Consider the following 57216-nt stretch of genomic DNA (forward strand, 5'->3'; position numbering starts at 1 on the left):
GCGCTTGCGGGCGCGGCCACGGCCAGCGCGGCGGACATCGTCGCCCCGCCCGCCGACCTCGCGCTCGATCCCTTCTACACCCAGGCCATCGAGACCGATGGCCTGTGGATCACGAGCTCCTCCAAGGTGAAGCCGAGCACCCTCGTCAAGGCGCGCAACATGGTCCACGCCATGCTTGCCCACCGGCCCGAGATCGCGCGCGAACTGGTGCGCCAGGGCTTTCGCATCGCGATCATGGCCGAGGACGAGACGACCATGGACCTGCCCGAGCAGCGCGACTGGGACAAGCCGGCCCGCGACGACATCGTCCTCACGCCTTTCGAGCGGGAGAACTACGACACCGAGATCGCCCCGCTCACGCCCTATGAATACTGGGCCAAGCGCGCGCGCGGCATGGGCGGCCTGCTCACCAGTGGGGCGGAAGAGAACATCCAGGCCGTACCCGGCACGCGCTATTTCGGCGAGACGATCCTCGTCCACGAGTTCTCGCACGCGATGTACCAGGCCCTCCTCGAAATCGACCCGGCCTTCGACGCGCTGATCCACGCCGCCTACGCCAACGCCCGCAAGCGCGGCACCTGGAAGGACCAGTACATGGAGAACACCATCGACGAGTACTGGGCCGAGGGCACGCAGTTCTGGTTCAACAGCAACTTCCCCGCGCAGATGGGTGACACGCTGGTGCGCACCGACGCCGAGATGGCCGCGCGCGATCCCGCCCTCGCGGTGTTGCTGGAGCAGGTCTACGGACCGATTCACCGCCTGCCCGACGATCCCTTCTGGATGCACAACGCCAAGGCCAAGCCGAGGAGCCCCGCCAAGGCCGATTGAGCCACAGCCGCCCGGCCCGGGTGGCATCCTGCCCGCTCCCAACAGAGGCCTCGCGCACACGCGCGGGGCCTTTTTCCTATGCGCGCGCCGTATCGACTCGCAGCCGGGTTGAACAGCGCCCCAATCTATCCGGCAACCGAACAGTCTTTTGCAACTGAACAAACATTCAAAAAAATGTCACACTCGCGGGAACCTTTCCGAATGGCGGGGTGAGTGTGCCATTTAGGCCGCAAAATGCCTCATCAATCTGCATTTATGGAAATTGAACGGTTGAACAATCTCTCGCGAGCGCTATGAGCGCGTCAGCTCCCACCGAGCCCCCGGGGTTGCGCAAGCGACGTCTCCGGGCACCACCCGAGCGGAACCGGACGGGCCTCCTCGCGCCGCGCAGCCATCTGCGCCTTCCACGCGCCCCAGGCCCTGGTACCGCGCCCGCGCGTTTGACACGCGCGCTCTTGAAAACGGCAATTCTGCCGCAACGCATGAGGGATACGATGCGCTCAAATGCCTTTCTGAACGCCAGCGCGCTGGCGCTGTCATCCGTGCTGGCGACCCCGGCCCTGGCGGCCGATGACGCCGCCGCCAGCGACGCAAGCCCCGCCACCGATGCCGCCACTTCCGCCGCCGCGCCTGCCGCAGCCGGTTCGGGCCGCAACGAGATCGTCGTCATCGGCACCGGCCAGACCCGCCAGGTCCAGGGCCTCACCGCCGAGGACATCGCGGTCGCCACGCCCGGCACCAGCCCGCTCGCCGTTCTCAGCAAGCTGCCGAGCGTCAACTTCCAGTCGGCCTCGCCGCTGGGCACCAACGAGTGGACGACCCGCATCTCGGTGCGTGGCTTCACGCAGAACCAGCTGGGCTTCACGCTCGACGGCGTGCCGCTGGGCGACATGAGCTATTCCAACTTCAACGGCCTGCACATCAGCCGCGCGATCACCTCGGACAACATCGGCATGACCGAGCTGTCGCAGGGTGCCGGCGCGCTCTCGACGGCCTCGAGCTCGAATCTGGGCGGCACGATCGCCTTTGAAAGCCTTGACCCCAGCTACGACATGGGCCTCACCACCGCGGCCACTTTCGGCAGCAACGATGCCTGGCGCCTGTTCGCCCGCTTCGAGACCGGCGATCTGGGCGGCGGCGTGCGCGCCTACGTTTCGGGCACCTACTCGGACACGCCCAAGTGGAAGGGCAAGGGCTCGCAGGAGCTGTGGCAGATCAACTCCAAGCTGGTCGCGCCGATGGGCGACCGCGGCGAGCTCAAGATCTTCGCCAACTACTCCGAGATGGCCGACGCCGACTACGCCGACCTCACGCCCGACATCCTCGATCGTCACGGCTACGACTGGGACTACTTGCGCTATGACTTCGAGACCGCGCAGGACATCGCCAGCAACCTGCAGAACGGCGTCTACGTCGACGACTACGAGGGCTACGGCACGCTGACGGGCGATGACGCCTATTACGACGGCTATGGCCTGCGCAAGGACCTGCTGATCGGCATGAGCGTCGACTACGACCTCACCGACGAACTGCACGTGCGCGTCTCGCCCTACTACCACAACAACCGTGGTATCGGCACCTGGTGGACGCCCTATGTCCCGACCCCGGGCGGCTCGAGCCTCTCGGTGCGCGGCACGGAATACTTCATCAACCGCATGGGCGTGACCGGCAGCCTGTCGTACGACCTGTTCCGCGGCAACCAGATCGAAGTGGGCGGCTGGTACGAGATCAACGACTACGACACCGCGCGCGACTACTTCGGCCTCGACGACGCCCCGACCTCGAGCATCTCGCACCACGAGTTCCCCAAGAACCCGTTCGCGTACGACTACTTCTACAAGTTCGACATCAACACCTACCAGTACTACGTGCAGGACACCTGGGAGCTGACCGACAGCCTCAAGGTCTCGGGCGGCTGGAAGGGCATCCAGGTCGACATCGACGCCAGCAACGACCCCTCGCGCACCAGCGCCAGCTGGGCGACGCAGGGTTCGCTCACGGCCAAGGACATGTTCCTCCCGCAGGTCGGCATCAACTACCGTCCGATCTACGAGGTCGAGCTGTTCGGCAGCTACGCCGAGAACATGCGCGCCTTCACGACGACGCCGTTCATCACCTCGCCCGACCAGTTCGCCGCGATCCGTGAGCAGGGTCTGAAGCCGGAAACGTCCAAGACCTTCGAAGGCGGCCTGCGCTTCCACCTGCCCAAGTTCGAGGCCTCGCTCGTGGGCTACCACGTGAAGTTCGACAACCGCCTCTTCTCGGTCTCGCCCTGCTCGGCGATCGAGAGCTGCCCCTCGGTCCTCAACAACGTCGGCTCGGTCACGACCAAGGGCGTCGAAGTCACCGGCCAGTACCGCGTGACCCCCGCGCTCTCGCTCTACGCCGCCTATGCCTACACCGATGCGTCCTATGACGATGACGTGCTGAACGGCGCGGGCGAGCTCGTCGCGGCCTCGGGCGGCAAGTCGGTCGTCGACCAGCCCGAGCACCTCATCAACGGCGAGATCTCGTACGATGACGGCACCTTCATCGGCCGCGCGCACGTGAACTACCAGTCCAAGCGCTACGCCACCTACGAGAACGACCTCTCGTTCAAGGGCCGCGCGCTGGTCGACCTGACCGTGGGCTACCGCGTCAACTCGGACGATGCGCTCGATGGCACCGAGATCCAGCTCAACGTCACCAACGTGACCGACGAGAAGTACGTCTCCACCATCGGTCAGTCGGGCGGCTACCAGGCCAGCTACGCCCCGGGCGACTGGCAGTACTTCATGGTCGGCGCGCCGCGCCAGTGGTTCGTGACGCTCAAGAAGGCGTTCTGATCTGCAGACCGGCCCGACAACGGCACACAAGGAAGGGGGCGACCGCAAGGTCCGCCCCCTTCTTTTTGGCCGTCCCACCAACAGACTGCAAGGCGCCCTTGTCGGTTGTTCGAGGGCTGGTTTGACGCGCCGAGCAACGGTCAGTCCGGTTTCTCTTGCTGTCCAAGCTCCTCAGCGGCCCAGATGAGTGGATAGGAGACCCACGGGCGGGGAACGATCCCGCCTAAAGCACCAGTTCGCCCAGTGCGTCAGCGCCGACCGCGACAGGGCCGCATGGAACATAGCGCTGGCTCCAGTGACAGCAACGGGTCCTGTGCTGAAATTCCGCGACGCGCCCAAATTGCTGGTTCCGCTCGGGATTTGACCCGCTACTAACCCGATTGCCTGCAATCCTTCGCCGTCTAAGTTCATTGGCAACCAGTATCGGTGGTAGAAGGACAAAGGCACATTTAACTTGCGCCTGCTGGAAACCGGGGTGCCTATCGATCGCCTAAAAGTGACAAGCACGAAAGACCAATTCGCGATCGGCTACTGACAGAAACACAGAAAATGGAAATACTTAGACTGCATGTGGTTGTATTCTGCCGCTCAAAAAGGCTCTCTGTCACGCGGCTATCAACAGCGTATTCTAATTCCGATCCAATTCATACAAAATCGAGTTGAGAACAAGGTTTTTGCGCAACGCAGGCAGCCACAGAAATTGCAGACCGGCGACCTATATGGTCGCCGGTCCTTCGCAGTTACGGAACGTTTTGGCAAAGCCGCGATGCCGTATTGCAATCACCGCCCGGATAGATCGGGCCATTCGGGAAGTCGGAGCCGCCTCCACCGCCTGCTCCACCATACGGGGGCACGTCCCCATCGCAAAGAAGCAACAGTTCCTCCCAAGTAGCTCCTGGAAACTCGTTCCAGCAGAATATCTCGTCTGCAGACTGTGCTTGCGCAGCCAATGGAATGAAGGCCGCTGCCGACGCAAGAGAGATTGCCACCAGAGGTGCCTTAAGCTTCATCTATACCCTCCTAAATCAAGAGAAGTAGAATAGACATCACGGCGCATCGCGAATCAAGGCACTCTCCGCGCGTAACAAGAAGCGTCATAATTTTTAATGCCAATTTAACCTAGGCGTGCAGGCTCATGCAAAGGATTGCAAATCAGCTTTTTTTGTTTACTGTTTTAAAAATTAAGGCTGCAGAATAAGAGGACTTATTATGAATGCCGTCTTGTAGTATTGGGGCATGTCATACCCATAAATGTGGATATTCAGAAACATAGCCTGAGATAATCCCTGCGCGGACTCCAAGAAATAACAGTATAAATAATAAATATTGGATAGGTTGTGAAAATTACATCTACCCAAGAGCTGCTTGTTGAAAACGTTATTAATCATTCGGCTGTTCGCAAAGGTGGCCGTCTTTATGAAGCCAAATTAAAAGTGAAATTGTCTGCCCTGGGGGATTGGGCGCCTTAGCGTCTTCAAAGCGTTGGCGGGCAACTTCGTGCGAGCGTCAGATATCCCCGTCATTCAGTTCCGAACCCGACATTCCGCAACCGGCCCAAGGCAGACGAGGCCATCGTTCATGGAAAGGCATGGAAGGGCGCAGCTGCGTTCGACAGTTCCGGGAGCCCAAGGGCGATGGCCCTCGGATTCACTGTCTTTCCGGCGGACTTGAACCCAGCTCGGGATGGCGCGGCCGCAGGAAATTGCCCCACCGCGCGGTGCGATAGGGTTTTCCTACACCCGGGCGCCTGTGCTATGGTGGGGTCAGGCTATCGCGTTGGTGGTCACGGGTCAGGAGAGAGGTGCGTGTCGCCCAATATGGCAGGTCGGGATTGCGGGGCTCCGTGGGACGACCTTGCAGCGGGTGACAGGTGACACGGCTTTCCCTCTGGACCGTGTCAACTGTGTCAACTTCGGTGTCACCTTAAGGCCTGGTCCGGCTTCAGGGTCAGCACTTGGGGGGCGTGGTTCCAGCGGGTGAGCGTGGCGACGAGGTCCGCAGTCTGCATCGAGAGGGTCGCGGTGTTGCGCAAGGGGTGGATGTTGATCGTGCCTGTGGGCGCGAAGGCGGCATCGAGGACCACCTGCACACGGCCCTCGGTGTCGTTGAAGGCGGCGAGCGGGGTGACCGAGCCGGGCACCACGCCCAGGAAGGCCACCATGTCCTCGGCCTTGCCGAACGAGAGGCGCGGGGCGCCGAGGCGACTGGCCATGAACTTCAGGTCCGCGCGCTCCTCGGCGGGCATCGTCACCAGCCAGAACCGGCCGCGCCGGTCGGTCAGGAACAGGTTCTTGGTGTGCGCGCCCGCGATGTGGTCCTTGACCGCCGCGCTCTCGGCCACCGTGGCGGTGGCTTCGTGCTCGAAGACATGGAACGCCGTGCCCGATCCGTCGAGATCGGCCAGCAGCGCGGCCTCGCGTTCGTGTGTATGTCCCGTCATGGACGCAGCGCCTATCGCGCCTCAGGGGCGCGGTGCAAGCTCCTCCTGGCGCAGGTGGAGCCAGTTGATGTCCGCATCGACCGCCAAGCCGCTTGCCCGCTGCGCCTTGGCGCGCGCGGCCTTCGCCTCTTCCAGCGCGGTGGTCTTGGCCGCGCTGCGATCGATCCAGAGACGAAGCCCCGAAGCCTCGAACAGCATGGCGCGGTCGCTCGGACTGTCGCCCGCCACCAGGAGCGGCCGGTTCACCGCGTCGATGTAGGTGCGGATGCCCGCGACCTTGCCCGCGTACCAAGTGTTGGGTGCCCAGAGGGTGGACGTCATCTCCATGCCCATGTGCTTTTCGGCCGGGTAGTCCGCATCGAGGAAATGCCCCTTGGCGACCTGGCTGCGCGCGGTGGTGAGCGCACCGCTTTCGGGATCGCGCAGGACCATCGTCACCCCGACGATGTCTTCCGGCGCGATGTTCAGGCCGTAACGCGGATCGGCGAGCACCATGCGCGCGAGTTCCTCGGAGGCCGCCGTCACGACATAGACATGAACACCGCGCGCGCGCAGTTCATCCAGCAATTCGCGCTGCGCCTCGAAGATATGCGGGCGCTCGACCGTGCCCGAGACGACCTTGCCGCCCTCTTCATAGCGCACCGGGATAGGCGTTGTGCGCGCCATAAGGGCATCGACCTCGCCCTTCAGCTCACCCAGCGTGTGCCCGGAGAAGACCTGCGCGATCCACGGGTAGCACAAGTTGTCGTCGATCTCGCACAGGCGCAGGTAATAGCCGTAGAGCGTCTCGCCCTCGTGAAAGGGAATAGGCTTCAGCGAGGGATCGAGCGTCTCGGGCGGGAGCTTGCCGCGCGCTTCCATGAAGGGGAGGAGCGATTCTTCCAGGTCGTTCTGCCAAATCGTGTTGTCGGCATCGAAGACCGCGAAGGACCCTTCGGGCGCATCGGCAAGGACACTCTCGATCGTAGCGCGTGCCTCGGCAGGCCAATGCGCGAGCGGCTCGTTCGCCGCGCTGGCGGTCGCCGTCAGCGCGGCCACGGCGCCCAGGACCCCTGAAAGGAGACGCACCTTCATGCCACCGCGCCCTGCTCGAAGGCCGGGTCGGAAAGGCTCGCCTTGCCGGTCTCGACGTGGCCTGCGAAGCGGCGGCGGCGGGGCGAACCCTGCTGCGTCACGACCAGATCGTACCAATGGTCGCTGGCGGATACCTGCACCGGCACCCGCAGTTCCTGACCCGGGGCCACGGTCACGCTCTGCTCGGCCAGCTCGCCATAGGTTGGGGCGGTAATCGTGAAGGTCTCCGGCGCCTGCCCCGGATTGCGGATCGCGAGGTGGACGGTATCGCGCGCCCCCTCCTCCAGTGTCACGACCGGGGCGGTAGCGCCCTCGTCCGCGGCCTCGCCCGCCAGTTCGCGCAGCCAGCCGTTGGGGCCGAAGACAGCCAGGTCATAGGCCCCGGTGCGCGGCAGGCCGGGCAGGCTCGCCGTGATCTTCTTGCCGGGCTCCACAGTGTAGCTCCAGGGGCCGAGCTCACCGCTGCCCCTGGCGTAGACCTGGTAGACGACGCCGCGCGTCCCCGGGTTTGCGAAAGTCAGCTCCAGGCCGTCCTCGCTGCCCCGTGCGCTCGCCTCCAAGCGGTAGGGCAAGGGGCGGGTCGGGCGGCGCCCCGGTTCCTGTGCCGGAAGCGCCTGCGCCTCGGGCACTTCGGGTAGGGGCAGCTGCGCGACCGACATGATCTTCTTCAGATAGTCGTCCGTCGCCGGCAGCGCGTGGAGCGCCGAGCCATCGGGATCGGCAAAATCGAACAGGCTGGTGAGATCGCCCGTCACCTGGCGGCGCCAGGGCGTGATGTTGGGCTCCATCACTCCAAAGCGCTTTTCGAGGAAGCGGATCACCGAGGTGTGGTCGTGGACTTCGGAATTGACCCAGCCCCCACGCGACCAGGGCGAGACGACAAGGAGCGGCACACGCATGCCCAGCCCCACCGCGTTGCCTTCGTAGACTTCGCCGCGCGTATCGACCGTGCTCGCGCCCTTAATTCCGGCGGCGGCCGGAACGGGGCCGGGCATGTGGTCGAAAAAGCCGTCGTTCTCATCGTAGTTGATGATGAGCGCGGTCCTGGACCAGACCTCGGGATTGGCGACCAGCGCGTCGAGGATGCGCGAGACCATGTCCTCGCCGAACGCGGGCGGCGCTTCGGGATGTTCGCAGAACTTGGTGGGCGTCACCACCCAGGAGACCTGCGGCAGGCGGTCGGCCTCGACGTCGGCGCGGATCGCGTCGACAAGGTGCTGGCCCGTGCTGTCGGCTGCGTTCTCTGCGGTCGAGCCGGGCACGATGGCGCGGCCCCGGCGGTAGAGGTCGCTCTTGGTGTCGAGGCCGCGGAACTGCTCGAAATAGGCCAGCGAATTGCAACCGAAGTTGTCGTATTCCTGATAGACCTTCCAGTCGACACCGGCCTCCTGCAGACGCTCGGCATAGGTCGTCCAACTTGCGACCTGCTCGAATTCGGCCTTGTCGCGCGCCATGTCGCCGGTCCAGTTGCCATCGTCCTCGTTGTGGACGGCCTGGCGGCGCATGTCGCCCACCGCCATGCCGCTGGTTCCGGTAAACAGGTACATGCGGTTGGGGTTGGTCGGCCCGTGGAGCGAGCAGTAATAGGCATCGCACACGGTAAAGGCATCGGCGAGCGCGTGGTAGAAGGGCACGTCCTCGCGCGTGAAGTAGCCCATCGTCATCTCGCCCTTGCGGCGGATCCAGCTGGCGTAGTCCGCCCATTCGGCCGAGGACTGCTCGCCCTCGCCCTTCCAGCTGTGATCAAGGCTCTTGAGCAGCTGGCCGCTGGTCGTCTGCCCGTTCATGCGAAAAGGCAGGATCTCGCCACCCTCGGGGCGCGGCTGATGGAAGACCGACTTGCCCGAACGCAGGGGCATCGGACGCGGATCGGCAAAGCCGCGAACGCCCGGCAGCGTGCCGAAGTAGTGATCGAACGAGCGGTTCTCCTGCATCAGGATCACCACGTGCTCGACGTCCTTGAGCGTCCCGGTACGGCGGTTGGCGGGCTGCGCCAGCGCCTTGGCGATCGGCGCAGGCACGGATCCGGCCGCACTCGCCGCGGCGAGACGCTGGAGGAACAGGCGACGATCGATCATGGGCATTCTCCGGTGTGCATTGCCGGCTGAATAACCATTCACCCAACCTTTCTCAAGGCCAAGTCTCACATTTGGAGGATCGCAGGACATTTCCCGGGTCTCTCGAAGACCGAGATTACCAGATTATTGAATATTCGTTCAAAGGGCGGCCGCGATACCTATAAAAAGAGGGGGACGGCGCCCAGCGCCATCCCCCTCAGTCGTCAGAGTTGGTAAAAGGCGGAGCGCTCAGAGCTCCTCGGGCCAGTAGAGCCGCATCGGGTTGGTGATGAGCAGCTTCGTCTGCAATTCGGCCGTGGGCGCGATGCGCGGGATCATGTCGACGATGTGGCCATCGTCGGCGATCTCATCCTGCATGTTGGGATGGGGCCAATCGGTCCCCCAGATGACGCGATCCGGGTAGTCAGCAACAAGCGGCGCAACCGCAGCCGCGAAGTTGTCCCAGGGATCGCCCATTCCGCCTTCCTTCAGCGCATCGAGGCGCTCGGGGCAGGTCGCCTTGAACCAGATGTCCTCACGGCTGTCGAGGAAGGCACGGAAGGCCTTCATGTCGACGCCATCAGGGCCTTGCGTCACGTCCGGGCGACCCATGTGGTCGATGACCAACGGCACGGGGATCGCGTCCATGAACGGGCGCAGTTCCTCCAGGATATCCGCCTCGAAGTAGATCACCACGTGCCAGCCTTCGGGCAAGCGCTTGGCCACTTCGAGGAACTTGTCCTTGGGCGCATTGTCGACAAGGCGCTTCAGGAAGTTGAAGCGGATGCCGCGAATGCCGCCTTCGTGGAGAGCCAGAAGCTCGGCGTCCGAGATGTCGGGATCGACCACGGCCACACCGCGCGCCTTGCCGTTCGACTTGGCAATGGCGTTCAGCGTCGCCGCGTTGTCGGTGCCGTGGCAGCTCGCCTGAACGACCACATTGCGCGAGAAGCCCAGATGATCGCGCAGCGCGAACAGCGTGTCGGGCCCGGCGTCCTCGGGAAGGTACTTCGCCTTGGGGCTGAAGGGAAACTCGGCCATTGGACCGAAGACGTGGCAATGCGCGTCGATCGCGCCCTCGGGCGGCACGAACGAAGGCTTGCTGGGCGCAGAGTGCCAGCAGACGATACGATCAGACATAGACCTCTCCATCCATCAGCTTGCGCGCGGTGCGCAGCAGGGCGGCGCTCGTCACCGAGCCCTCTTCGTTCACTTCCAGCACGCAGCTCATCTCGCCGGTCGGGTGCTCGACCGAAAGGGTCTTGCGCGCGTCCTCCGGGATCTGCGCGACCTCGGCCGCAGGCGTTCCCTCGATGAGAGCGGCGGTCGCCACCGTCACCGCCGCCAGCACGCCGACTGTCGCATGAGCGCGATGCGGAATGAAGCAGCGGGTGTTGATCGCACCGCCATTCACGGGCGGCGAGACGAGGAACATCTTGGGGACCGACTTCTCGCTCACATCGCCAAGGTTCATCCGCTCGCCCACGGCAAGGCGGATCGCCTCGACCTTTTCCTTGAGCTCGGCGTTGGCCTCGAGTTCCTCGCGGGTCTCGGTGCCGGTGATACCCATATCCACCGCCTTCATGACAACGCAGGGCATGCCGTTGTCGATAAGCGTGACGGCCACGCCGTTCACCTCCTCGACGTTCTTGCCCGTCGGCAGCAAGGAGCCGCACATCGAGCCTGCCGTATCGCGGAACTCGACCGGGATCGGCGCGTGGGTACCGGGTACGCCATCAATGGCCGCCTCGCCCGCGTACGTTACCTTACCGCCCGGGGTTTGCACCGCCTCGACCGCGACCTGGCCGGTGTTGACCATGTAGATCGCGACCCGGGTCTCATCCCCCGTCGCCGCGACAAGGCCACGCTCGATGGCGAAGGGACCGATGCCCGCCAGTATGTTGCCACAGTTCTGCGCGTCCGAGACCGTCGCCTGATCCACGAAGACCTGAAAGAAGTGGTACTCGACATCGATGCCCTCGCGCTCCGATACCGACACCACCGCGACCTTGCTGGTGAGCGGATCCGCCCCGCCCATGCCGTCGATCTGGCGTGGGTCGGGCGAGCCCATCACGCCCAGCAGGAAGGCATCGCGCGCGGCGGGATCGCTCGGCAGATCGTCCTTGAGGAAGTAGGCGCCTTTCGATGTCCCCCCACGCATCCACATCACGGGAGCGCTGGTGGGAAGATCAGACATACTTGAGGCCTTCCTTCTCCAGGCGCTCGCGCATCTTGTACATGTCAAGGCCAAGGACGCCCGAAGCCAGCGTCTCGCGCTTCTCACCTTCGTTGGCTTCGCGGGCCTGCGCGGCCTTGAGGACTTCGGCCGCCTTTTCGCGCGGCACGCAGACCACGCCGTCATCGTCAGCCACGATCACGTCACCCGGGTTCACCGCGCAGTTGGCGCAGACGACGGGCACGTTGACCGAACCCAGCGTGTTCTTGACGGTGCCTTGCGCGTAGATCGCCTTGGACCAGACCGGAAATTCCATCTCGGTCAGGTCGCGCACGTCGCGCACGCCCGCATCGATGATGAGGCCCCGGCACCCGCGCGCGATCGCGCTGGTGGCAAGAAGATCACCGAAGTAGCCGTCTTCGCACGGGGAGGTCGGCGCGAGCAGGAGCACGTCGCCCTCCTGCAGCTGCTCGATGGCCACGTGGACCATCCAGTTGTCGCCCGGGGGCGAGCTGATGGTCACCGCCGAGCCGGCAATGCGCGCGCCTGCGTAGATCGGGCGCATGTAGCTGGCGAGAAGGCCCGTACGCCCCTGCGCCTCGTGGACGGTGGCAACGCCGCAGGCGGCCAGGCCGTCGATGATCGCAGGATCGGCCCGCTCGATATTCTGGACGACGACACCCGACATGGCAGCACTCCTCTTCGCTCGTTATCAATTCAGGTTGGACCTGACATGGGCTTCGCGCGTGCGAGGGGGAAAGAGAACTTTGGCAATCGCCATTGGATTTGGCTAAAGATGCCCGCATGGACGTTTGGGAACTGAACTTGCGCCACTTGCGCGCGGTCTTGAAAATTGCCGAACTGGGAACGGTCAGCGCGGCGACGAGTGCGGTCAATCTCAGCCAGCCCGCAATAACACAGGCGTTAGGACGCCTGGAGGCGGCGCTGCAGGTTCCCCTCTTCGAGCGGCGCCACGACGGGATGGTGCCCACGCACGCCGGACAGATTCTCAGGAGCCGTATTTCGGCCGCGCTCCTGCACGTGCGCAGCCCCCACGTCACGATGTCGCGCCTGCGCGCGCTCCTCGCGCTTTCGGACAGCGGCAGCTACGCGGGCGCCAGCCAGGAGACCGGACTTTCGCTGCCTTCGATCCACCGCGCGGTGAACGACCTCGCGCTGGCGCTGCGTCGCCCGCTGGTCGTGCGCCGGGGCAAGCACGTGGTGATGACCGAGACCGGTGCCCAGTTCGCGCGCGAGTTCCGCCTCGCCGTGGTCGAGCTGGAAGCCGGACTCTCCGAGATCCAAGCGTTGCGCGGCCACGAGACCCGCCGCATCGCGATCGGCGCGATGCCGCTCTCGCGCGCCCGCATCCTCCCTCTGGCCGTAGCCCGCTTCCACGCGCGCCGACCGCAGGTGCGGCTCACCATCGTCGAGGGCTCGCGCGCGGAACTGGTCGAGCCTTTGCGCAACGGCTCGCTCGACGTGATGGTCGGCGCGCTGCGCAGCCCGCTCGTCGAGACCGACCTCGAACAGCGCACCTTGTTCGAGGACGTGCCCGTATTCCTGGGCCGCCACGACCACCCCCTCGTCGGCACGGCCCCCGAGGCCGCGGATCTCGCCCGCTACCCGTTCTGCCTGCCCGCGCGCGGCACACCGCTTCGCGACAGCTTCGAGCGTTATTTCGAGAGCCATGGCCAGAGCCCGCAGGTCCCGCTGGAATCAGGCTCGGTGATGATGATCCGGCAGGTCATGATGGACAGCGATTTCCTGACCCTGCTCTCGCGCGACCAGGTGCCCGTCGAGCTGGAAGCGAAGTGGCTTTCGCAGGTCGCTCAACTCCCCGCACAATTCCACCGTGTTATCGGCATGACCACCCGCCACTCGCTGCGCCCGACCACTGTGCAGGAGGAGTTTTTCGCCGATCTGGAGCAGGCCGCGCATGAAATCGCGACAGGCACAAAAACACGGTAATTAGGTAAAGCTTATAAGAGCAAGGCAGTTCCGATTAGCCCCCTGCCGCCCCCGGGGGCAGACATGCCCGCCATGACACAGGCCCGCACCAAGTTCGCTTGCCTTATCGGCTTCGGAGAAGCCGGATCGACCTTTGCCCGCGCCGGAAGCTGGGGGCCACGCGCCGCCGCCTTCGACATCGCGCCCGCGCGCCGCGCGGTCATGGACGAACTGGACGTCACGCCCTGCGCCAGCGCCGAAGAAGCGCTTGCCGATGCGTCTCTGGTGCTCTCGCTCGTTACCGCCGACCAGGCGCTGGACGTCGCGCGCACCTGCGCTGCGCTGATCTCTCCGGACGCGCTGTTCTGCGACATGAACTCGGTCGCCCCCGGCACCAAGCGTGCCGCAGCCGAGGCCTTTGCCGCGGCGGGCAAGCGCTATGTGGACGTCGCCATCATGGCCCCCGTCAACCCGGCCGCCCTTGGTGTTCCGCTCAACATCTCCGGGCCTGACGCGGCCGAGGCGAAAGACCTTCTGACCGGAATGGGGTTTGAAAAGACCCGCATCGTGGGCGATGCCATCGGTCGTGCGTCGGCGATCAAGCTGGTCCGCTCGGTCATGGTCAAGGGGCTGGAGGCGCTCACCGCCGAAATGATGCTGGCCGCCCATGCCGAAGGCGTGGCCGAGGACGTGCTCGCCTCGCTCGATGCCAGCGAGAAGACGATCAAATGGCCCGAGCGCGCCGACTACAACCTTGACCGCATGATGATCCACGGCCGTCGCCGTTCAGCGGAGATGGCCGAGGCCGCCGCGATGCTGCGTGATCTGGGCATCGATCCGCTGATGACGCAGGGCACGGTTGCGCGCCACCAGGACATCGGCGAACTGGGCCTCACCCCGCCGCCCGAGGGCTATGCGGCCAAGCTCGACGCCATTACCGCATTGCAGACATCCAATCCGAATTCGAACAAGGGAGAGAGCTGAAGCCATGTCGCTCGTCATTGACTGCCACGGTCACTACACCGTCCTGCCCAAGGGCCACGACGCCTGGCGCGAGGAGCAGAAGGCCGCCTTCAAGGCCGGCACCACGCCCCCGCCCTATCCGGAGATCACCGACGAGGAGATCCGCCAGACGATCGAGGACAACCAGCTCAAGCTCATCAAGGAGCGCGGCGCGGACCTCACGATCTTCTCCCCGCGCGCCTCGGCCATGGCTCCGCACGTCGGCGACCAGGCCGTGGCCGCCGAGTGGGCGACCCACTGCAACAACCTCATCTACCGCGTCACGCAGATGTTCCCCGAGACCTTCGTGGGCGTGTGCATGCTGCCCCAGAGCCCCAAGGCGGACCTCACCGCCTCGGTCAAGGAACTGAAGCGCTGCGTCGAGGAACTCGGCTTCATCGGCTGCAACCTCAACCCGGATCCGGGCGGCGGCCACTTCGAGCACCCCCCGCTCACCGACGAGTACTGGTTCCCCATCTACGAAGCGATGTGCGAGCTGGACGTGCCCGCGATGATCCACGTTTCGGGTTCGTGCAACCCGGCGATGCACGCGACGGGCGGCTACTACCTCGCCGCCGACACGGTCGCCTTCATGCAGCTGATGCAGGGTGATCTCTTCGCCAGATTCCCCAAGCTGCGCTTCATCATCCCGCACGGCGGCGGCGCGGTGCCCTACCACTGGGGGCGCTACCGGGGCCTCGCGGACATGCTCAAGAAGCCCAGCCTCGACGAATACATCATGAACAACGTGTTCTTCGACACCTGCGTCTACCACCAGCCCGGCGTCGACCTGCTGGCCGACGTGATCGACAACAAGAACATCCTGTTCGGCTCGGAAATGGTGGGCGCGGTGCGCGGCATCGATCCCCAGACCGGCCACTACTTCGACGACACCAAGCGCTATGTCGACGCGCTCGACATCACCGAGGAGGAACGCCACGCGATCTTCGAGGGCAATGTGCGCAAGGTATTCCCGCGTCTCGACGCCAAGCTGAAGGCACGCGGCCTCTAAGGGGCCGCCTTCCTTCCCCTACCCAACCGACCCAAGGGAGAGGTCCATGGCTGGACACAGCGATATTCACGAGTACCTCGCCGACTTCGAGGACATTCCCGGTACGCGCGTCTACACCGCCGCGCGTGCCCGCAAGGGCTACCACCTCAACCAGTTCGCGATGAGCCTGATGAAGCCGGAAAACCGCCAGCGCTGGCTGGCGGACGAGCGGACCTACATCAACGAGTGGCCGATGACCCAGGAGCAGAGGGAGGCCGTGCTCGCGCGCGACTACAACCGCCTGCTCGACCTTGGCGGCAACATCTACTTCCTCGCCAAGGTCTTCTCGACCGATGGCCTCAGCTTCGTGCAGGCCGTCTCGACGATGACCGGCATGAGCGTGGAAGACTACCAGGCAATGATGGTCGCGGGCGGACGTTCGCCCGAAGGCCAGCGTTCGATCAAGGGAGACAGCTGAGATGGCCCGAATTACCGCAGGCGTGGCCTCCAGCCACGTGCCGCTGCTCGGTGTCGCCTCGGACCAGGGCAAGGACCGGGACGACTACTTCGGCCCGATCTTCGCCGGGTACGACTGGACCCGCGAGTGGATCGCCAAGCCCGAGAATAAGCCCGACGTCGTGATCCTGGTCTACAACGACCACGCCTCGGCCTTCGACATGAGCATCATCCCGACGTTCGCGATCGGCTGCGGAGAGCGCTACGCGCCCGCCGATGAAGGCTGGGGCCCGCGCAAGGTGCCCGACGTGGAAGGCCACCCGGACCTGGCCTGGCACATTGCCCAGAGCCTGATCCTCGATGAGTTCGACATGACCATCATCAACGAGATGGACGTCGATCACGGCCTCACCGTGCCGCTCACCATGATGTACGACAAGCCCGACGCCTGGCCGGTCAAGGTCATCCCGCTCGCGGTCAATGTCGTCACCTATCCGCCGCCATCGGGCAACCGCTGCTGGGCGCTGGGCGAGGCCATCGCGCGCGCGGTCAACTCCTTTGGCGAAGACCTCAACGTGCAGATCTGGGGCACGGGCGGCATGAGCCACCAGCTCCAGGGTCAGCGTGCGGGCCTCATCAATGCCGAGTGGGACAACATGTTCCTCGACAAGCTGATCGGCGACACCCAGGACCTGCGCCATGTCCCCCACATCGAGTACCTGCGCGAAACAGGCTCGGAAGGCATCGAGATGGTCATGTGGCTGATCATGCGCGGTGCGCTGGGCAAGAGCACGAAGTGCCTGCACCGCCACTACCACGTGCCTTGTTCCAACACCGCGATCGGGCATATCGTGCTCGAACCCGTGGACGGGAGCGTGCCGCCCAGCCCCACCCTCGAAGGCAACAACGAAGCGGCTCAGGCCGCCATCTGAACCGATAGGCGGGCGGCGCGGAAACAATCCCTGCGCCGCCCCGCTCACAGTACGAACAGACCAAGGAGTTCCCCCTCATGCGTATAGCTCTCGTTGGCGCCGGCGCCTTCGGTGAAAAGCACCTCGACGGCCTCAAGAACATCGACGGTGTCGAAATCGCCTCGGTCATCAGCCGCAAGGCCGAGCAGGCCGCCGAAGTCGCCGCCAAGTACGGCGCGCCCCACTCGGGCACCGACCTGTCCGAAGCGCTCGCGCTGCCCGATGTCGATGCCGTGATCCTGTGCACGCCGACCGGCATGCACGCCGAGCAGGCCATCGCCTGCATGAATGCGGGCAAGCACGTCCAGGTCGAGATCCCGGCTGCGGACACCTGGGCCGATGCGCAGGCCGTGATGGAGAAGCAGAAGGAGACCGGCCTTGTCTGCATGGTCGGCCACACCCGCCGCTTCAACCCCTCGCATCAGTACGTGAAGAACAAGATCGACGCGGGCGAACTCAACATCCAGGCGATGGACGTCGAGACCTACTTCTTCCGCCGCAAGAACATGAACGCCAAGGGCCAGCCGCGTTCCTGGACCGACCACCTGCTGTGGCACCACTCGGCCCACACCATCGACATCTTCCAGTACATGACGGGTTCCAAGGTCATCGCGGCGAACGCACTGCAGGGCCCCAAGCACCCGGAACTGGGCATTGCCATGGACATGTCGATCCAGATGAAGACCGAGGCCGGCCAGATCCTGACCCTCTCGCTCTCGTTCAACAATGACGGGCCGCTGGGCACCTTCTTCCGCTACATTGGGGACACCGCCACCTACATCGCGCGCTACGACGATCTCGTCACCGGCCGCGAGGAGCCCATCGACGTCTCCAACGTCGATGTCTCGATGAACGGCATCGAGCTGCAGGACCGCGAGTTCGTCGCGGCCATCAAGGAAGGCCGCGAGCCCAACTCCTCGATCGCCTCGGTGCTCGACTGCTACCGCGTGATCGGCGAGCTCGCCGCCAGCCTCGAAGCGCAGGACGGCTGGTCCTGAGCATGACCCGCACGATCAACGGCAAGGCTCTCAACCCCGTCGGGCTTGGCTGCATGAACGTGGCCTGGGCCTATGGCAATCCGCCCGAAAGGGCGGATGCCGAGGCCCTGTTCCGCCACGCGCTCGACAATGGCTGCGACCATTTCGACACGGCCAACATCTATGGCAAGGGCGTCTCGGAAGAAATCCTGGGCACCGCGATCATGGACCGGCGCGACGAGTTCTTCCTCGCCACCAAGACCGGGATCATCGTCGATGGCGCGCGCCGCGGCATCGACTGCAGCCCGGACGCGATCACCGCCTCGATCGAGGCGAGCCTGGAGCGCCTGCGCACCGACCACATCGACCTGTTCTACATGCACAGGTTCGATCCCAAGGTCCCCATCGCGGATTCGGTGGGTGCCATGGTGCGCGCCATGGAAGCGGGCAAGATCGGCTCCTACGGCGTCTCGGAGTGGTCCTCGGCCCACATTCGTGAAGCCCACGCCGTGCACCCGATGGCGGCCGTTCAGACCGAGTATTCGCTGTGGACGCGCAACGTCGAACTGGGCGTGCTGGAAGCCACGAAGGAACTGGACATCGCGCTCGTCGCCTTCTCGCCGGTCGCGCGCGGCGCGCTGTGCGGGGAGCTGACCGATCCGGCCACGCTCACCGAGAAGGACCTGCGCCGTACGCATCCGCGCTTCCTGCCCGAGAACTGGCCCGCGAACCTGGAACTCATCCAGCAGTTCAACGCGCTCGCGGCCGAGGCTGGCGTGGCGCCCGCCCAGCTGGCGCTGGCCTGGGTCCTTGCCCAGGGTGAGAACATCCACGCGATCCCGGGCACCCGCTCGGTCGCGCACTGGGAAGAGAACAACGCGGCCGCCTCGTGCGATGTCCCTGCCGAAATCCTGAAGAAGGCTGCGGCCCTCATCAACCAGGAGAGCGTGCATGGCCACCGCTATCCCGAAGTGATGCGCGGTACCATCGACACCGAGGACTACGTCTGAGCCGCAAGGCCTGACAGACGGCGCCCCGGCGTTAGCGCAAGAGCCCTCCCCCGGTCTGCCGCGGGAGGGCTTTTCGCATCAGCTCTGCGCGCCCTGAAACGCCCTGATCCGGCGCGCAACGTCTGCCGCAATATCGCCGTAGAAGGCCGCAACGTCGTGGTAATGCAGGTTCCCCGCGGGAAGCGGCGCATACTCCAGCGCCGGATCGACCTCGAGCATGGCAATGCCCTCCTCGCAGGTGACCGTGACCGCGCCAGGGACCAGCGCCTGCAGGTTCCCCTCGCCCGCCTTTCCAGGCAGAGCGCCGCGCCCGCGTGCGCGACCGGCAAGCGTCACCGGATCGTTGCACAGCAGCCGCGCGTCGCCCTCAGGATGGGCAGCGAGGAAGGGCCCCTGCGCCCGCGCGCGATAGCTCTGCGCATCGCTGCCCGCCTGGAAGGTGTTCCAGCTGAGCACGCAGCCGGTGTCGTCCTCCCCCCGGCACGGGGAGAGCCCCGCCAGATCGTGCGCGAAATCGCCTTCCAGCACGGCAACGCCCACGACATAAGCTGCGACCATGCGCGCGGCGAGCGGTGTGCCGCGCACGTGCTCTTGCAGCAGGCGGCGTACCATCAAGGCCCCCTGGCTGTGGCCCATGAGGACGAAGGGCCGACCGTCGTTGGCCGTCTCAAGATAGTGCGTGAAGGCCCGCGACACATCGCCATAGGCCAGATCGTAAGCGCGCGGTCCTTCCTCGCCATCAAGCACGGCTGCCAGCGAAGCCTGGCGGTAACGCGGCGCGTAGATCCGGCAGCAGGCGTTGAACGCGCTCGCCTGACGCGCCAGCACCGAGATATCGGTCCAGCGATTGGTCGGGCCATCGGCGGCATCCGCATTCCAGGCGCTCCGCGACAGGAAGCTGGTGGGGTGAACGTAGAAGACGTCAACCGCGTGCGCGCTGCCCTCGGCGAGCCCGCCACCGGGCTGCTGCAAGGCCCGCGAAGGGCGTCCGGGCCAGGCGGCCCAGGCGCGCGGATTGGCATAGTCAGGCGCAGGCGGAGCCTCGCTTTCGGCAAAGGGCGGTGGCCCTCTCTCCCCCACAGAAGCCGGGCCCGATGTGCCCGCCGTCCCCAGACCGAATGCAAGTATTCCTCTCAGCATGGCGCCCCCCGAAATTCCCACTGTGCACCTCCTCCTGTGGCCCGCCCTCTTCGCTACGCAGCAGGTCACAGGTGTGACAGGACACGATCCACCGTCTCTCGCTGTTTGAACAGCCCCTCTCGGCGTGCTGGCCATTTGCGCAGCGGCAGGGCCCATTGTCCGGCAGGGGACCTGGGCAACGCCAGGGATTGAAGGAAAGGACACACGAGGATGCCCGAGAGCCGCAAGACCGCCGTTGTCACCGGCAGCACACGCGGGATCGGACGCGCACTTGCCGAGGCGCTCCTGACGCGCGGGATCAACGTGGTCGTCTCCTCCACCAACGCCGAGGAGGCCCGCGCAGTCGCCGAGGAGATCGGCCGCGACATGCCGGCAAGTGCACTGGGCCTTGCCTGCGACGTCACCCGGCCCGAAGACGTCAACGCGCTGTGGGCCCAGACCTGCGTGCAGATGGGCAAGGTCGACATCTGGATCAACAACGCCGGTCTCGCGCTTGGTGGCCCGCTCATGCAGATCACCGACGAGGACATGCGCTCCATGCTCGACGTCAATGTCATGGGCGTGGTCCACGGCTGCCGCACGGCCATTCGCGGCTTTGCCCAGGCCGAACACGCTGGCGCGCTTTACACCATGCTCGGCGCGGGGGCCGACGGCAGCCTCGTGCCCCAGATGAGCGGCTATGCAGCCAGCAAGGTGGCGGTCACCTACCTCATGGATTGCCTGGCCGAGGAGACGCGCGACACGCCCGTCCTCACCGGATCGCTGAGCCCTGGTCTCGTCATCACCGAAGGGTTCCTGCGCGAGAACCGCAAGGCCGGTGGCATGACCCCGGAACGCCGCGCCCAGGTCAACCTCATCGCCGATCACCCCGCCACCATCGGGCGCTGGGCCGCGCGCATCGTCGACACCAACACCGAGCACGGCAAGACTTTCCACTGGCTCACCCGCCGCAAGATCCGCGAACGCGCACGCAGCGGCCGACGCGAAGTGCTTTCGGCCTACCCCGAGCTGTCCGGAGGAACATCGCAAGCCGGCCTTTCCGGCTGAAAAGGCAAGAGAACCGAAGAAAGTACAGACTTTCCGAGGGCCGTCGCCTTCGGGCTCCCCGAACGGCCTAGCTCACCTCCCGTACCCGGCGTTGGCTGAGAAAGGTGAGGTCGCCCGTTTGGGGGTCAAGGGGCGATGGCCCCTTGTTCAGTTCTGCCTTCTTTCAAGTCCGTTCTCGGCAGATGAACAGCGCTGCGCAAAGCCCCCTGCCCCAACGCACCTCTTGCGGCACACTCGCCCCATGACCCAGACGAGACGAGCCGCCACGCAGCCAAGCACCGTCGCTCTCATCACGTTCGCACTCGCCGCCTTCGGGCCGGGCCTGCTGCAGATGCCGATGATGGCCTACGTGCCCCAGCTCTACGCCAAGGAATTCGGGATCGACCTCGCCGCGCTGGGCGGCGTGCTTGTCACCTTGCGGGTGTTCGATGCGGTCACCGACCAGCTCATGGGCTACGTCTCAGACCGCACCCGCACCCGCTGGGGCGCGCGCAAGCCCTGGATCGTGGCGGGGGGGCTGCTGTGCCTCATCGCCTCCTTCTTCCTGCTTCGCCCGAGCGGACCGGTCGGCCTTGTCTACCTCGTCGCGTGGAAGGCGCTCTACGACTTCGGTTTCACGATGATCGACATCAACCAGCAGTCCTGGGGCGCGGAGCTAACCAGCGACTACAATGCGCGCTCGAAGATCACGGGAGCCAAGGCCATTGTCACCCAGCTGGGAAGCCTGGGCAACTACGTCCTGCCCATCGCGGTGGCCTGGTTCGGCCTCACTGAAAGTTCGGCCTACTCGATCGACATGCTCGCCTATTTTTTCGTCGCGGCCGCAGCGATCTTCCCCATCACGATCGGCATCAGCTTCGTCTTCGCACCCAAGGGAATCGCGCTCCCTGCCAAGCGCCCCGAATTGATCGGCTTTTTAAAGTCGGTGCGTTCCAACAAGCCCTTGTGGATTTACCTGGCCTCTTTCTCCTTGTGCGGGATGGGCATGGGGATCCTGCAGATCATCTTCACGTTCTATGACGGCTACCTCAAGCTTGGCGCCTGGTACCCCTACCTGATGACCGTCTTCGCGATCACCATGGCCGCTTCCATGCCGCTGTGGATCTGGGCCGCAGGCCGTTTCGGCAAGCACAAGAGTTATGTCGTTGCGGTCACGATCTCCAGCCTCGCGATGCAGGGCTACTGGTTTGTCGATGTCGCCACGATGAGCCTCGAGACGATCCTCGCGATCAGTTTCGTCGTTATCGTCTTCATCGGTGCGGGGGCTTCGGCCATCGTCGTCATCAGCCCGGCAATCCTGGCCGATGTCGCCGACTACGGGCGCCTTCGCACAGGTGAGCAGCGCACCGGGGGCTATTTCGCTTTCTACCTTCTCACCAACAAGGTGGCGCTGGCCATCGGCGCGGGGGCAGCCTTCCTGCTTCTCAGCCTGTTTGGCTACGATGCCCGCGCGGGCGCGACCAACGATGCGACCGCCGCCTTCGGCATGCTCTTCACCGTCGCGTTGCTCCCCGCAATTCTCAAGATCGGCGGCGCGCTCATCATCTGGCGCTTTCCCATCGACCAGCGCCGCCACGCCGTGATCCAGCGGCGCATCGCCCAGCTCGAGACCCGCCAGCTCGAAGCCCAGATGCCGCTCGCGCCCGTATGATCCCATTCCCACGAAAGGCCACCTGTCCCATGTCCAGTCCGTCCACCCCGCCCGCACACCGCTATCTCGAAGCCATGGACACCGAGGACCTCGCCCGCATGGTGATGAGCCTGCTTTCCGAGCTGTGGATCACGCGCGACCGTCTCGCCGTCGTGGAGGAACTGCTCGAGGACAAGGGCGTGCTCGAAACCGGCAGCGTCGAGAGCTTCGAATGGACGCCCGAGCGCGAGCCGAAGGTGGAAGCGCTGCGCGACCGCATGATCGCATCGGTCATGGGCGCGCCGCTTGCGGCCAAGGAGCGTACCTATCAGAAGATCCTGGAGCGCGCCGGCTTCACCGCCGAGTAACCGGCACGCTCCCGGGCGATCAGGGCAGGACCTGGCTGCGCGCCATTCCGCCCAGCACCCGCCAGGCACCGTCTTCCCGGATCCAGGTATGGGTGACATCGAAGCGGTCGTCGGCGGGCGTCCCGTCGGCGAGCCGCGTACGGTGCGTGCGGTAGTAGATGATCGCCGTCTCGCCGTGCAGCGTGAAATCAATCAGCTCCATCGCCAGTTCCTCCTGCGAGGCCTGGGGATTGGCAAGGGCGGCATCGAAACCGTCCACCCGCATCGGCGCAGCCAACACCGGCGGCCAGGCCATGTACCCCTTGGCGGTCGTGTTCGCGTAGGCGGAGACATCGCCCTTGCTGCGCCCCTCGTAGATCGCCTGTTCCAGCGTCCAGATCGCCGCGCGCGCGGTCTCGGTCTCGTCCGCCCGGACAGGCGCGCTGCCCGCCCCGGCTACAAGTACGGCCATCAGTGCGCCGATGCGCCATTTCGAACCCGTCATCGTCCTTCTCCTCCTGTGCTGGATCGTGCGCGCATCGCAGCACGCCCCGGGCCCTTTGCCGCAGTCCCGATGCGCCGCCTGCTCACCTGTTGAACAGCGCCTTGGAAAATGCGCGCGTGGCCGAAGCCCTTGCCGCACCCTGCCGGAAAGTAGACACTGATGCCCGAGCCGAGGATGGAGGCGAGAAATGAGTGAGGCGAAGTCGGAAGCAACCGGCACCCAGGCCGTACGGATGCCCGTGGCGTCCCAAACCATGTCCCAGCGCAGCCGCGCCGGGCTCGACGTGCTGGGCGGCATCCTCAAGTTCACCTCGGTCGCCACGCGCGAAGCCGCCCGCCAGGACTTCGAGACGAGCCCTGAAGGCCGCGCGCTCACCGAGGCGCACGCGACCGGCACCGCCGATACGCCCGAGGCGATTGCAGAACGTGTCGACAAGGCCAAGGATCTGGCTGCCAGCCTTCCCAACTACCGCATGGAACGCTTCGCCCAGCGCTATGTCGCCGAGGAGATGATGAACCGCAACCTCGTCGCCGCCGAGGAAATGCGCGCCATGCACGAGCATCTCGACAGCCTGCCGGTGAACAGCGCGGGCGGCAGCCTGGCCCTCGACCCCGAGGCCCCGCTGCCTGACTGGTACGAGGGCATCCACTTCCACCTCGCGCCGATCGGCGTCGATGGCTACGATCTGGGCACCAAGGGCGCCGGGATCGGACGCGTGTTCCGCTACGGCGGCTTTGCCGCGGTGCCGCCGGGCTCGAACATCGGCGGGCAGCGCATCGATGTCGTCAAGCAGTTCCGTCGCCGCGACCATAAGCGCATCCTCGAGATCGGCTGCGGCAGCGTCTTCACCCTGCTGGCGATCTCCAAGGTCTTCCCCGAGGCCGAGCTGATCGGCTGCGACCTCAACGGCCGGGGCCTGAAAGAGGGGCACCGCCTCGCCGAGAAGATGGGCCTCAAGGTGGACCTGCGCCAGTGCGACGCGCGCACGACGGGCGAAGCGGACGAAAGCGTGGATGCGATCTTCAGCTACGCCGTTCACCACGAAGCGCCCGTTCCCGTGAACCGCGAGATGTTCGCCGAGGCCTTCCGCATTCTCAAATCCGGTGGTGAGATTGTGATTTCCGACCCGCCCCCGTTCCGCGCGGTCGACATGTTCACCGCCGTGCTCCTGGAATGGGACAACGACCACCGCGAGGAACCCTATTTCCGCGAGACGTGCCTGGCCAACTGGGAGGACGAACTGCGCGCGGCGGGCTTTATCGAGGTCGAGGCCTATGGCCTGGGTGCCCAGTCCTACCCCTGGGTCACGCGCGCGGTGAAGCCCTGAGCGCGCAGCGCGATTAAATTTCGGCAAGGCTCGTCTCTGCCTCTGATACCGCGCTAACCTGCCTCCTTCCGGGAGAAGGGGCCAAGACATGAGCGGGACCGAGGACGAAGCGGGCATTCCCTGGATCGTACCCGCGATCCAGCAGGACATCGCCTGGCGCGACGGCGACATCGTCATCTCGGTTCCCGCCAAGAGCGGCACGACCTGGACGATGAACATCGTCCACCAGTTGCTGAACGCGGGCTGCCATGCCTTCGAGGACATCTACGCCGAAGTCCCGTGGATCGAGTTCCTGCGCCATCCGGGCGATACGCCTGCAAACGTTCACGCCCGCCTGTCCGCCATGCCTGCCGACCGTCCGCGCGCCTTCAAGACCCACTCTCCGCCGCCCGTGGTCCCTTATCTGGACGGACGGGATAGCGCGCAGGTGCGCTACATCGTGGTGCTGCGCAATCCCGAAGAGGCGCTCGTCTCGCTGATGCCATTCCTGGCCCAGCATACCGACGCCTGGTTCGACCTCTGGGGCCTCCCGCGCGAGACGCTGTGCCGTTCGGACTTCGCCACCTTCTATGCGGACATCATCGCGCAGGGCGGCATGCACGCGCAGGGCTTTTTCGGGTTCCTCAACGCCTGGTGGCCGCTGCGCGCCGCGCCCAACGTGCTTTTCCTGCACTTTGGCGACATGAAGCGCGACCATGCCGGGACGATCCACAGAATCGCCGATTTCCTTGGGATATCACTCGACCATGCGGCCTGGTCGCGGGTCCTGGAATACACCTCGTTCGCGTGGATGAAGGCCCACCAGTCGCGCTTCGAGCTGCCCACCGTATGCCCCTGCCCGGTACTGGGGCCGGGCGCGATGATCCGCAAGGGCGAGACCGGCCACGCCCGTGAGGAGGGCATGACCGCCCGCATTGCCGCGGACCTGCGCCGGGTCGGCGAGACCACCTGCCGCGATCCCGCGGCGCTGGAGTGGTACTACACCGGCGGCCCTCTGCCCTGATGTGCCAGGGCTGCGCTCATTTCGCGGGATCGCCGCCCACCCGGAGCGGACAGAACGAGCCCCAATTCAGCCTTCGACCAACCGCGCCGCGCTGCGCCCGGCCACCTTGCCCAACGTCGTTGCCGTAAGGAGGCCGTTGCCCGCGAGATACCCATAGGAGCCCGTGCCCGAGATCCCGCGCGCCGCGCCGCCACCGGCGAAGAGATTGGGCAGCGGCGTACCGTCCGCGCCGCACACGCGCGCCTCGGCATCGACAACCAGACCGCCCTGGGTGTGGAACAGCGCCCCCGTGACCCGCGCCGCGTAGTAGGGCGCTTCCAGCAAGTGGCGCTCCTCGAAACGGCGCCCCCAGGCGTCCTGCACCTCGCCCCGCGCGATGGCGGCGACATCGGCCAGCGTGGCGCCGAGCGCCTTGGCCGGAAGGCGGGTCTTCTCGGCCAGTTCCTCGAGCGTCTGCGCGCTCACCACCGCGCCTGCCTTGAGGGCATCGCGGTAGTCGTCAAAGGCGCACATGAGCTGGTGCAGGCGTTCATCGAAGATCGACCAGGCGACGTGCTCGGGCTGCGCGTTGACCTTGGCTGCCTGCTCGGAATAGCCCGCGCTTTCATCGGAGAAACGCTTGCCCTCCAGGTTCACCTGGAAACCGCCTTCCATGATGAGCGGCCACAGGATCGGGATGCCATGCCCCATGGCAAGACCGCCGTGCCCCTGATAGCCAGTCATGTCCTCCAGTTTCGCGCCCAGTTCCTCGCCCCAACGCACCGCATCGCCCTTGTTGCCGGGATGGCCGTGGAAGGTGGCTGCAGCCATGTCGGGGATGAATTTTGCCACCATCTCGGGATTGCCCGCAAAGCCCGAGCAGGCGAGGATCAGCGCATCGCAGGTGACGTCTTCCAGCGCGCCGTCAGGGCGGCGGTAGCGCACGCCTGTCACCCGCGCGCCGTCATGCAGCACCTCTTCCACGGTCGCCTCGGTCAGGATCGGGATCTCGGCCTTGCCGCAGGCATCTTCCAGCGCGGCCATCAGCTCGCCCCCGGTGCGGTTGGGCGTCCCGTACATGCGCCGCACGCTGTGCCCGGGATAGAGGAAGCCGTCGACCAGATCGAGCGGCACGCCGTGTTCGTCGCGCATCCAGGCAATCGTCTCGACCGACTCGCGCGCGATGGCAAGCGCCATGTCGGGATCGGTCAGCCCCTTGGTCTTGGCCATGATGTCCTGCGCGAACAGTTCCGGCGAATCGGCAATGCCCTGCGCGGCCTGCTCGGGCGTGCCCGAGGCTGGAATGAGCCCGGTCGACATCGCCGTGGAGCCGAGCGGGGTCGCGTCGCGCTCGATCACCAGCGCCTCCACGCCCGCATCGTGCGCGGCCAGCGCGGCGGTGAGCCCCGTGCCCCCGGCGCCCACGACAACGACCGGGAAATGCAGGGTATCGCTCATCGTCAGGTCTTCCTTCGTCATCTCGTAACAGGACCTGCACACTAGCGTTACGGGCCCGCCTGTCCTGCCTTGAAGCGCTCTGTTTTCAGCAGGTGAACAGCTGCACCGCGGGCCTTGGGCGCGCGGCTGTTCATCACATGAATTCGCATCGAATGAGCGCGCGCCATGGCTGCTTGCGCGCGGTAGCCTTCCCCTTCGTGCACCAAGCGTGCGAGACGAGTGGGGAAGAAGCCAAGATGACAAGCAAGGTCGCCGACGCCAGCGGGGAGGACACATTCCTGCCCGATCCGGCCCGCGATACCATCGAGAACCCGCGCCAGGTTCCGCTGCGCCTGCAGTACAGCTGGGGCTCGGGCGCGCTGGGCATCGCGATCCTGATGAACTCGATCGGCGGCCTGATCCTGTTCTACATGGTGAGCGTACTGCAGATCGACCCGGCTCTTGCAGGAACCCTGATCTTCGTCAGCAAGCTGCTGGGCGTGGTCACCGACCCGGTCGTGGGCACCTGGAGCGACCGTCTGCGCACCACCGGCAGCCGCCGCCGCCCGTTCCTGCTGTGGGGCTCGTTCGCCTGCGCGGGCTCGTACATCATGATCTTCACGACACCAATGTTCGCGAGCGAGATCCTGCGCGCCTCCTACGTTTTTGGCGCCCTCCTCATCTACACCTGCGGCTACGCGCTCTTCAACGTGCCCTACATGTCGATGCCCGCCGAGATGACCGACAGCTACCACGAGCGTTCGGCCATCCACGGTGTGCGCATGATGTATGTCGCGATCGCCTCGCTGGTGGTCGGCACGATTTCGCCCATCGCGCTCGAGGCGCTGGGGCGCACGAGCCAGTTCTCCTACACGGTGATCGGCCTGTGCGGCGGGGCGATCATCTTCGGCGCCACCATGATCGCCTATCTGGGCACGCGCAGCGCGCGCTTCACCGCCAGCCAGGTGGAGCGCCCGAAGATCCTAAGCGAAGTCGGGCACGTCTTCTCCAACCGCCACTTCATCCGCCTGCTCGGGGTCAAGGCGACGCAGCTGATCGGCGTTGCCTCCTCGCAGGCCGCCGCGATGTTCTTTCTCCTCAACGTGCTCCAGCGCGACCTCACGATCCTCGCGCCCGCCGCGGTCGTGGGGACGCTGGTCCAGCTCGCCTCGGCCCCGCTTCTCGTGCGTCTTTCGCGCAAGATCGGCAAGAGCCAGACCTACATTGTGGGCGGCAGCTTCTACCTGCTGGCCGTGCTGAGCTGGTACTTCGCCTCGCCGACAGAGCCACTGATCTTCTACGTGCTGCGCATGGCCGTGGTCTCGTTCGGGGCCTGCGCCAACGTGATCATGGCGATGTCGATGCTGACCGACATCATCAGCTTCGACGCGCTGCGCACCGGCGTTCGCCGCGAGGGCGTCTACACCGCGTTCTACAGCTTCACCGAGAAGTTCACCTTCGCCGTAGGCCCCCTGATCGTGGGCATCGCGCTCTCGGCCGCCGGGTTCGACAAGACGCTGCCGCCCGAGGCCATGCGCACCCCGGAAATCCGGCAGGCGCTGCTGCTCGGCGTATGCTACATTCCCGGTTTCCTGAGCATTGCGGCGATCACGCTGCTTGCCGGCTACAAACTCAAGCAGGAGGACGTCTCGTGACCGACACCCTTGCCGCACCTGACACCGATAACCCGCTGGCCTTCACCGCGCAGCAGCGCGGGCGCGCCTCGCTCGACTTCATGATCCACCTTGCGCGCGGCGGCCAGCCGCTGCGCAGTCAGGTGAGCGCAGAGCAGGCCGAAATGCTGCCCGACCCGGCGGTCCTTCCCGATGACCTCGACCTGCGTGACCGGCAGCTTAGCCAGACCTGCCTGGCCAGCCCCGCCTATCGCACCAGCCAGCTTCTGGGCGAATACCATGCGCGCATGCACGGCCTCGTCGCGCGCGAGGCTTTCGAGGACGTGCGCGAAACCATCGATCCGGTGATCGAACGCTACCAGTCGCAAGGGCCGACCACGCTCGAACCCGCACCCGAAGGCGCGGTGCCCCCGGCCTATTTCGAGGGCGTCAACTTCCACCGCACTGCGGGCGGCTGGGAAGACCACGCGATGCAAGGGTATATCCACGGCGAAATCGTCCACCGCAAGCTGGTGGAAGCGCTCTATCCCGGCGGCATCTACAAGCAGCGCCGCGCGGTCGCCGCGATGGCACCGCGCGACGATTACACGCGCATCCTCGACATGGGCGCGTCGACCGGCCACTTCACGCAGGCCCTGCAGGAGGTCTACCCCGAGGCCGAAATCACCGGCGTCGACCTTTCGCTGCGCGTCCTCGAACACGCCCAGCGCATCGGCAACGCGCACGGCTGGGCCTGGAAGCTCTACCAGCGCCCGGCCGAGGACACCGGCTTTGCCGACGCCTCGTTCGACCTCGTCGCCTCGTACATTCTGCTCCACGAGATCCCCGCCGACGTGATCCGCGCCGTCTTTGCCGAGGCTTTCCGCGTGCTGGAGCCCGGCGGCGACATGATCATGTCCGACGTCACCCGCTACGCCGACATGGACAAGCTCTCGGTCTGGCGGGCGGACAGCGGCGCGCGGCTTGGCGGCGAGCCGTTCTGGCGCGAATCGGCCAGCCTCGATCTTGCCGAAGTGGCGCGCGAGGCCGGCTTCGTCGACGTGACGGCGCACGGCATCTATCCCCACGTCGTCCAGGGCCGCAAGCCGGCCTGAGGCTTCCTTTCCCCGCTCTCGCGTTCACCCTGCGAACAGCGGTGAGCGCCAGAGCGGCTTGCAAATTCACCCCTTGAACAGCGCCCCCCAAATGGTTTGGGGGCGCGCTGCCAAGGGGACACCTTCCCCCCCGAGGAGACCCGGGCCGATGCGCCCGTACACGACCATCCAGGGGGAACCATGATCCATCGCCATACCTACAAGACGCAGGCCCTGTGTTCGATCGCGCTGGGCGCGCTCGCCATCGCGCTGCCCGGTGCCGCGCAGGCCCAGGAGGCACCGGCCGCGAGCGAGAACCAGCCGGCCGGCACCATCGTCGTCACCGCGCGCAACCGTGCGGAGAGCATCCAGGAGGTGCCGATGTCGATCACCGCGCTCAGCGACGAGACGATGGAGAAGAAGTCGGTCGAAGGCATGAGCGACATCGCCCGCTTCACGCCCGGCCTCAGCTTCGAGAACTATTCCAGCGGCTTCCAGGTCCCCGTCATCCGCGCCCAGGCGCAGACCAGCGTGACCGCGCTCGAAACCAACGTCGCCACCTTCTACGACGGCATCTACATGCCGCGCAGCTGGTCGGTCGACATGGGGGTGGCGGCGCTCGACCGCGTCGAGGTGGTCAAGGGCCCGCAGAGCGCACGCTACGGACGCAACGCCTTTGCCGGCGCGGTCAACTTCATTGCCTACAAGGCCACTACTGACGGCGATTTCACCGCCGAGGGCGAGGTGACCGCAGGGATCTACGACCGCTATGATGCCAGCGTGAAGGCCAAGCTGCCGATCAGCGACCAGTTCGGCCTTGCCGCCACTTACAACCACTCCGAATTCGACGGCACCTGGACGAACTCCAACCCCTGGGCCAATGCCGGAGTCAGCCCGGGCACCGACGGGCGCATCGGCGGGTGGAACAACGATTCCTGGTCGGTCTCGGCAATTGCCCGTCCGACCGAGGGCATGGTCATCGAGGCCAGCTACTCCGAGTTCGACATCGAGCGCGAATCCAACCCCAACGCCGACTACGAGGAAGCCAACGGCCAGCTCAACTGCGGCGCCATTCGTGCCAGCGGCAATCCCAGCCTGATGTGCGGCGAAGTGCCCGGCACCGGTTCGCGCGCCAATGTCGATCCGCGCAGCTACGGTGCCTGGACCAGCACGCAGATCGCGCGCATCCGCGCCGCCTACGAGTTCGCCCCGCACTGGAACGCCAGCTACCTGTTCGGCCGCGTGACCGGCGATGTCAGCATCGGCAACATGACCGTGTCCGACCCGTCAAACTGCGTTGCCAGCTGCGTCTTCCAGAACGCGCCCGTCGGCGAGATCGACTACGATTCGCACGAGTGGCGCGTCGACTACGATGGCTCCAGCTTCGACTTTGCCTTCGGCGGGTTCATCTCCAAGGGCGATGACGACTACAACTTCAACCTCGTCTACGCCCCGCCGCTGAGCGAGGGCCAGCCGGTTGTTCCCTTCACCGAGAATGCGACGCTCAACCTCACGCTCACCAACACGACGACGACGACGCTGGTGCGCTCGGTCTTCGGCGAAACCCAGTGGACCTCACCCTCGGGCAACCTGCGGCTGGGTGCAGAAGGGCGCTACTCCTGGACCGACCTCTCGGTTCTCAACAACCGCAACGGCATGGGCTATGCGGACACCTTCCGCGCCTTCACCCCGCGCTTCACCGCCGAATTCGACGCCTCGGCCGACACCCTGCTCTACGCCTCGGCCGCGCGCGGCACCAAGGCGGGCGGCTTCAACGCCACGGCCGCCTCGGACACGCAGCGCACCTATGGCGAGGAATCGAACTGGACCTACGAAGTGGGTGCCAAGAATACCCTCATGGGTGGACGCCTGACTTTCAACGCGGCCCTGTTCTACACCGACTGGAGCGACATCCAGATCAACTCGGCCGACACTTACGCCAACGATCCCAACGCGGTGAACATCGTCCTCAACCTGGGCAGTGCCACCGTCTATGGCGCGGAGTTCGACACCGCGTTCTATCCCGACGACCACTGGTCGTTCGATGCCAACTTCTCCTATGCGCATGGCGAGTACAGCGACGAGACGGTCGATGCGCGTTTCAGCCGCACGGTTTCGCCCTGCGACGGGATCGTGTGCACGCCCGATGGCAGCGTCGGCGGCAACCAGATCGAGCGCACGCCGCGCGCCAAGGGTTCGTTCGGCGCGCAGTGGCAGACCGAGATGCCCTGGGACAACGGCTCGTTCTTCCTGCGCGGCGATGTCAGCTGGCAGGACAAGATGTACACCACCCCCGCCAACGAGGCGACCATCCCCTCGCGCACGCTGTTCAACGCGCGCTCGGGCATCTCCTTCGGCAACTTCGACCTCAGCATCTGGGCGCGTAACCTCTTCGACAAGAAGTACGTCTCGAACGCCTATGTCGTGCTGCTCCCCTCGGGCAACAGCTACCAGCTGTTCTACGGCGAGCGCCGCACCATGGGCCTCACGCTCAAGGCGAAGTACTGATCGCAAGACCTGCCCCCGCGCCGTGAGGTGCGGGGGACACGTCAGCCAAAGAAAGGGGCCCGGATCCATGCGATCCGGGCCCCTTTCTTGTCATTTGCGCGGCGCGCGAAAGCTCAGTTGGCGGCAAGCCCGCGCAGGATGAGGTTGGGCAGCACCGTATTGTCCCAGACCGGCTCGTTGGGCGGGCTGTCTCCGGTGCGCAGGACCACCAGTTGGCGCGAGGGCACGACGTAGACCACCTGGTTGGAATTGCCGTCGAACAGGAACAGGTCGTCTGCGGCATAGGGCTCGGAGTGGTAGTTGCGCCCATAGGTCAGCTCCGGATTGGCCGGTCCGCGCCACTCGACATAGGGCGCCCCCACGTAGACACCGAGCCCGGCATGCGGGTTCTGCGCAGAAGGCGTGCGCATGGCGGTGACGAAACCCTCGGGCAGCAGGCGCGCGCCCTCCCAGGTTCCGTCCTGCGCCAGCAGCACGGCAAGGCGCAGGTAGCTTTCGGCGGGAAGCAGGATGCAGCACCCCGAATGGGGCGTGCCGCCCGGATGGTCCATCCAGATCTGCCCGCCGCGCGCGCCGATCTTCGCCAGAACCTCGCGGCCCACCCAATCCTCGTATGGGGTCTCCGTCGCGCGCTCGATCAAGAGCGCGACAAGATCCCCATTGGCGTTGGAATATTCATAGCGGCTGCCCGGCGTGTCGACGAGCGGGTAGTCCTCGATCAGCACCCGGTCGTGGAAGGGATGCAGGTAGGAGCGGTTGAGAACGCTCTCGGGATCGGTGGAACTGCCCTGCGGCAAGAGCCCCGAGCGCATGCCCAGGACCTGCCGGATGGTGATCGCGGCCTTGGGCGTACCCTGCCACTCGGTCAGGAAATCGGCCATCGGCTGGTCGAGCGAGGCGATGTGCCCTGCCGCCATGGCCCGCCCCACCGCAATCGTCGCGAGTGGCTTGGCCAGCGACTTGGAGACAACCGGACTGGTGGCGGTCGTCTCGCCGAAGTAGTCCTCGCTCACCATGTGGCCGTCCTGCCAAACGAGAAACGCGGAACTGTTGGCCTGCGCGGCATAGGCGCGCGCGGCCGCCAGGGCATCGGGCGCCACGCCGCTTCCCTTCGGAAAAGGCGTCCAGGCCGCCGTGCCCTCAACCGGGGCGAGGGTGTCGTAGCCGGCCAGCCCCGCGCCGGGCTCGCGCCGCATGTAGCGCGCAAAGCGCTCCTGGTAGAGCGCCTCGCCCTCGGCCTCGCTCAAGCCGGTATCGGCATGCGCGGGCGCCTCGGGCACCGGCACCGCGGCGCAGCTGGCCAGCAGCGCAGGCAACAGCGTGGGCAGGGCAAGGGATGCGAAGGATCGCTTCATGCAGAGTTTCTCCTGATCTCGTGGCCCTTGTTCTGCACCGCGCTCGCGCGCACCTGAATGCAGGACTGCACGCGTTTTCAACTGACGAACACAGCGCACAAAACGGGGAGCGCTCGGCCGCCAACTCGTCGATCATTGCGGTCATGACGAGGTTACCAACACTGGTTCAGGCAACGGCCGCGCTGTCCCTTCTGGCAAGCCTTCCGGCCTGTGCGTCCACCGCACCCGGAGCCCCCACGATGCGGGAGAGTGCTGCTGAACAGAGCGTTCCTGGCGTGCGCAGGCAAACCGTGACGCTTGCGACCGAAGACGCGCGCACGCTTGCCGTCACCGTCTACGCGCCCGAGGCCGCCTGCGAGGCCTGCGCGCTGGTGATCTTCTCACACGGCAATTTCGCAACGCCCGAACGCTATGACCGCGTGTTGCGCGCCTGGGCCGCACAGGGGTTCGTGGTTGCCGCCCCGCTTCACACCGATTCCGAGGAATATCCCGAGCCGGACAAGTACCCCGACAGCCGCGCCACCCGCCTCGCCGACTGGCGTGCGGTCGATGCGGCCTTTGCCCCCGGCCTCCCCGAGGGCCTGGACCTGGGCGCGACCACCCTGTCGGGCAAGGTGATCGCCGCCGGACACAGCTACGGCGCGCTCATCGCGCTGGTCGCGGGCGGGGCGACACTCGCCGATCCGGCCTGGACGCTGGGCACGGCCCGTGCGCCCGAGGCGGTCATCGCGCTGTCTCCGCCGGGCGAAATGAAGGGGCTCGCAACGCGCGAAGGGCTCGGCGCGCTGAGGCACCCCGCGCTCGTCGTCACCGGAACCAGCGATGTCCTGCCCGGCTTCATCGACGACTGGCACCAGCACCTCGACGCTTACGAAGCCGCCCCCCAGGGACTGGGCTACGCCCTCGTCTTTGCGGACATGAACCACTATTTCAACGGGTCCTTCGGACGCCCGAGCGAGGACGGCACGCGCAAGGCCGCCGACGCGCTCGCCCGAATGACCCGCGAGACCGGAGACTTCATGCGCGCGGCCCTTGCCGGCGCGCTCCCCGGTTCCAGGATCTGGGCCCAGCGCAGCGACGCCATGGCCGAGGCCCGCGCCCACTAAGGACAACCGCCAGGGGCCGATTGAGCCCCACGCCCACCAGAGTTTGAGAAGAGGATGCGCATGACCAACCCACTTGAACCGCCCGTCCGCCAGCGCGGGCGCGCCTCGCTCGATTTCCTGCTCCACTTCGGACGCGGCACGCAAGGCTTGCGCGGCGAGGTCGAGAAAGACATCGCCCGCGTCGTGCCCGATCCTGAGACGCTGCCGCAGGACATCGACCAGCGCAGCCAGCAGATCGAGCAGCGCCTGATGGCCAGCCCGCTCTGGCGCACCCAGGCTCTGATCGGGGAATGGAACGCGCGCAACCACGGCCTCATCGCGCGCGAAGCCTTCGAGGAAGTGCGCGAAGACCTCGATCCCGTAATCGCGCGCTACCAGTCGCAAGGCGCGACCACGCTCGAGCCCGCGCCCGAAGGCAGTGAGCCCCCTGCCTACTTCGAGGGCGTCAACTTCCACCGCACCGCAGGCGGCTGGGAAGACCACGAGATGCAAGGTTATATCCACGGCGAGATCGTCCACCGCAAGCTCGTCAATGCCTTCTTCCCGGGCGGCATCTTCAAGCAGCGCCGCGCGGTCGCCGCGATGGCCCCGCGCGAGGACTATAAGCGAATCCTCGACATGGGCGCCTCCACCGGCCACTTCACGCAGGCCCTGCAGGAGACCTACCCCGAGGCCGAGATCACCGGCGTCGACCTTTCGCTGCGGGTCCTCGAACACGCGCAGCGCATCGGCAACGCCCACGGCTGGGCCTGGAAGCTCTACCAGCGTCCCGCCGAGGACACCGGCTTTCCCGACGCCTCGTTCGATCTCGTCGCCTCGTACATCCTGCTCCACGAGATCCCCGCCGACGTGATCCGCCGCGTCTTCGCGGAAGCCTTCCGCGTGCTGGAACCGGGCGGCGACATGATCATGTCCGACGTCACCCGCTACGCCGACATGGACAAGCTCTCGGTCTGGCGCGCGGACAGCAACGCGCGCCTCGGGGGCGAGCCCTACTGGCGCGAATCCGCCAGCCTCGATCTTGCCGAAGTGGCCCGCGCGGCCGGCTTCGTCGATGTCAGCGCGCAAGGCATCTATCCCCACGTCGTGAAGGGACACAAACCGAAATGAACGCCGCAGCCATGAACACGATTGCCACACCCGCCAATCCCAAGGCCTACAACCACCCCGACCGCCCGACGCTGGTCGATGCGGACGTGGGGCGCGTGGGCAGCGCAGTGCTCGCCCTCACCCGCGAACTCTGGGTGCTGACCGACCGCGTTGCGGTGATGGAGGAACTCCTCACGCAGAACGGCATCGACATCGCCGGGCAGATCGAGACCTTCCAACCCAGCGCCGAAATGCAGGAAAAGCTCAACGCGCGCGGCAAGCACCTGGTCGAAACGATCGTTGCTGCGCTGGCCGGAACAGAGGGCGAGTAGGAAGCAATCGATTCAAGGGGTCATCACCCCTTGACCCCAAACCGGGCGACCTCACCTTCCTCGGCCCCGACGGCGCGCAGGAGGTGAGGTAGACAGATTGGGGAGCCCGAGGGCGATGGCCCTCGGCATGGTTTCCTTTCCGGCTTGCGACCACTGCTACGCGGCCCCTTTCCCTTCACAGGCAATCAGGCCAGACGTTCCTCGTCAGGTTCTCCAATCCAAGGCCTTGTTTCCCGATGTCCGACGCCCCGCTTGCTGCCCGCGATGACACCACGGCCCAGTCGCTTCGGCGCCGCGCGCTGATCGCGATCATCCTTGTCAATTTCGTCTCGCTGGCAGGCTTCGGGCTGATGTTCCCGGTCTTTGCCATCTACAGCCGCCAGATCGGGGCGAGCGGGATCGAGATTGCAGGCGCGGTCGCGGCCTTCTCGCTGGGCCAGTTCCTCTCCAGTCCGCTGTGGGGACGCTGGTCGGACCGCTGGGGGCGTCGTCCGGTGATGATCGGTGGTCTGGCCGTCGGTGCCTTCGTCTATGTCCTTCACATCTTCGCGCTCTCCCCGCTGACGCTGTTGGCCGCGCGCTTCGTCAGCGGCCTTGCCACGGGAAGCTTCTCGATCACCTTCGCGGTGGCATCGGACCTCTCCACCCGCGACAACCGCACCCACGTCATGGGCATCGTCAGCGCCGGCTTCTCGCTCGGCTTCATCTTCGGCCCGGCCATCGGCGGCGTGACCGCCAGCTTTACCGGCGAAGACAACGCCTTTGCGCTGGTCTGCGTGGTGGGTGCGCTGCTAGGTCTTGTCGCCGCACTTCTGACCTGGTGGCTGATGCCCGAGACCCGTCCCGAGGCCGCGCCCACCGCCAGTGAGCCCAGCGCGGCCGACAAGGGCCCGCTGCTGCGCCGTCCCGGTTTTGCCGCGGCCATTGGCTTTGCGCTCATGGTCTCGATCGCCTTTGCCCAGATGGAGGCGATCCTCGCGCTCTTTGCCGACGACGTGCTCAGCCTCGATCCGCTTGGCATTGGCCTCCTCTTCGGCGCCATGGGCCTCGTCACCACGGTCACTCAGTTCACCGTCACTGGCCCTGTTGCCAAGCATCTGGGCGAGGCCGCCATGCTCGCCCTCTCTCTGGCGATCATCGCGGGCGGGCTGGTTGTCCTTGGCTTTGCCCATGGCCTCGTGCTGGCCGGTATCGGCCTGTTCCTCACCTCCAGCGGCTTCGCCCTCGTCAACCCGGCGATCTCGGGGCTGGTCTCGATGGCCTCGCCCGCGCATGCGCAAGGGACCGGGCTTGGCGTCATGCAGTCGGCCAACGCCCTGGGCCGCGTTCTGGGGCCACTGGCGGCAGGTCCGCTCTACGACCTCCAGGGCGAAGCAGCCCCGCTGTTCTGGGGCGGTGCGCTGCTTGCCGCAACGCTACTCGCCATGCCGCTCGTCACCCTGCCGCCGCGCGAAGCCCCCGCCTGACACCGCCCTGTTTATCCGCGTAGCGGAGGAACAGGCGCAAGTTTGGCCCTTGTAGGCCCAACTTGCGAACGAACCGCTTGCTGCCCTCCCGACCGAGCCGCACTCTGTGCCCGCACCGGCACCAGCAACGCGGAAGGACAGGCGCAGGCAGTGGACAACGGGGTTCCCATCCGGGCGGTCAGCCGCACGCTCTCGGTGCTGCGCACGATCAACCACGAGCGCGAAGTCTCTCTCACCGACCTCGTCCGCATCGAGAACCTGCCCTACCCCACGATGTTCCGCATCGTGCAGACGCTGGTCCACGAGGGACTGATCGAACGCGACGCCAGCGGCAAGCGTTACCGTGCCACCGCGCTCGTCCACACGCTGTCGAGCGGGTACGACGACAGCGCCCTGCGCTCGCGCGCGCAGCCGCATATGAGCGCGCTGACCCGCGAGGTGGGCTGGCCGCTGCTGCTCTCGGTGCGGGTCGGCTCGCGCATGGTCATCCGCGCCTCGACCCACCACGAGACCACGCTCACCTTCCACAACTGGGAAGCCGGTTCGGCCATGCCGATGGAAGGGAGCGCCACCGGCCTTGCCTGGCTCGCCTACCTGCCCGAGGACCATGCCCGCGATCTGGTGAACTGGGGCAGCGACTACCATACGGGCGGCGAAGGCCCCGATGCGGACCGGCAGGAAACCATGTTCGAGGCGCTCGCGCGCATCCGGCGCGAGGGCTACGCGTGGCGCCCCTCGCTGTTCGGCGACGAGAACAAGACCTCCTCGATCTCGGTGCCCGTGCTCGATGGCGAGCGCATCCTCGCGGTTCTCACGCTGACCTACTTTTCCGCCGCGATGAAATCCGATGTTGCGCTGGAGCGCTATGTGCAACCAATCAAGGAAACCGCCGCCCGCATTGCCCGCGACGTAACGCCCAGCTGCCCCTGAAATCGACCCGAAGCTCCTCTCACAGAACGAATTTTCTCAAAAAGTTTCCATTAGGTGGAAACACTTTGCATTTCCTGCTGCGGCGCAGCGCAATTTGCCGATCCTCCCACCACCACGACGCGAAACCGCGCGAACACAGGGGGAAGTACACAAATGGAAGGGGTTCCTATTCGCTCCGTCTGCCGGTCCATCTCGGTCCTGCAAGTCATCAATTCGCATGGTCCGCTGCCGCTGATGGACATCGCGCGCATCGGCAATCTGCCCTATCCCACGGTCTTTCGCATCGTGCAGACGCTCGTCCATGAGGGACTGGTCGAGCAGGAGCCGACGTCCAAGACCTACCGCCCGACCGCACTCGTCGAATCGCTGGCCCACGGCTACCGCTCGGACGGCCCGTTGAGCGAAGCGAGTCGCGAGCCCATCGCCGCGCTCACGCGCGACATCGGCTGGCCGGTCTTCGTCTCGGTGCGCGTCGGCCAGCGCATGGTCGTGCGTGAATCGACCCATGCCCAGACCTCGATGACCTTCGAACCGTGCAATCCGGGCGTCACTATCCCGCTGCTCAGCAGCACCACGGGCCGCGCCTACCTCTCGGCCCTGCCGATGGCGCGCGTCCACGCGATCCTCGACAGCGCCGAGCGCAACCGCTGGGGCCTCGATCCCAACTTCGAGCGCGAGGCCTTCCTCGCCCGCCTCGAACAGATCCGCGCCCGCGGCGTGAGCGCGGCTCCCTACACCTCGCGCGAGGCCAACCGCACCGCCTCGATAGCGGTGCCGATCGTCGCCGACGGCGAGGTGGAAGCGACACTCACGCTGACCTACTTCTTCAACGCCATGAACGAGCAGACCGCAATCGCGCGCTACGCCGACCGCCTTCACGCGGTAGCCACGCGCATCTCCGACCGGCTCGAATGTCGCGCGGTGGCCGCCTAGGGGAAAGGGCCATGGAAAGAGGTACGTCTTCAAGGGGTCATCACCCCTTGACCCCGGAATGGGCGACCTCACCTTTCTCGGCCTAGGCGGCGCGACAAAAGGTAAGCTCGACAGTCTGGGGAGCCCGAGGGCGATGGCCCTCGGAAACCTCTTTCCGTCACCCTGCTTCTTTCCCGCAAAATCTGGCGTTTGCAAATTCGGCATCTTGGACCTACCGTGCCGGGTGTCCTTGACAGCGCACGGCAAAATGCAATGCTATCCCGAAACGCGTTGCCCAAAAACGCGCACCTCGGGGACACCATCACGCGATGCCGGCATTCTCGCGCTTCCTGCGCTACTTCATGGCCGTGGGCCGCCTCGGCTCGATCCGCAAGGCCGCGGACGAACTGAACCTGTCCGCCTCGGCCATTGACCGCCAGATTCTCAACGTCGAGGCCGAGCTGGGCATGCCGCTGTTCGAGCGCCTGCCCACCGGCCTCAAGCTGACCGCGGCGGGCGAGCTGATGATGGCCAGCGCCCATCAGTGGGAAAAGGGCATGACCGAGGTCCGCGCGCGGATCGAGGACCTGCGTGGGCTCAAGCGCGGCCACGTCGAGATCGCGGTGATCGATGCCCTCACCCGCGGCTACATTCCCGAGACCATCCACCGCATCCAGCGCGACTATCCCGGCATCACGATCTCGCTGCGCGTGCTCGACAACGATTCGGTGCGCCGCGCGGTCGCCGAGGGCGAAGTCGATTGCGGGATCATGTTCGACCCCCAGTCGCTGCGCGAATTGAACGTGCGCGCCTACGTGGAAGTGGTGCTCGGCTTCGTCACCCCGCCCGGCCACCCCTTTGGCGCGCGCACGCAAGCCCGCTTCTCCCAATGCGTGGGTGAGCCCATCATCGCGCCGGGCGAGCCGCTTGCCGTCGGCCAGCAGGTCGCCCTTCTCGAAGCGGCCACCAGTGTGCCCCTCGAACGGCGCGTCACCTCGGATAATATCCAGATGATATCGGCACTTGTGCGCCAGGGCGCAGGGATTGGCATCCTCACCTCGCTCGACGTCATGACCGAAGTGCAGGAAGGTCGCCTCCAGTTCACCCGCATCGCCGAACCGCTGCTGCGGCCCATGACGCTGGCGCTGTGCACCGCCTCGGCGCGCACACCGTCCTACGCCGCCGCACTGGTCCTGCGCGAGATCGGCAATGGCTACACCCGCCTCGACCACCGCAGCGCGCTGGCCGATTTCGGGACGGATACGGCGCGCGAGGCGGGGGAATAGCGCGCGTTCCAATATTGTTTGCAGGGCCGGAATTGGGTAATTCGGAAGGCTCTCCCTCCCCCAGCTTTCCTCTCAGGAGTCCCCCATGGACGACACGTCCGAGCCCCAACTGCAGTACCTCGAATACTACGAGGACTTCCTTGCCAAGGTGCGCGTTGTCTCGCGCAAGGTCGCCGAAAGCGACTGGATGCCCGATTTCGTGATCGGGATCGGCCGCGGCGGCCTCGTTCCGGGCTGCTACGTCTCGCACCAGCTCGACGTGCCGATGCTCTCGATCGACCACTCGGCCAAGCAGCCCGACTTTGCCGACGAACTCCTCGCCAAGCTCGCGGTGATGAGCGCACAAGGCAAGAAGCTGCTGTTCATCGACGACATCAACGACAGCGGCGGCACCATCGAATTCCTGCGTGCGCGTCTTGCCGAACTGGGCGCGGACGCCAGCTTCGTGCGCTTTGCGGTCATCATCACCAACACCAGCTCACGCGCGAAGACCGACTACTGGGCCCAGACCATCGATCGCAGCCACGACAAGCGCTGGTTCGTCTTCCCCTGGGAATCGGTCTCGACCCGGGAAACCATTACCGCCGAAGCGCTTTCGGTACCTGAAAGGCTTGCCTGAGGCCTTCGCGCCTGCCCCTCCCGTGCGATAGCAGAAAGAAGATCCCGTTCATGCGCATCTGTGTCTACCTCGGTTCCTCCCCCGGCCGTAACCCGATCTACCGCGAGACGGCCGAGCAGTTCGGCACGCTGCTCGCCAAGCGGGGCATCGGCCTTGTCTATGGCGGCGGCGAGGTGGGCCTGATGGGCGTGATCGCGGACGCGGTCTGCGCAGCGGGCGGCGAAGTGATCGGCGTGATCCCCGAAGCGCTGCGCGCGCGCGAAAAGGACCACCAGGGCATCACCGAGCTCCACGTGGTCAAGTCCATGCACGAACGCAAGGCCCTGATGGCCAAGCTTTCCGACGGCTTCGTCACGCTTCCCGGCGGCATCGGCACCTTCGAGGAAATGTTCGAGGCCTGGTGCTGGTCGCAGCTGGGCTACCACGCCAAGCCTGTGGGCCTGCTCAACGTGGGCGATTTCTACAACGGCCTCATCCAGTTCGTCGACAAGATCGTCTCCGAGGGCTTCCTCCAGGACCGCCACCGCGACATGCTGCTCGTCGACGACAATCCCGAGCGCCTCCTCGACCGGATCATCGAATTCATTCCGCCCAAGACCGAGCACTGGCTCCACGAAGGCGAGAACTGAGGCACGACTAACGCGGGCTGGCGGAAGGACACTTTTCGCCGGCCCGTTTCGCATGTGGCTCTAGGCGAAGCCCGCCTGCGCGAGAATGCCGCGCAGCTGCGCATCGGGGACCAAGGCCAGATCGAACAGCTGCGCGTAAGGGTCCCCTGCAAGTCCCAGAACCTGTGCGAAGGCCGGTTCGGTCTTGATCCCGGAGCGGCGAAGCTCTCGTACGGCGGCGTGGAAAGCTCCGCTACTGAGAGCGAGCAAGCGCCGTTCCACCTCGAAGTGGCGCCACCCGGCCTGCATCACGACCGGAACAGGCGCACCGAAGACTTCGAAGGGCAGATCACAGATAAGGAACTGCGCGATTACCGCGCGCTCGCCCTGCACCCACTGCCGCAGGGCAAAATGATCGCACCCAGCGAAACGCTCCCAAAGCTCCTGCGCAAACGCGTGCCCGTCGGGCGCATGGCAAACGATGTCCACATCGCTGCCCGCAACGTCCAGCCCGAGCGGGAAGGTGCCAACCACACGGGCATCATAGGCCGCCAGGGCATCGGGCAAACCGCTCGACGCGAGGATGCCGCGCCAGTCCACCCGATCAATTGCCCTGCCGCTCGGCCCCTTCGCGCATGGCGGTGACCATCAGGTCCTCCAGCCTCGCCGGGTCGATTGCCAGCACCACGTTCGCCTTGCGCTCACCGAGCCCAGGTTGGTAGTGCTCGTGCCAGCTCAGCGTCGCGCCGTACTTGGGCCCGAAATCGGTGACGTAGTCGACGTAGAGCTGGTCCGCCTTGGTGACGATGCCTGCGTCCAGCACATAGCCCGCCGCGATTTCATCCCAAAGCGGGAAGCCCGGCTCGAGCCCTGCGATGAACGCCGCGACCTTGCTGGGCGCGGCCTTCTCCAGCCGCGCGAGAAGTTCGGGCGTGCGCTGTGTGGCGGTGGAGGGATCGACCGGGATCACCGTCAGCTTGCGCCAGGGGCTGCGCGAGACGATGCTCGCGGCTTCAGGATCGAAGGCGACGTTGAACTCGCGGCGCGGGGTGTTCTCGAACTCGCGCGCGAACTCGGCGGCGGACTGGTCCTGAAGCACCTGCTGGGGATTGAAGCTGCCGCCCATGTAGACGAGCTCGCCCACCAGCCCCGCAAATTCGGGATCGAGGCGCTGGGCAAGCGCGAGGTTCGTCAGCGGACCGCACGCCACGATGGTAATTTCGCCCGGGTACTTGCGCACCATCCGGATCAGGAAGTTCGCCGCAATCTCATCCGATTTCTGCAAGGTCGGGTTGCCGCCGGGCAGGTCCACCGGATCGAAGGGGCCATGATATTCGGGCGTCGACTGCACGGTGGGCTCCACCCATTCGCGCATCCACGCGCCTTTCCAGACAAGCTTGCCGTAAAGCCCTTCCCAGCGCGCAGTCGCGGCCTCGGAATTGAGGAGCGGAAAGGTCGCCCCTTGCGCGACGGGGATGTCCTCGCGGCCCGTCAGCTCCAGCCCGCGCAGCGCGAGCGCGGTCGCCCGGTTGGCCCAGACATCGCCCGAGACCGTGGTGATGCCCACCACGTCGATCTTGCGGCTCTCCAGCAGCATGAGGTGCATGAGCGCAAAGCCCTCATCCTCGATGATGACCTTGCGCGGGGCCCCGTCCTCCGCTTGCGCCGCAAGGACCGCCATCGGCGTGAAGAACAGGGCCACAAGCAGCGCCAGTGCAGCGCGCGCACGCCTGTGCATCAGGCGACCTCGGCGACGAAGGCGTCGATCGCAGCCAGATGGCGCGCGATGTCCTCTTCGGGCAGGAACGATCCGGTGAAGCTGTTGCGCGCCAGCGTCACCAGATCCTCGCGCCCCAGCCCGCGCGCCTGCGCCACCGCCCGATAATTGTCCGCGATATAGCCGCCGAAATAGGCCGGATCATCGGAATTGAGGGTCGCCTTCAGGCCCGCCTTGAGCATGGCGTCGATGGGGTGCTGCACGATATCGTCGATCACGCAGAGCTTGAGGTTCGAGAGCGGACAGACCGTCAGCGTCATGCCGCTGTCCGCCAGCCGCTTGGTCAGCGCCGGGTCCTCCAGCGCGCGGTTGCCGTGATCGATCCGGTCAACATCAATCAGGTCGAGCGCCTGGTAGACATATTCCGGCGGTCCCTCCTCGCCCGCGTGCGCGGTGAGCTTGAGGCCCTTCTCGCGCGCCGCGGCAAAGACCTGTGCGAACTTGATCGGGGGATGACCGACTTCGCTGGAATCCAGCCCCACCGCCGCGATCCGGTCGAGCCAGGGCTCGGCCGCGGCCAGCGTATCGAACGCCGCCTCTTCGCTCAGATGCCGCAGGAAGGAGAGGATGAGGCAGCTGGTCATGCCATGCTTCGCGCGCGCCTCCTCCATCGCCGAGAGCAGACCCTCGATCACTTCGGCAAAGGGAATTCCGCGATCGGTGTGGGTCTGGGGGTCGAACATCAGTTCGGCATGGACCACCCCGTCCTCGGCCGCCCGGTCGAAATAGGCCATCGCCATGTCGTGGAAGTCACGCCGCGTGCGCAGCACGTTGGCGCCTGCGTAGTAGATGTCGAGGAAGTCCTGCAGCCTTGTGAAGGCATAGGCCGCGCGCACCTCCTCCACGCTTGCATAGGGGATCTCGACAGAATTGCGGCGGGCCAGCTCGAACATCAGCTCCGGCTCGAGACTGCCCTCAATGTGCAAGTGCAGTTCGGCCTTCGGGAGCCCGGCAATAAACGTGTCGAGATCGGTCATCATGCTGTCCTTTCCCAGGCGCATTCGCCCAGAATATAGGTGCGGGCCACGGCCCGGTCATCGCCCAGAACCTGAAGCGCAAACAGCCGCTGCGCAAGAGGAGCTACCTGTGTACGGCGTGCAAGGAGCGGCGTTGCGGCAGGGTCGAGCACCACGAAGTCCGCCTCCTGCCCGACCTCGAGAGCGCCGACCTTGTCGGCAATTCCCAGAAGCTGCGCACTTCCCAATGTTGCGAGATACAAGGCCCGAAAAGGAGAGAGCCGGTCCTCGCGCGCCAGCGCCGCCTGGTAGGCAAGGCCCGCCGTGTGCAGCAACGAGAAGCTCGTGCCCGCCCCGACGTCACTGCCCAGCCCCAGCTTCACACCATAACGGTCCGCCTGCCCGAAGTCGAAATGGCCCGACCCCAGGAACAGGTTGGAGCTGGGACAGACCGCGATCCCTGCCCCGCTATCGCGCAGGCGCGTGCAGGCCCGGTCCGGAAGATGGATGCCATGCGCGAAGACCGAGCGCGGCCCGACGAGGCCGAAGCGGTCATAAACGTCCAGATAGTCCGCCACCTCGGGGAAGCGCGCGGCGACCGCCGCGCACTCGTGGACATTCTCGGCCAGATGCGTGTGCAGCAGCACCTCGGGATGGTCGGCCAGGAAAGCGCCCGCATCGGCGAGCTGCGCGTCGCTGGAGGTCAGCGCGAAACGCGGCGTCAGTGCATAGCCCAGCCGCCCACGTCCGCGCCAGCGCCGCAGCAACGCCTCGCTCTCGGCCCGGCCCGAGGCGACACTGTCGCGCAGGCCCTCGGGACCTTCGTCCATCAGCACCTTACCCGAGATCACCCGCATGCGCCGCGCCAGCGCCGCCTCGAACAGCGCGTCGACCGAATGTTCATGGACCGTTGCAAAGACCAGCGCGCTCGTCGTTCCGTTGCGCAGCAATTCGGTCAGGAACGCCTGTGCCAGATCGTCGGCATGGGCGCGCTCAGCAAAGGCCATCTCGGCCGGGAAGATGTGGCGCTCCAGCCAGTCGAGCAACTGTTCGCCATGCGCGGCCATGCTGTCCATCTGCGGATAGTGGACATGAGCATCGATGAAGCCCGGCACGACGAGCCCGGACAGCCTCTCGGTCGGCACCTGGGCAAAGCGCGCGGCCAGGTCGGCATGGTGGCCGCGCGCCACGATAATCCCGTCCTCGACCACGAGCAGGCCATCCTCCTCGTAGCGAACCGCCCCTTCGCCGTCCGGCCCTGCCTCGCGCGGATCGCAGCTCAGCGACAGGAATTCCCCCCGGTACGCACGCAGACCCATCACTGTCCCCTCAGCTGGAGAAGCTGGGCGAGCACCGAGATCGCGATCACGTCGGGCTCCTTGCCTTTCACCCCCGGCACCCCGATGGGCGTTGTCAGGCGCGCGAGGGCTTCGTCGGCGATGCCATCGGCCTTGAGACGCGAACGGAAGCGGGCGATCTTGGTGGACGAGCCGATCAGGCCCACGAAGGCGACCGGATCGCGCCGCAGCGCGGTCAGGGTCAGGTGGTAGTCGAGCGGATGGTCATGCGTCAGAATCGCAATGGCGGCCTGTGACGGCGCTTCCTCGATACAGGTCGCGATGTCCTCAACGTCGACGATGGTCACTCCGTCGAGATCGGCCAGTTCCGGGCGGGTATCGAACCAGGCCAGCTGGAGCGGCAGGCCCGTTGCATGCCGCGCGATGGCCTGACCGACATGGCCCGCTCCGAAAAGATAGACCGGGCGCGGCCGCTCCCCCACCGGCTCGATGATCCGCGCGCCCACTGCCGGCTTGTCGCCCCGCGCGGACTGGCGCGTTGCCGTCTCGCGATCATGGATGCGACGCCGCACCGCGCCGTTCTCGAAGCAGGTCTCCAGCATGCGTCCGGGCTCGGCTTCGTGGAGCCAGTCGAGCCCTGCGGGATCCAGATGCTCGATGAGGAGACGCACACGCCCGCCGCAGCATTGGCCCAACAGGGGCCCGAGCGGATAGTCCTGCACGCGCCAGGTACCGACCGGCCGGTCAAGGATAGCGCGCGCCTGCTCGACGGCGCGGTATTCCAGCTGGCCACCGCCGATGGTGCCCTCCTGATCCCTCGCGGTCACCAGCATGCGGGTGCCGCCCCCGCGCGGTGCCGAGCCCTCGGTCGCGAGCACGGAAACCATGGCACATCGGCCAGGCTCCAGCCGTCGCAGCCAACCAATCCACTGCGTCATGCTTGGGTGCCTTCCTTGCGATGCCCCGCAATTGCGGCAAGCACCTTCTCGGGCGTTGCCGGCGCATCGAGTGGGGGCAGGCACCGCGCCTCGGGCAGGCAGGCCGCAACTGCGCGGTTGAGCGCGGAAAAGACCGAGATCGCCAGCATGAAGGGTGGCTCTCCCACGGCCTTTGAGCGGTTGATCGTGGGCTCCACGTTCTGCCCGTCCCAAAGTTCAATGGTCAGGCGTTTCGGGCGGTCCGAGGCGGTCGGGATCTTGTAAGTCGCCGGGCTGTGGGTGAGCAGGCGTCCCTTCGCGTCCCAGACAAGCTCCTCCGTGGTGAGCCAGCCCTGGCCCTGTACGAAACCACCCTCGATCTGGCCCTTGTCGATGGCCGGATTGAGTGAGGCGCCCACGTCGTGGAGGATGTCGACGGCCAGCACCTTGTGCTCGCCTGTCAGCGTGTCCACCGCGACCTCGCTCACCGCGGCGCCATAGGAAAAGTAGTAGAACGGACGGCCCTTGTGGGCGGCACGGTCGTAGGCGATATCCGGCGTCGCGTAGAAGCCGGTGGAGCTGAGCGACACGCGGCCAATCTGCGCGCGCCGCGCCACTTCGCCGAAGGTGAGCCGGGCCGCGCCGGCCTGCACACCATCCGCCCCGAACGTCACGTCCTCGGGCGCACAAGCGTACGTGCGCGACAGGAAGTCGACGAGGCGCGCCTTGATCGTGGACGCCGCGTTGAAGGCGGCCATGCCGTTGAGATCCGCTCCGGAACTCGCCGCCGTCGCGGACGTGTTGGGCACCTTGTCGGTGCGGGTCGCGGTGCAGCGAATGGTGCCGAGCGGTACGCCGAAGACATCGGCGACAACCTGCGCCACCTTGACGTAGACCCCCTGCCCCATCTCGGTCCCGCCGTGGTTTACCTGGATCGAGCCATCGGCATAGACATGGACCAGCGCGCCCGCCTGGTTGAGGTGGGTCGTGGTGAAGCTGATCCCGAACTTGACCGGCGTTAGCGCAAGGCCGCGCTTGAGAATGGGGCTTTGCGCGTTGAACGTAGCGATGGCCTTGGAACGCGCATCGTAGCGCGCGTTCTCGCGCAGGCGCGCGATCATCTCGGGCGCAATGTTGTCCTTGATCTCCATGCCATAGGGCGTCTCGCTGCGCCCGGCCGCGTAGAGATTGGCAAGACGAACTTCGAGCGGATCACGGCCAAGGCGCGCGGCAACATCGTCGAGGATACGCTCGATCGCGAGCATTCCTTGCGGACCACCGAACCCCCGGAAGGCGGTGGCCGAGACCGTGTTGGTCTTGAGCCGTTCCGAGACGATCTCCACGTCTGGCAGGTAGTAGCAGTTGTCCGCGTGGAACATCGCGCGGTCGTTGATCGCGGGCGAAAGGTCGACGCTTGCCCCACACGGGCTCGACAGGAACAGCGACAGAGCCAGGAGATGGCCCTCCTCATCGTAGCCGACCTCGTAGGCAACTTCGAAGGGGTGACGCTTGCCGGTCATCACCATGTCGTCGTCACGATCGCAGCGCAGCTTGGCGGGACGCCCGGTCCGCGCGGCAACGAGCGCGGCCGCCGCGGCAAAAAGCGCAGCCTGCGTTTCCTTGCCGCCAAAGGCCCCGCCCATGCGCCGCACTTCCACCGTCACATCGGCCGAAGTGAGGCCAAGCATGTGCGCGACCAGATGCTGCACTTCGCTGGGGTGCTGGGTCGAACTGACGATATGGATGGCGCCATCCTCGTCTGGGGTCGCCACCGCGATCTGGCCTTCGAGGTAAAAGTGATCCTGCCCGCCCATCTCGAAAGCGCCCTTGGCGCGGTGCGGGGCAGAGGCCAGTGCGGCCCCGGCATCGCCGCGCGCCATGCGCTGGGTTGGCTCGATCAGGCTGTTTGCCGCGCGCGCCTGTGCAGACGTGATCGCCGCATCCAGCGGTTCGTATTCGACTTTCGCAAGACGCGCCGCGCGCCGGGCCGCATCGCGGCTTGTTGCAGCAACAAGGAACAGGGCCTGCCCGTGGCTTACCACTTCGTCTTCGGCCAGCAACGGATCGTCATGCGCAACGGGCGCGACATCGTTGGCGCCGGGAATATCGGCGGCGGTGTAGACACTGTGGACACCGGGGGCCTCGCGTACCGCCTCAAGATCCATCGACACGATACGTGCGTGCGCCTCGGTGCTCTGACCAAAGCACAGGTGCAGCATATCACCCGGCTCGGCGAGGTCATCGGTATAGCGCGCCTGCCCCGTCACGTGCAGATGCGCACTCTCGTGCGGGTGCGAGGGCTTGGCCAGAACGACCGCGCCCGGTTCGGGATCGCGCTCAGCCATCGAGCGCCTCCATGTCCAGCACCGAAACCGCCCCGCCTTGCTCGCGCAGCCAGAGGCGATGCAGCAGATTGCCCGCCGCTTCGAGGCGGTAGACGGATGAGCCCCTTACATCGTCGAGCGGCGTGAAATCCTCGCGCAGAGCCTCGGCTGCACGCTCCATCGTTTCCAGCGTAAAAGGCTGGCCGACCAGGGCCGCCTCACACGCCGATGCGCGGCGCGGGGTAGCCGCCATGCCGCCAAAAGCGACACGGGCAGAAACGACGTCACCCTTCTCCAGGGTCAGGGCGAAAGCCCCGCACACCGCGGAAATGTCGCTGTCGAAGCGGCGCGAGAGCTTGGCAATGTGGATCGCCGTGTCGGGTGCGGGCCGCGGGATGCGCACCCCGGCCACGAACTCGCCAGAGCGCAGGTCCTGCCTGCCATAGTCGAGGAAGAAGTCCTCGAGGGGAAGCGTGCGTGTGCCCTCCATGCTGCGCAGCATAAGATGCGCACCGAGCGCAATCAGCGCAGGAGGCCCATCGCCGATGGGCGAGCCATTGGCGATGTTGCCCCCGATGGTGCCCGCGTTGCGGACCTGCAGCCCGGCAAAGCGGCGCCACAACTCGCCAAGGTCGGGATGAAGCTGCGCCAGAGCCGCATGCGCATCGGCGTGACGGACATTGGCGCCAAGGAACAACGCCTCATCGCTTGCTTCGATTGTCGCCAGTTCGACAATGTCCCCGATGAAGATAACGGTGTCGAGGACCTTGAAGCCCTTGGTGACCCACAGGCCCACGTCGGTCGCTCCGGCGACCAGCGTGGCATCCGGATATTCCTGGCGGAGTGAGGCCAACTCTTCTGCAGTGCGCGGGGCAAACCAGCGCCGCCCCTGCCACTCGCCCGAGGCCGGTAACCCTGCGATCTCGGCGAGCTGTGCGATCACGGCGGCATCGTCCTGCGCGAGAACCGGCACCTCCTGCGCCGCCTCCAGGATCGGGCCATACCCGGTGCATCGGCACAAGTTGCCCGCGATCACGTCCTCGACCGCCAGATCGCAGCCGACCGCGCCAATGGCGCGGCCATGGAGCGACATGACGAAGCCCGGCGTGCAGAAGCCGCACTGCGAGGAACCATTGTCCGCCATGCAGGCCTGCAGCGGATTGGGAACGCCTTCAGGCGCGAGGCTCTCCACCGTCAGCAACGCCTTGCCGTGCAGCATGGGGAGGAACTGGATGCAGGAATTGAGCGCGCGCCATTGCACCGTCGGGCCCGCTTCCAGCGTCCCGACCAGCACCGTGCAGGCACCGCAGTCGCCTTCCGCGCAGCCTTCCTTGGTGCCCGTCCGGCGCAGCTGCGTGCGCAGGAAATCGAGCACCGAACCGGTCGGATCAACCTCATCAAGATCAATCCGCGCACCATCAAGAAGAAACGAGATCGCCATGTCAGCTGCCCCGGTAGGTCGAGTAGCCGTAAGGCGAGACGAGCAGCGGCACGTGGTAATGCGCGCCTGTCTCGGCAATGCCGAAGTCGATCTGGACGACATCAAGAAACGGCGGTTCGGGCAGATGTACGCCCTTGCCCCGGAAATAGTCGGCAACGGCGAAGCGCAGGTGGTATCCGCCCGAGGGCACTTGCGGCAGGCCCGGGCAACGCCCGTCTGCGTTGGTCGTGCCTGCGAACAGGACCGAGCCGCCTTCCGCGATCAATTCTATTGCGACCCCGCTGGCGGGTGTGCCGTGCGCGGTGTCGAGGACATGGGTCGAAAGCGTGTTCATGCCGCGTCTCCGGCTTCGGGAAGGGGCCATTCGCCGAAAAACTCAGGATCATCGTAAGCGAGGAATTCCTCGACCAGCACGTCCTTGTCGTCGAGGAACAGCTGGTCGGCAATGCTGCGCAACAAACGCGGCAGCGCAAGGTGCAGACCCGAGAGCGCCGAGGCCGAGAGGCCGAGGCTAATCAGCGCGGAATAGTTGAAGGCGAAGAGGCCATGGAGCGGAGCGCCATCAACGCCCTGGCGCGCGCAGAACTCGAAACCGTCGCCGAGGTAGGGATGGGCATCGATCAGCGCGTTGCGCGCGCCCCTGGGCGTCACGACCTCGCCCCAACGCGCGATGAGATCGGCGACCTCGGCAAGTTCCGGGCGCAGCGCGGGATCACTGATGAGCCCGGTCGAAATCACCACGAAGTCGAATTCGTGATGGCCGTGCGGCGTGGTCACCCGCACCAACCCATTGTGCTCGGCAACGTCCAGCCAGGGCGCCCCGGTGTGGAGATGAAAGCCCGGCCAGGACGCGGCGCGCGCGAACGTATCATTCGTCGGGGGCTGGTTATGGCCCAGGAAGCAATCCATCGCCGCATACTTCGTCGCGTCATCGAGCGCCGGGTAGCGCGCGGCAAAGCCCACCTTCTCCATGAACCGGATCGGGTTCACACGCGGCAGCTGGCTGCGGCGGATGAAGACTTCGGCCGCTTCCACGCCTTGCGAAAGCGCGAAGTGCGCATTGTCGAAGGCCGAGGCACCACCGCCCAGGATGCCGATGCGCTTGCCGTGAAGCGCATCGAAGTCGATGGGCTCGCTGGTGTGCGCCCAGAGCGCCTTGGGCAGGTTGTCACGCACCATCGCCGGCGTGTGCCATTCCCCCCCGCCCTGGATGCCGGTGGCAAGAACGACCTTGCGCGCCAGTTCGCTGGTACCGTCGGCAAAGTGCAGGCGGTGGAGCGCCTCATCGGGCAGCGGCTCAATGCGCACCAGCTTCGCCTCGTTGACGACAGGAAGGTCGAGGACATGGCGATACCAGCGCAGATACTCCATCCAGTCGCCCCGCGCGATCTTGTCGAGCTCAGCCCAGCCCGCAGCGCCATGCTGCGCCTCCCACCAGGCCTGGTAGGTCAGCGATGGCACACCGAAGTCGAGCGGGGTGAGCGTCTTGGGGGTGCGCAGCGTGACCATGCGCGCATAAGTCTCCCACGGCCCCTCGAAGCCTGCCGGGCTCTCATCGAAGATCATGACGTTGGTCACGCCTTCGCGCCTCAGACCAAAGGCCGTGGCCAGGCCGCACTGCCCGCCGCCGATCACGGCAACGTCGAGCACGTCTTCGCCCGCAAACGTGCGCGGACGCACCCATTGCGGGCGGTTGAAGGCGATCAGCTCCAGCTCGCGTTCAAGGCGCTGTTCCAGCGCGTGCAGGCCCATCTGTTCGGTCATGCGAGGTCTTCCAGGCGCAGGCGGACGATCTCACCGATCTGCGCAAGGGCAGTGGCGATCTCGGTCTCGCGGTCGTTGGCGAGGCGTGCGCGCATGGCGGCAAGGATTCCGGCCTTGTCGGTCAGGCGCACGCAGATGATGAAGGGGAAGTCGAAGCGTTCGCGGTAGGCCGCGTTGAGCGCATGGAACTCCTCGTATTCGGCAGGCGAGAGGCGGTCGAGCCCGGCGCTCGCCTGTTCCGACGCGCTCGCCTGCGTCAAGGTGCGGTCGATGGCGGCCTTGCCGGCAAGTTCAGGATGGGCGCGGATGAGCGCAAGCTGCTCCTCGCAGCTCGCGGCGTGGACCACGGCCATGAGATCGGCGTGCCGGTCTCCTTGTGTCGGAGCGGCATCGGCGCGCGCCTCGACCCAAGGGCTGTGTTCAAAGAGCGCGGCCATCAGTGGGTGTTTCCTTCGAGGCTTACGTGCGCGGAGACGACCTTCCACCCGCCGAAAGCACCGTCATCGAACTTCACCCAGCTTTGCGTCTGGCGCCCGCGCCGCTCCGATCCCTCGCGAAAGAACTCGGCATCGGCGGTCGCGAAGGCCTCGCCGTAGGTCGCGATCGAGACCTTGCCGAGCGTGCGCTGGGGCGAGCCGCCACGCCCCTTTCGAAACGCGCGGATTTCCTCGATGCCGTAGAGCACTTCGCCCACGCCGTAGCGGTTGGTGGTATCCGCCTCGTGGAAGAGCGCGTCCATCGCCTCAATGTCGTCCTCCATCAGCGCGCGTTCGTATTCGTGGAACGCGGCGGTGACCTCAGCGAGCAGAACCGGATCGTTGATCTTCATGCCTTGTCTCCGGCATAGGGGTGCGTCGCCTGCCAGTGGCGGGCAATGTCGATGCGGCGCGCAATCCAGGCCTCGCCGCTCTGCGCAACATGGTCGAGGAACCGGCCGACCCAGCGCGCGCGGCCCGGCTTTCCGGCGATGCGCGCATGCAGGCCCACCGACATCATCCGCCCGCCTTCCTCGACCAGCTGGTCATAGGTGTCGCGCAGATGGCGGAAGAACTGCTCGCCTTCGGTAAAGCCGTTGTAGGCGACGATCTTCATGTCGTTGACGTCGAGCGTGTAGGGCACGACCAGTTGCGCGCGGCCATGCTTGTCGTCCCAGTAGGGCACGTCATCGGCGTAGCTGTCGGCATCGTACACGAAACCGCCTTCCTCGGCCACGAGGCGCGCGGTGTTGGGCGATGTCCGCCCCTGATACCAGCCGAGTGGCCGGGTGCCTGTGACCTTTTCGTGGAGCGCGATGGCCTCGGCGATGTGCGCGCGTTCGACCTCTTCGGGGACGGTCTGATAGTCGATCCAGCGCAGGCCGTGGCTGGCAATCTCCCAGTCGGCCGCCCGCATCGCGGCAACGGCCTCCGGGTTGGCTTCGAGCGCTTTCGCCACGCCGAACACGGTGACCGGCACTTCGCGCGATGCGAACAGGCGGTGAAGCCGCCAGAACCCGGCGCGGCTGCCGTATTCGTAGAGACTTTCCATCGCCATCGCGCGGTCCGGGTGGCTGGCCGCGCCGACCATCTCGGACAGGAAGGCCTCCGAGCCTTGGTCGCCGTTGAGGACGCTGTTCTCCGCACCTTCCTCGTAGTTAATGACGAACTGGAGGGCGACGCGCTTGCCGCCCGGCCAGCGCGCCTCGGGCGGGCTGGCGCCGTAGCCGACAAGATCGCGGGGCGTCATGTTCATGCGGTTTCTCCCACTCCGGCACTGTCCCAGGCCTCGATCGCGGCGGGCACCGCCTGGCCCAGCGGCAGCACGAAGCCATGGGCGCGCAGGCTCGCCTCAAGCGCGCCGAGCGTGATCAGCACCTTGTGCTTCATTGCGTTGTAGCCCATCGCGCCCAGCCGCCAGATCCGGCCCTGCAAGGGGCCGAAGGCCGTGCCGATCTCGATCTCGAAGGAGACGCGCAACATCGCGCGCACCGCCTCGCCATCGACGCTGTCCGGGATATGGACGCCCGTGACGTTGGTCATGCGGTGCGCGTCATCGCCAAATACGGTGAGGCCCATGGCGCGCAGCCCCGCCGCCATCGCGCGGCCCGAACGGGTGTGGCGATCGTAGCGCGCGGCCAGTCCCTCGCCCAGCGCCACGCGGGCGCATTCGCGCGCCGCGTAGAGCATCGAGGTCGCCTCGGTATGGTGGTTGAGGCGCTTTTCCGACCAGTAGTCCATGATCATGGCGAGGTCGAAGTAGTTGGAGGCGATACGCGGCCCCTGCCCGTCCTCCAGCCCCTTCATGCGGATGCCCGCCTCGGTGTGGCGGCGCGCGAAGATATGCTCGGCCGCCGCGTCCGAGATGGTGATCGGGGCCGAACCGGAGGGCCCTCCCAGGCACTTCTGCAGGCCGCCGGTCACGACATCGACATCCCAGCGGTCGGCGGCGAGCTCCATGCCGCCGATGGTCGCGGTCGCATCGACGTAGGAGAGAGCGCCCGCCGCGCGGCACAGCGCGCCGAAACCCTCAAGCGGCTGCGCCATCGTCGTCGAGGTATCGCCATGGATCGTCGCCACTAGTCTTGGAGAAGTGCGCGCAATCGCCTCCTCGATAGCGGCGAGCGGGACGACCTCGCCCCAGGGTGCCTCAACCGTCTCGATGCGTGCGCCGATGCGGGTGAGGATCTCAGTGAGAAGCAGACCAAAGCGGCCGAAATTGACGATCAGCACGGTCTCACCCGGCGCAACAAGGCTGACGAGCGCGGCCTCGATTCCCGCGCGCGCGGTGCCGTCGACCAGCATGGTCCAGCGGTTCTGCGTCCCGAAGATCGGGCGGTAGAGTGCCATGACCTGCTCCATGTAGCCGGTCATCTCGGGGTCGAACTGGCCCAGCAGGTCGGCCGACATCGCGCGCAGCACGCGCGGGTGCGCGTTGACAGGACCAGGCCCCATGAGCAGACGCTGGGGCGGGTCGATCTCCCCGAAGAGAAGGGGATCGAGTTCAACGGGCATGGTGGCGCTCTCCGAGGCGGTCAAGGAAACCGAGCATGACGGCGAGCGCGACTTCCGCGTCCGCAGGCTCCACATGTTCGGCCGGGTTGTGGCTGATACCGCCCCTGCAGCGCAGGAACAGCATGGCGGTGGGGCACAGCCCGGCCATGTTCATGGCATCGTGGCCTGCGCCTGAAACGAGGCGGAAGACCTGCTGGCCTGCGCTCTCGTGCGCGGCGTCGAGCAGCTTCATCAGTCCCTCGTCGCAGGGGCTGGGCGGAAGGTCGTGGATGCACGCGACGTCCAGTTCGAGCGCGCGCGCCGCGGCAATGGCCTGGCAGCGCGTCAGGATTGCCTCGGCCACACGGTTGCGGCGGCGTACATCGCCCGCGCGTACATCGAGGGTGAAGCGCACTTCGCCCGGAATAACGTTGGGCGCGCCGGGCAGTGCCTCGATCCGCCCAACGGTGGCGACGGCATCGGACATGTCGGCGGCGGCCAGTTCCTCGGCGGCAAGCACCATCTGCGCGGCACCGGGAAGCGGATCGCGGCGCAGCGGCATCGCGCTCGTCCCCGCGTGTCCGGCAAGCCCCTTGAGGGTAATCGCATAGCGGAGCTGCGCGGCAATGCCGGTGACCGTCCCCACCGCAAGGCCACTGGCTTCAAGCACCGGGCCCTGTTCGATGTGGGCTTCCAGATAGGCGAAGATGTCGCCCCGTGCGCGCCGGGCGGTGAGGTACGCATCCACGTCCACTCCGGCCTCGGCCAGCGTCACCCCGTCCCCATCGGCGATGTCGAGCGCGCCGCGCTCCAGCGTTCCGGCCACCGCACGGCTGGTCAGCATCGCGGCGGGAAAGCGCGAACCTTCTTCATCGCCAAAGGCATAGACCTCGATTGCGAAGGGAAAGCGGCGCCCCTTGGCGTGGAGCGCGGCCACGCACTCGATCCCCAGCATGATGCCGAGCGGTCCGTCGTAGGCACCGCCATCGCGCACCGAATCAAGGTGGCTGGCGATCATCAGCGCGGGCGCATCGGGGCGGCTCGCCTCGTAACGGCCGATGAGGTTTGCGGCGGCATCGCGGCGCACCTGCATCCCGGCCTCTTCCATCCAGCCGGTCAGCGCCTCCTGCGCGGCGGCATAGGCCGGCGTCAGGTAGCCCCGGTAGAGCCCCCCCTCCATGTCGGAATAGGGAGCCTCGCGCAGCGCGTCGCAGCGCGCGACGGCGCGCGCGCCGCCCGGCGTGGAGAGCACGCTCACCATCCCACGGCTGCCCCGTCGCTGCGCGGATCGCTCGCGCCTTCAAAGCCGCCATCGGGCAGGCGCACCAGCGCGCCGGCATGCCCCATCATCGCGCTGGGCGGGCCGACCCGCTCGACATCGTGCCCCGCCGCTTCGAGCCCGGCGTAGAGCGCAGGATCGAAGCCGTCCTCCAGCTTGAGCGAGGTCGTGACATCGCCCCAGGTTCGCCCGAGCAGCCAGCGCGGCGCCGAAATCGCCTCCTGCAGGTCCACGCCGTAGCGCGCGTAGCGGGTAAAGAGCGCGGCCTGCGTCTGGGGCTGCCCCTCTCCGCCCATCGTACCGTAGGCCATGATCCGGCCATCGTCGAAGAGCGCCATGGCGGGATTGAGCGTGTGGAAGGGCTTGCGCCCGGGCTTGAGGGCATTCCATCCCTCTTC

At 66.1% G+C, this 57216-nt stretch carries 51 protein-coding genes (1 of these 51 only partly in view); 26 read left to right on the forward strand and 25 right to left on the reverse strand.

Annotated elements, in window-relative coordinates; genetic code table 11:
- Both MTR65_RS12480 and MTR65_RS12485 read left to right on the forward strand, forming a co-directional pair.
- Nucleotides 1–831, forward strand: an 831-nt coding sequence (locus tag MTR65_RS12480; protein ID WP_243800655.1) for a glycoside hydrolase, incomplete at its 5' end; no start/stop codon positions are given.
- 494 nt (nucleotides 832–1325) lie between these two features.
- Nucleotides 1326–3656 (forward strand): TonB-dependent receptor, encoded by a 2331-nt coding sequence (locus MTR65_RS12485; protein WP_243800657.1) that lies wholly within the window; start codon nucleotides 1326–1328, stop codon nucleotides 3654–3656.
- Between the two features lie 1918 nt (nucleotides 3657–5574).
- On the opposite strand, the gene MTR65_RS12490 is transcribed toward MTR65_RS12485, so the two are convergent.
- The 6 genes from MTR65_RS12490 to ligK form a co-directional block, all read right to left on the reverse strand.
- Nucleotides 5575–6096 carry a prolyl-tRNA synthetase associated domain-containing protein gene (locus tag MTR65_RS12490; RefSeq protein WP_243800660.1) on the reverse strand — a complete coding sequence of 174 codons (522 nt, stop codon included), beginning with the start codon at nucleotides 6094–6096 and terminating at the stop codon, nucleotides 5575–5577.
- Nucleotides 6097–6117: 21 nt separating this feature from the next.
- A complete protein-coding gene (locus MTR65_RS12495; protein ID WP_243800662.1) occupies nucleotides 6118–7170 on the reverse strand; it encodes an HAD family hydrolase in 1053 nt (350 codons plus the stop codon).
- Nucleotides 7167–9248, reverse strand: coding sequence for a phosphocholine-specific phospholipase C (locus MTR65_RS12500; RefSeq protein WP_243800667.1), 2082 nt, complete (start codon nucleotides 9246–9248; stop codon nucleotides 7167–7169). Before MTR65_RS12500 ends, MTR65_RS12495 begins: the two co-directional genes overlap by 4 nt.
- A gap of 228 nt (nucleotides 9249–9476) precedes the next feature.
- Nucleotides 9477–10367 carry an amidohydrolase family protein gene (locus MTR65_RS12505; RefSeq protein WP_243800669.1) on the reverse strand — a complete coding sequence of 297 codons (891 nt, stop codon included), beginning with the start codon at nucleotides 10365–10367 and terminating at the stop codon, nucleotides 9477–9479.
- Complete coding sequence (locus MTR65_RS12510) at nucleotides 10360–11424, reverse strand: 4-oxalomesaconate tautomerase (RefSeq protein WP_243800671.1); 1065 nt, start codon at nucleotides 11422–11424, stop codon at nucleotides 10360–10362. Before MTR65_RS12510 ends, MTR65_RS12505 begins: the two co-directional genes overlap by 8 nt.
- Nucleotides 11417–12091, reverse strand: coding sequence for a 4-carboxy-4-hydroxy-2-oxoadipate aldolase/oxaloacetate decarboxylase (ligK, locus tag MTR65_RS12515; protein WP_226634774.1), 675 nt, complete (start codon nucleotides 12089–12091; stop codon nucleotides 11417–11419). Before ligK ends, MTR65_RS12510 begins: the two co-directional genes overlap by 8 nt.
- 116 nt (nucleotides 12092–12207) lie before the next feature.
- Here ligK and MTR65_RS12520 point away from each other — a divergent pair, with 116 nt between their 5' ends.
- The 7 genes from MTR65_RS12520 (at nucleotide 12208) to MTR65_RS12550 (ending at nucleotide 18760) form a co-directional block, all read left to right on the forward strand.
- Nucleotides 12208–13374: a LysR family transcriptional regulator gene (locus tag MTR65_RS12520; protein WP_243800673.1), complete on the forward strand. Its 1167-nt coding sequence runs from the start codon at nucleotides 12208–12210 to the stop codon at nucleotides 13372–13374.
- A 63-nt stretch (nucleotides 13375–13437) separates the two neighbouring features.
- Entirely contained in the window at nucleotides 13438–14337 is a 900-nt protein-coding gene (locus MTR65_RS12525; RefSeq protein WP_243800675.1) for an NAD(P)-dependent oxidoreductase, read from the forward strand.
- A 4-nt stretch (nucleotides 14338–14341) separates the two neighbouring features.
- Nucleotides 14342–15367: an amidohydrolase family protein gene (locus MTR65_RS12530; RefSeq protein ID WP_243800680.1), complete on the forward strand. Its 1026-nt coding sequence runs from the start codon at nucleotides 14342–14344 to the stop codon at nucleotides 15365–15367.
- Nucleotides 15368–15413: 46 nt separating this feature from the next.
- Nucleotides 15414–15824, forward strand: coding sequence for a protocatechuate 4,5-dioxygenase subunit alpha (ligA, locus tag MTR65_RS12535; protein ID WP_243800682.1), 411 nt, complete (start codon nucleotides 15414–15416; stop codon nucleotides 15822–15824).
- Between the two features lies 1 nt (nucleotide 15825).
- Nucleotides 15826–16734, forward strand: a complete 909-nt coding sequence (locus MTR65_RS12540; protein WP_226634781.1) for a class III extradiol dioxygenase subunit beta — start codon at nucleotides 15826–15828, stop codon at nucleotides 16732–16734.
- A 77-nt stretch (nucleotides 16735–16811) separates the two neighbouring features.
- Nucleotides 16812–17771 carry a Gfo/Idh/MocA family oxidoreductase gene (locus MTR65_RS12545; RefSeq protein ID WP_243800684.1) on the forward strand — a complete coding sequence of 320 codons (960 nt, stop codon included), beginning with the start codon at nucleotides 16812–16814 and terminating at the stop codon, nucleotides 17769–17771.
- Nucleotides 17772–17773: 2 nt separating this feature from the next.
- On the forward strand, nucleotides 17774–18760 hold the full coding sequence (locus tag MTR65_RS12550) for an aldo/keto reductase (protein ID WP_243800685.1): 987 nt from the start codon (nucleotides 17774–17776) through the stop codon (nucleotides 18758–18760).
- Between the two features lie 78 nt (nucleotides 18761–18838).
- Here the strand turns inward: MTR65_RS12550 and MTR65_RS12555 are convergent, their stop codons facing one another.
- Entirely contained in the window at nucleotides 18839–19900 is a 1062-nt protein-coding gene (locus tag MTR65_RS12555; RefSeq protein WP_243800686.1) for a DUF3089 domain-containing protein, read from the reverse strand.
- 210 nt (nucleotides 19901–20110) lie between these two features.
- On the opposite strand from MTR65_RS12555, the gene MTR65_RS12560 reads away from it, so the two are divergent.
- The 3 genes from MTR65_RS12560 to MTR65_RS12570 all read left to right on the forward strand — a co-directional run bounded on the left by MTR65_RS12560 (nucleotide 20111) and on the right by MTR65_RS12570 (nucleotide 22945).
- Entirely contained in the window at nucleotides 20111–20947 is an 837-nt protein-coding gene (locus MTR65_RS12560; RefSeq protein ID WP_243800688.1) for an SDR family oxidoreductase, read from the forward strand.
- A gap of 241 nt (nucleotides 20948–21188) precedes the next feature.
- Nucleotides 21189–22598: an MFS transporter gene (locus MTR65_RS12565; protein ID WP_243800691.1), complete on the forward strand. Its 1410-nt coding sequence runs from the start codon at nucleotides 21189–21191 to the stop codon at nucleotides 22596–22598.
- 29 nt (nucleotides 22599–22627) lie between these two features.
- Nucleotides 22628–22945 (forward strand): hypothetical protein, encoded by a 318-nt coding sequence (locus MTR65_RS12570; RefSeq protein WP_243800693.1) that lies wholly within the window; start codon nucleotides 22628–22630, stop codon nucleotides 22943–22945.
- A gap of 19 nt (nucleotides 22946–22964) precedes the next feature.
- Here the strand turns inward: MTR65_RS12570 and MTR65_RS12575 are convergent, their stop codons facing one another.
- Complete coding sequence (locus MTR65_RS12575; protein ID WP_243800695.1) at nucleotides 22965–23429, reverse strand: nuclear transport factor 2 family protein; 465 nt, start codon at nucleotides 23427–23429, stop codon at nucleotides 22965–22967.
- Between the two features lie 187 nt (nucleotides 23430–23616).
- On the opposite strand from MTR65_RS12575, the gene MTR65_RS12580 reads away from it, so the two are divergent.
- Together MTR65_RS12580 and MTR65_RS12585 are read left to right on the forward strand one after the other, a co-directional pair.
- On the forward strand, nucleotides 23617–24756 hold the full coding sequence (locus tag MTR65_RS12580; RefSeq protein ID WP_243800697.1) for a class I SAM-dependent methyltransferase: 1140 nt from the start codon (nucleotides 23617–23619) through the stop codon (nucleotides 24754–24756).
- An 88-nt stretch (nucleotides 24757–24844) separates the two neighbouring features.
- The gene (locus tag MTR65_RS12585) at nucleotides 24845–25759 is read left to right on the forward strand and encodes a sulfotransferase domain-containing protein (RefSeq protein WP_243800699.1); all 915 of its coding nucleotides are present in this window, start codon (nucleotides 24845–24847) and stop codon (nucleotides 25757–25759) included.
- Nucleotides 25760–25825: 66 nt separating this feature from the next.
- On the opposite strand, the gene MTR65_RS12590 is transcribed toward MTR65_RS12585, so the two are convergent.
- Nucleotides 25826–27196 carry an FAD-dependent oxidoreductase gene (locus MTR65_RS12590; protein ID WP_243800713.1) on the reverse strand — a complete coding sequence of 457 codons (1371 nt, stop codon included), beginning with the start codon at nucleotides 27194–27196 and terminating at the stop codon, nucleotides 25826–25828.
- A gap of 236 nt (nucleotides 27197–27432) precedes the next feature.
- Here MTR65_RS12590 and MTR65_RS12595 point away from each other — a divergent pair, with 236 nt between their 5' ends.
- From MTR65_RS12595 to MTR65_RS12605, 3 genes are all read left to right on the forward strand, one after another.
- Nucleotides 27433–28830, forward strand: a complete 1398-nt coding sequence (locus tag MTR65_RS12595) for an MFS transporter (RefSeq protein ID WP_243800715.1) — start codon at nucleotides 27433–27435, stop codon at nucleotides 28828–28830.
- The gene (locus MTR65_RS20255) at nucleotides 28827–29903 is read left to right on the forward strand and encodes a class I SAM-dependent methyltransferase (RefSeq protein WP_243800717.1); all 1077 of its coding nucleotides are present in this window, start codon (nucleotides 28827–28829) and stop codon (nucleotides 29901–29903) included. The genes MTR65_RS12595 and MTR65_RS20255 overlap by 4 nt, the downstream gene beginning before the upstream one ends.
- A 180-nt stretch (nucleotides 29904–30083) precedes the next feature.
- Nucleotides 30084–32390, forward strand: coding sequence for a TonB-dependent receptor (locus tag MTR65_RS12605; protein WP_243800719.1), 2307 nt, complete (start codon nucleotides 30084–30086; stop codon nucleotides 32388–32390).
- Between the two features lie 113 nt (nucleotides 32391–32503).
- Here MTR65_RS12605 and MTR65_RS12610 read toward each other — a convergent pair whose 3' ends face one another.
- Nucleotides 32504–33745, reverse strand: coding sequence for a serine hydrolase domain-containing protein (locus MTR65_RS12610; RefSeq protein ID WP_243800720.1), 1242 nt, complete (start codon nucleotides 33743–33745; stop codon nucleotides 32504–32506).
- A gap of 275 nt (nucleotides 33746–34020) precedes the next feature.
- On the opposite strand from MTR65_RS12610, the gene MTR65_RS12615 reads away from it, so the two are divergent.
- The 9 genes from MTR65_RS12615 (at nucleotide 34021) to MTR65_RS12655 (ending at nucleotide 42114) form a co-directional block, all read left to right on the forward strand.
- Nucleotides 34021–34851, forward strand: coding sequence for an alpha/beta hydrolase family protein (locus MTR65_RS12615; RefSeq protein WP_243800721.1), 831 nt, complete (start codon nucleotides 34021–34023; stop codon nucleotides 34849–34851).
- A gap of 60 nt (nucleotides 34852–34911) precedes the next feature.
- Complete coding sequence (locus tag MTR65_RS12620) at nucleotides 34912–35961, forward strand: class I SAM-dependent methyltransferase (RefSeq protein WP_243800722.1); 1050 nt, start codon at nucleotides 34912–34914, stop codon at nucleotides 35959–35961.
- An 11-nt stretch (nucleotides 35962–35972) separates the two neighbouring features.
- On the forward strand, nucleotides 35973–36272 hold the full coding sequence (locus MTR65_RS12625) for a hypothetical protein (RefSeq protein ID WP_226634820.1): 300 nt from the start codon (nucleotides 35973–35975) through the stop codon (nucleotides 36270–36272).
- 236 nt (nucleotides 36273–36508) lie between these two features.
- A complete protein-coding gene (locus tag MTR65_RS12630) occupies nucleotides 36509–37738 on the forward strand; it encodes an MFS transporter (RefSeq protein ID WP_243800726.1) in 1230 nt (409 codons plus the stop codon).
- A gap of 150 nt (nucleotides 37739–37888) precedes the next feature.
- Nucleotides 37889–38668, forward strand: a complete 780-nt coding sequence (locus MTR65_RS12635; protein WP_243800729.1) for an IclR family transcriptional regulator domain-containing protein — start codon at nucleotides 37889–37891, stop codon at nucleotides 38666–38668.
- Between the two features lie 153 nt (nucleotides 38669–38821).
- Nucleotides 38822–39601: an IclR family transcriptional regulator gene (locus tag MTR65_RS12640; protein ID WP_243800731.1), complete on the forward strand. Its 780-nt coding sequence runs from the start codon at nucleotides 38822–38824 to the stop codon at nucleotides 39599–39601.
- A gap of 308 nt (nucleotides 39602–39909) precedes the next feature.
- Nucleotides 39910–40866 (forward strand): LysR family transcriptional regulator, encoded by a 957-nt coding sequence (locus tag MTR65_RS12645; RefSeq protein ID WP_243800733.1) that lies wholly within the window; start codon nucleotides 39910–39912, stop codon nucleotides 40864–40866.
- 85 nt (nucleotides 40867–40951) lie between these two features.
- Nucleotides 40952–41485, forward strand: a complete 534-nt coding sequence (locus tag MTR65_RS12650; protein ID WP_243800743.1) for a phosphoribosyltransferase — start codon at nucleotides 40952–40954, stop codon at nucleotides 41483–41485.
- A gap of 50 nt (nucleotides 41486–41535) precedes the next feature.
- Nucleotides 41536–42114 carry an LOG family protein gene (locus MTR65_RS12655; protein ID WP_226634843.1) on the forward strand — a complete coding sequence of 193 codons (579 nt, stop codon included), beginning with the start codon at nucleotides 41536–41538 and terminating at the stop codon, nucleotides 42112–42114.
- 60 nt (nucleotides 42115–42174) lie between these two features.
- On the opposite strand, the gene MTR65_RS12660 is transcribed toward MTR65_RS12655, so the two are convergent.
- The 15 genes in view from MTR65_RS12660 to MTR65_RS12730 are tightly spaced (at most 4 nt apart) and all read right to left on the reverse strand, a layout consistent with a single transcriptional unit that may run on beyond the window.
- Nucleotides 42175–42693, reverse strand: coding sequence for a DUF4269 domain-containing protein (locus MTR65_RS12660; RefSeq protein ID WP_243800747.1), 519 nt, complete (start codon nucleotides 42691–42693; stop codon nucleotides 42175–42177).
- Nucleotides 42694–42697: 4 nt separating this feature from the next.
- Complete coding sequence (locus tag MTR65_RS12665) at nucleotides 42698–43831, reverse strand: nucleoside hydrolase (protein WP_243800749.1); 1134 nt, start codon at nucleotides 43829–43831, stop codon at nucleotides 42698–42700.
- Nucleotides 43831–44847, reverse strand: coding sequence for an adenosine deaminase (locus MTR65_RS12670; RefSeq protein WP_243800819.1), 1017 nt, complete (start codon nucleotides 44845–44847; stop codon nucleotides 43831–43833). Before MTR65_RS12670 ends, MTR65_RS12665 begins: the two co-directional genes overlap by 1 nt.
- Nucleotides 44847–46145: a guanine deaminase gene (gene guaD / locus MTR65_RS12675; protein ID WP_243800751.1), complete on the reverse strand. Its 1299-nt coding sequence runs from the start codon at nucleotides 46143–46145 to the stop codon at nucleotides 44847–44849. The genes MTR65_RS12670 and guaD overlap by 1 nt, the downstream gene beginning before the upstream one ends.
- Nucleotides 46145–47062: a xanthine dehydrogenase accessory protein XdhC gene (gene xdhC, locus MTR65_RS12680; protein ID WP_243800754.1), complete on the reverse strand. Its 918-nt coding sequence runs from the start codon at nucleotides 47060–47062 to the stop codon at nucleotides 46145–46147. The genes guaD and xdhC overlap by 1 nt, the downstream gene beginning before the upstream one ends.
- A complete protein-coding gene (gene xdhB, locus MTR65_RS12685; RefSeq protein ID WP_243800756.1) occupies nucleotides 47059–49386 on the reverse strand; it encodes a xanthine dehydrogenase molybdopterin binding subunit in 2328 nt (775 codons plus the stop codon). Before xdhB ends, xdhC begins: the two co-directional genes overlap by 4 nt.
- Nucleotides 49379–50806, reverse strand: a complete 1428-nt coding sequence (gene xdhA / locus MTR65_RS12690; protein WP_243800757.1) for a xanthine dehydrogenase small subunit — start codon at nucleotides 50804–50806, stop codon at nucleotides 49379–49381. The genes xdhB and xdhA overlap by 8 nt, the downstream gene beginning before the upstream one ends.
- Before the next feature lies 1 nt (nucleotide 50807).
- The gene (gene uraH / locus MTR65_RS12695) at nucleotides 50808–51140 is read right to left on the reverse strand and encodes a hydroxyisourate hydrolase (protein WP_243800759.1); all 333 of its coding nucleotides are present in this window, start codon (nucleotides 51138–51140) and stop codon (nucleotides 50808–50810) included.
- Entirely contained in the window at nucleotides 51137–52570 is a 1434-nt protein-coding gene (locus tag MTR65_RS12700) for an NAD(P)/FAD-dependent oxidoreductase (protein ID WP_327194334.1), read from the reverse strand. Before MTR65_RS12700 ends, uraH begins: the two co-directional genes overlap by 4 nt.
- Nucleotides 52567–53007, reverse strand: coding sequence for a 2-oxo-4-hydroxy-4-carboxy-5-ureidoimidazoline decarboxylase (gene uraD / locus MTR65_RS12705; RefSeq protein WP_243800761.1), 441 nt, complete (start codon nucleotides 53005–53007; stop codon nucleotides 52567–52569). Before uraD ends, MTR65_RS12700 begins: the two co-directional genes overlap by 4 nt.
- Nucleotides 53007–53399 carry an oxalurate catabolism protein HpxZ gene (gene hpxZ, locus MTR65_RS12710; RefSeq protein ID WP_243800763.1) on the reverse strand — a complete coding sequence of 131 codons (393 nt, stop codon included), beginning with the start codon at nucleotides 53397–53399 and terminating at the stop codon, nucleotides 53007–53009. Before hpxZ ends, uraD begins: the two co-directional genes overlap by 1 nt.
- On the reverse strand, nucleotides 53396–54301 hold the full coding sequence (gene puuE / locus MTR65_RS12715) for an allantoinase PuuE (RefSeq protein WP_419145047.1): 906 nt from the start codon (nucleotides 54299–54301) through the stop codon (nucleotides 53396–53398). Before puuE ends, hpxZ begins: the two co-directional genes overlap by 4 nt.
- Entirely contained in the window at nucleotides 54298–55560 is a 1263-nt protein-coding gene (locus MTR65_RS12720) for a pyridoxal-phosphate-dependent aminotransferase family protein (RefSeq protein ID WP_243800765.1), read from the reverse strand. The genes puuE and MTR65_RS12720 overlap by 4 nt, the downstream gene beginning before the upstream one ends.
- A complete protein-coding gene (locus tag MTR65_RS12725) occupies nucleotides 55550–56800 on the reverse strand; it encodes an allantoate amidohydrolase (protein WP_243800766.1) in 1251 nt (416 codons plus the stop codon). The genes MTR65_RS12720 and MTR65_RS12725 overlap by 11 nt, the downstream gene beginning before the upstream one ends.
- On the reverse strand, nucleotides 56794–57216 hold the 3' end of the coding sequence (locus MTR65_RS12730; protein ID WP_243800769.1) for a gamma-glutamyltransferase family protein. The gene runs 1155 nt beyond the window's last position; only the last 423 of its 1578 coding nucleotides appear in the window; its start codon lies beyond the right edge, outside the window; it ends in the stop codon at nucleotides 56794–56796. Before MTR65_RS12730 ends, MTR65_RS12725 begins: the two co-directional genes overlap by 7 nt.

The sequence above is a fragment of the Novosphingobium mangrovi genome (genome assembly GCF_022818885.1).
In the GTDB taxonomy this organism is placed as follows: domain Bacteria; phylum Pseudomonadota; class Alphaproteobacteria; order Sphingomonadales; family Sphingomonadaceae; genus Novosphingobium; species Novosphingobium mangrovi.

Bases quoted from the DNA above. Each gene is read 5' to 3' on its own strand.
- MTR65_RS12485 (WP_243800657.1), top strand. From the start codon at position 1,326: ATGCGCTCAAATGCCTTTCTGAACGCCAGCGCGCTGGCGCTGTCATCC.
- MTR65_RS12490 (WP_243800660.1), bottom strand. From the start codon at position 6,096: ATGACGGGACATACACACGAACGCGAGGCCGCGCTGCTGGCCGATCTC.
- MTR65_RS12495 (WP_243800662.1), bottom strand. From the start codon at position 7,170: ATGAAGGTGCGTCTCCTTTCAGGGGTCCTGGGCGCCGTGGCCGCGCTG.
- MTR65_RS12500 (WP_243800667.1), bottom strand. From the start codon at position 9,248: ATGATCGATCGTCGCCTGTTCCTCCAGCGTCTCGCCGCGGCGAGTGCG.
- MTR65_RS12505 (WP_243800669.1), bottom strand. From the start codon at position 10,367: ATGTCTGATCGTATCGTCTGCTGGCACTCTGCGCCCAGCAAGCCTTCG.
- MTR65_RS12510 (WP_243800671.1), bottom strand. From the start codon at position 11,424: ATGTCTGATCTTCCCACCAGCGCTCCCGTGATGTGGATGCGTGGGGGG.
- ligK (WP_226634774.1), bottom strand. From the start codon at position 12,091: ATGTCGGGTGTCGTCGTCCAGAATATCGAGCGGGCCGATCCTGCGATC.
- MTR65_RS12520 (WP_243800673.1), top strand. From the start codon at position 12,208: ATGGACGTTTGGGAACTGAACTTGCGCCACTTGCGCGCGGTCTTGAAA.
- MTR65_RS12525 (WP_243800675.1), top strand. From the start codon at position 13,438: ATGCCCGCCATGACACAGGCCCGCACCAAGTTCGCTTGCCTTATCGGC.
- MTR65_RS12530 (WP_243800680.1), top strand. From the start codon at position 14,342: ATGTCGCTCGTCATTGACTGCCACGGTCACTACACCGTCCTGCCCAAG.
- ligA (WP_243800682.1), top strand. From the start codon at position 15,414: ATGGCTGGACACAGCGATATTCACGAGTACCTCGCCGACTTCGAGGAC.
- MTR65_RS12540 (WP_226634781.1), top strand. From the start codon at position 15,826: ATGGCCCGAATTACCGCAGGCGTGGCCTCCAGCCACGTGCCGCTGCTC.
- MTR65_RS12545 (WP_243800684.1), top strand. From the start codon at position 16,812: ATGCGTATAGCTCTCGTTGGCGCCGGCGCCTTCGGTGAAAAGCACCTC.
- MTR65_RS12550 (WP_243800685.1), top strand. From the start codon at position 17,774: ATGACCCGCACGATCAACGGCAAGGCTCTCAACCCCGTCGGGCTTGGC.
- MTR65_RS12555 (WP_243800686.1), bottom strand. From the start codon at position 19,900: ATGCTGAGAGGAATACTTGCATTCGGTCTGGGGACGGCGGGCACATCG.
- MTR65_RS12560 (WP_243800688.1), top strand. From the start codon at position 20,111: ATGCCCGAGAGCCGCAAGACCGCCGTTGTCACCGGCAGCACACGCGGG.
- MTR65_RS12565 (WP_243800691.1), top strand. From the start codon at position 21,189: ATGACCCAGACGAGACGAGCCGCCACGCAGCCAAGCACCGTCGCTCTC.
- MTR65_RS12570 (WP_243800693.1), top strand. From the start codon at position 22,628: ATGTCCAGTCCGTCCACCCCGCCCGCACACCGCTATCTCGAAGCCATG.
- MTR65_RS12575 (WP_243800695.1), bottom strand. From the start codon at position 23,429: ATGACGGGTTCGAAATGGCGCATCGGCGCACTGATGGCCGTACTTGTA.
- MTR65_RS12580 (WP_243800697.1), top strand. From the start codon at position 23,617: ATGAGTGAGGCGAAGTCGGAAGCAACCGGCACCCAGGCCGTACGGATG.
- MTR65_RS12585 (WP_243800699.1), top strand. From the start codon at position 24,845: ATGAGCGGGACCGAGGACGAAGCGGGCATTCCCTGGATCGTACCCGCG.
- MTR65_RS12590 (WP_243800713.1), bottom strand. From the start codon at position 27,196: ATGAGCGATACCCTGCATTTCCCGGTCGTTGTCGTGGGCGCCGGGGGC.
- MTR65_RS12595 (WP_243800715.1), top strand. From the start codon at position 27,433: ATGACAAGCAAGGTCGCCGACGCCAGCGGGGAGGACACATTCCTGCCC.
- MTR65_RS12605 (WP_243800719.1), top strand. From the start codon at position 30,084: ATGATCCATCGCCATACCTACAAGACGCAGGCCCTGTGTTCGATCGCG.
- MTR65_RS12610 (WP_243800720.1), bottom strand. From the start codon at position 33,745: ATGAAGCGATCCTTCGCATCCCTTGCCCTGCCCACGCTGTTGCCTGCG.
- MTR65_RS12620 (WP_243800722.1), top strand. From the start codon at position 34,912: ATGACCAACCCACTTGAACCGCCCGTCCGCCAGCGCGGGCGCGCCTCG.
- MTR65_RS12625 (WP_226634820.1), top strand. From the start codon at position 35,973: ATGAACACGATTGCCACACCCGCCAATCCCAAGGCCTACAACCACCCC.
- MTR65_RS12630 (WP_243800726.1), top strand. From the start codon at position 36,509: ATGTCCGACGCCCCGCTTGCTGCCCGCGATGACACCACGGCCCAGTCG.
- MTR65_RS12640 (WP_243800731.1), top strand. From the start codon at position 38,822: ATGGAAGGGGTTCCTATTCGCTCCGTCTGCCGGTCCATCTCGGTCCTG.
- MTR65_RS12645 (WP_243800733.1), top strand. From the start codon at position 39,910: ATGCCGGCATTCTCGCGCTTCCTGCGCTACTTCATGGCCGTGGGCCGC.
- MTR65_RS12650 (WP_243800743.1), top strand. From the start codon at position 40,952: ATGGACGACACGTCCGAGCCCCAACTGCAGTACCTCGAATACTACGAG.
- MTR65_RS12655 (WP_226634843.1), top strand. From the start codon at position 41,536: ATGCGCATCTGTGTCTACCTCGGTTCCTCCCCCGGCCGTAACCCGATC.
- MTR65_RS12665 (WP_243800749.1), bottom strand. From the start codon at position 43,831: ATGCACAGGCGTGCGCGCGCTGCACTGGCGCTGCTTGTGGCCCTGTTC.
- MTR65_RS12670 (WP_243800819.1), bottom strand. From the start codon at position 44,847: ATGACCGATCTCGACACGTTTATTGCCGGGCTCCCGAAGGCCGAACTG.
- guaD (WP_243800751.1), bottom strand. From the start codon at position 46,145: ATGGGTCTGCGTGCGTACCGGGGGGAATTCCTGTCGCTGAGCTGCGAT.
- xdhC (WP_243800754.1), bottom strand. From the start codon at position 47,062: ATGACGCAGTGGATTGGTTGGCTGCGACGGCTGGAGCCTGGCCGATGT.
- xdhB (WP_243800756.1), bottom strand. From the start codon at position 49,386: ATGGCTGAGCGCGATCCCGAACCGGGCGCGGTCGTTCTGGCCAAGCCC.
- xdhA (WP_243800757.1), bottom strand. From the start codon at position 50,806: ATGGCGATCTCGTTTCTTCTTGATGGTGCGCGGATTGATCTTGATGAG.
- uraH (WP_243800759.1), bottom strand. From the start codon at position 51,140: ATGAACACGCTTTCGACCCATGTCCTCGACACCGCGCACGGCACACCC.
- MTR65_RS12700 (WP_327194334.1), bottom strand. From the start codon at position 52,570: ATGACCGAACAGATGGGCCTGCACGCGCTGGAACAGCGCCTTGAACGC.
- uraD (WP_243800761.1), bottom strand. From the start codon at position 53,007: ATGGCCGCGCTCTTTGAACACAGCCCTTGGGTCGAGGCGCGCGCCGAT.
- hpxZ (WP_243800763.1), bottom strand. From the start codon at position 53,399: ATGAAGATCAACGATCCGGTTCTGCTCGCTGAGGTCACCGCCGCGTTC.
- puuE (WP_419145047.1), bottom strand. From the start codon at position 54,301: ATGAACATGACGCCCCGCGATCTTGTCGGCTACGGCGCCAGCCCGCCC.
- MTR65_RS12720 (WP_243800765.1), bottom strand. From the start codon at position 55,560: ATGCCCGTTGAACTCGATCCCCTTCTCTTCGGGGAGATCGACCCGCCC.
- MTR65_RS12725 (WP_243800766.1), bottom strand. From the start codon at position 56,800: ATGGTGAGCGTGCTCTCCACGCCGGGCGGCGCGCGCGCCGTCGCGCGC.